Source organism: Rufibacter sediminis (genome assembly GCF_014269285.1).
GTDB lineage: Bacteria > Bacteroidota > Bacteroidia > Cytophagales > Hymenobacteraceae > Nibribacter > Nibribacter sediminis.
On sequence record NZ_JACOAF010000041.1, the window covers coordinates 209086 to 266756 of the forward strand.

Sequence of the window (57671 nt, forward strand, 5' to 3'; positions counted from 1 at the left end):
CCTATTAACTGGTCATCATTAGTCCACCCTAACAAATAAGCATCTATTCTTGTCTGACCAATTCTGTATGCCTTGACATCTTTCAATTGCCTTGAAAGTAATTCTACCAATTCTTGGAAACGCTTGGCCTCCTGAATCTTCTCCTCACTGGCTCCTTCACGAGCTTTAGTCATGTTTCGAAAGAAGTACGTGACCTCCTGCGTTTCAATAGCTGTGTCAGGGGGTAAGCTCAATACTTGGAGTAAATTATTAGTGCTAAATCCAGCTTGCTCCACCTTCCCTAGGTCAACTATTTCAAGAGCTGCATCTGTTTCACTAATTACCCAGAGCCCACTCGCTGCCATCTGTAATTGATCTAGGATATCTGACATAGTTTAAACTTGAAAGTAGATTTATTTCCTCTTGAAGGTGATGTAGAATAATGTCTTAGCTGAAGGAACCATACCAGAACCATTATAATAGTGCTGGTTATATGACTCCTTCATCCATACCATCTCAGTTTCATTTACAATATGGAGCAAGAACGTTGAGGAGGATGCATCTTCCTCGTGGTCAATGTAGATATACTTGGCACCAGCGATGTCAGAGATTGAGTAGAAACCTGAATTCAATGTACCTGTAGAATGGTTTTGTTTGAAGTGCCTATTTGTTATAAATGCTTCCCCATGATTCGTTATGCCACCTCCTTCGTGAATCTTCTGATTGGATGAGTTATAGTGTTCGTACTTTTCGTTCACTATAAACCAATCACCCTGGATTAATTCTTCAACTGTTTTTGGTAACTCAGGGGCTGGCTCAACCTCCTCCACTTTACAACCAATAACAAAAAAGGTGGCTAGAAGCAGCAGCACGTAAATTCTCATGATATTCAATGATTAACCTAATACAAAGATATTAAGAGAATCACTGGGTTGGGCCATTATCAGTCTTGGCTTCCAATACAGCTTCTATTTGATCTGTGAGTTGAGATAATAAGTCATAACTAGTAGCAGCTTCTATCGCATCAACAGTTGTTCTGTATGTGCCCCAAGAAGAGCTGATGGTATTGATGTTTGGGGTATTTACTGCTATTACCCTAGTACTGTTTGTTACTCTGCTTACATCATCATTGCCTTCTGGTAATATGACAATTACCTTCCAAATCTGGCTTGGTACTGTTACCCTGCCATTATCAAGAGAGTTTCTCGTTCCACTACTTCCTATGCCTCCAACTCCATAGCTCCCCATGATCACATAGACTTCGTCCCCATCCTGAACAAGGTTGCGTGTGTAATCCTCCAGTCTAGCCCAAGTCTGCTGGTTGTTATTTGGAGCCTGGGGTATCATGTTGATCATCAGGAAAGTGGCTGAATTGTCTGCCACTGTCTTTGTCCTGTCAGCAGAAGGCGTGTTATGACCTCTGTCAAAGCCACTCCCTCTATAGCTGTCCTCATTGACTCTGTACCATCCTGTAGGTAAGGAGGTGTCTTCCCTGAAATCATCCTGACGAGGAGCAGAACCAAGCCAATCCTTGGTGATATGCCAGCTTACCCAGTTTGGTGTCCCTCTGTCCTTGCTATATGACAATGAGTACTGGGGTTTCTCTATCAAGTAGTTGTTTGCATTATTAACGTCAGTGGTAGCGTTGCTTGGGTTGCCAAACGTCAGATGCTCACTGAGCAGAAGGTCTGGGCTCTTCTGAGGAGTTATCTCTGTTTCTTTACAGCCAAGGACAAGGAAGCTTAGTATTGCTAGATAGGTAAGGCGTTTCATCATAGGAGGCAGCTAAAAGTTAAACCTCACATGTTTACTATGATTGACTTATAGGGTTTTCTGGGTACTGGTCTAGAATCCTTCAGAGAAGAACTCCTGTATTGTCATGTTATGAATTGAAAGCACCTTCAATAGAGATTTCATAGTAAGGTTTGCCTCTCCTTTCTCTAATCTCCAGTACTGCATTCTACCCAGGTCATGGTCCAAAGCAAAAGCTTCATAGCTTGTGTAGCCTTTCTGGATGCGAATAGCCTTTAATCTTTCACCTATAGCTTTTAGTACTTCAGCTTCACTCATCATGAGCGAAAGTTGAATGTTATAAGAGTTTAATATTACATCACATAATTTTACACCATATATGATGCAAGGCTATTTCCTAGTTCATACCTTCGACAATAGATTAGTGTAAAGCTTTATAATAGCAATAGAACTAACCTAAAATATTATACCAAAACTATAAGCTAATGAACCTCATTCAACCACAATTAAGGGTCTTTGGACTTGATAATCGATTCCCTGTAGATAACGAGCCATATTATTTCACCATATGCACTATCGATGGCCTAACACCTGGCAAGTCTCAAGCAATTTTCTTCCATCGCGATGATTTCAGTAGGGTTTCTTACGAAACGCACAACAATCTTGATGAAGATTTTTTAAAGGAGTATTATGATGCTGGGGGCTGTATTGAATATGAGGCAAGTGGTTTTGAATTTAAAGATTTTGTCATCGTTGAAAATATTGATGGCGTTGATTTATATGTTGGTGATGAATATGCATTGTTCAGGAACTTAGGCTCTGAACCTATTAAAAGAGGGGAATACAGAGAGCCCCCTAGAGGAAGAGACATGGATACAGGCTGGGGTGGATGAATTAGCAACCTTAGCATTGAGGCTTATCTATTAGTTCAGACTTGCTTTAAGAATCAACTATAGCTTACTGACATTAGAAGAAACCCTCAAGTAAGTATATTAGAGGGTTTTATATTATATATCAAATCCTCTGTCAGGCATTTCAGAGTCATTTACCTGCACATCACACCAATATTTAGTATGAACGACTTCCTTCCTTTTCCTTAACTTAAAACTAATCTAGATGAAGAAGAATCAATTTATATTAGTAGCTGTCTACATTTTGACAGCTAGCTGTGTTGACCCTAATTACAAACAGGGAAGTACCAATGGGACAATTGAGGAAAATCAATATTCTACTGAAGAACAACTTGGAAACGAAAACCAGGGCGAACCCCAGAAACAAGGTAAGCCTATGAAAGTGGAGGAGTTTAAAAGGTTTTATGGTAGCGTAGACCCTGATAAGCTTATATCACTTGAAGAGTCCAGAACTGTTTATGATGCTGACTTCAATGCTACAGTAAAGATTAAAGTAAAGAACAATACTAAGGAATCAATTAAAGCGTATGAAGTTTATGCAGAAGAGCTAGGCTTCTCAAAGAAAATAAAGGCTAAAATTAATGGTGGTGTTACACATTCTGCTTCATTCAGAATAACTAACCAAGAGACTTCAGGAAGTATATACTTTGTTATCAGTAAAGTTATCTTTAGCGATGGTACCATGGTGAATCTTAGTCATTAACCACTTAATTTTGAGTATCGAGTTTAAACTTATAACCAATAGACACACGCCATAGATTAAGTTGTAGTGAACTAATCAGTGACCTGATAAGAGTGGAGTTTGTAAGACGCTGATATTTAGAGGGTTTTATGGGGGTTCGAATCCCTCTCTCTCTGCTTGAGAAGTAGAAAAAGCTCCATAACGAAAGTTGTGGAGCTTTTTTGTTTTCGTCAATCAGGTTAGATGCTGGCGTCCATCAACCCCTGCAAACCTAATTCAGCTTTCATTTTCAAGCGGATTGAAATAGACTTCAGCCTTATGGAAGTCTGTACACAGCTGAATTGAACTGGCGGCTGACGTAGGTTTAAAGCATTGAAAACTGCTTTTGGGGCCTTTTGGCAAAAAGGCACAGGAAAAGCCCTGCAACAAAAGTGGATTGGCTTATCCTGCTATAAGATCAGACAATAAGCTTGTTTAGTAAAGCAGAAAGGAGGCGAGACTAGCCGCCATTGTTGGTGTTCTCACCAACCGTCAAAGCACAGGAGCCCTCCTACTTGCTGGTGAGAGCACATAGCAAGGGTAAAAGCTAATCGCTGTTTCTTTGCTAAACAGGTTCAATGGGAAAGGAAAGTTAGGGGCCAAGCTTCGCTAGGAGTCTATTCCCGTAGGTTATGACTTGAAGTCTACCAGTATCTGAACGGTTTCAGCGTGGGGTTCGGTCATGCGGGTGACCTTCACTCTGTCCTCCTCGCGGTAGTATTTGGCAATGCCCCGGATGATGCCCACCGCCACGCCCGCCATGCGGCGCTTGGAGTAGTATTCGATAATCAGCCGTTGGTTGCTCTGCCGGGTCACCACTAACTTGGGGGGAGAAGTTCTTGGGTCTTCCTTTTTGACTGCCCCGTGCATGGCTTCCTCGGTGTGGAGAAGCATTTCGTAGGTGCGCCACTCCGGGCGGATGTACCGCCTGTAGCCCATCAGCAAGTCGGGCACGAGAAACTCGCCGTATTGCTCCATGAAGTCATAGGGCGAAATGCCCGCATCCTCCGCGGCTTGGCCTACTAGGGCGAACAGTTCGTCCGTGGAATACATCTCCTGCATCTGGTAGGGAGCATGGTCAATGCCAATTTTCTCCAGTAATCTCGTCCAGGCACCGGCGCCACCGGTGCTTTCCACAAAGTGCTCCAGCAGCACGAACATGGAGCCGTGCATCTTATCCTGCGTAGTTGTCTCTGCTTCCATTGGGCCGGAGTTATTTCGTTATCAAAATAAACGTTTTTCCGCGAATAAAAAACACCCGGTTTCCGGAGGGTGCGCCCCGGCAAATGCTTCATCCATAAAGGCATAAAGCGGAACGAGGTAGTGGAAGCAGATTCGAAAGAACAGATGGGCAAACGCTCAGATAGCTAGGCTTTCCTGGAGAGAAATGAGCGGGGCAAGCTTGCCAGATTGATCACAAAGTTGTTCTGCATTTGGGTATCACTTGTGATTGGGTCTTGAGCCATCCATTCTCTGTGAAACTTTCCCGGAAGTAGAAACTGCCGATGAAAAAATCACCGCTGCAACCTCCTTTTCCAGACTAGATATTGTTCCCGCAGCTGCGGCTTGTAAGCTCAGTTTGTAACGAAGACCCTGCAAGTAGCGTTTGCTATCACAGCCAAACCACTTCGTCCATGATCATTTACAATAGCGGATTTCTTATACTGGATTACGATCCCGGGACAGACATTCTGACGGTCAGCCTGCCGCCCATGGAAGATATCCTGATTCCGGAGATCAGCCGGTCGTTTGGCATCATCGTGGAGAATGCAAGAAACTATGACATCAAAAGGCTGCTCTTCAACGCCAGCGATGCCCAGGCCGAGGTGCAGGAAGAGGCGTTTGTGCCGGTCATCTCAGAATTCGTCAAGAACTTGTGCTCTACCCGGGTTCAGAAGATTGCCCGGGTGACGTCTTCCAGCTTTTTCAGGGAGCACGTCGTGAAGAAGGTGTTCAAGGAGAGCCCCAGCTCCATCCAGTTTCAGAGCTTCACCGAGGTGGAGCCGGCCCTTGAGTGGCTGAAAGAAGAACTATCCTGATAAAAGGCCATCAGTAGCCATCCTGCCCCACTAGGGCAAAGTTCTCTCTTTGCGTTTCCCCCATTTCCCATCCGTTTTTTCTCCTTTCGGGGTCTTCTCCTTTTAATAAGCTGCGGGAGCAGAAGAAAACCAGCCTGCGGTAACCACCGTTCTGTCTTGTAAGGATTTACAGTATTTCAAGCGCTTCCTTGGTTTGAGCGGAATTAACCAATTGAACAATTTTCGTCTCTCCAGCCCGGAGAGGATGCGCAGGAATGTTGTTTTTGGCTTAATTTTAGGAAGAAGAGCGTAAAACAAGGCGTGTCCGGTAGGTTTTTAACCGGATGTTAAAACAAGAGGAATATGAGGAAAGAGCCAACGCGGCTGTTTGATTGCCTTGCCTACCAGCTGGAGAATTATCCGCTGGAAGACATGCTGGCCGCCAAAGAAAACGGGGAGTGGCGCAAATACAGCACTGGTGAAGTCCAGGAGAAAGTAAACCAACTCAGTGCCGGTCTGCTGGCCGTGGGAATCTCCCGGGGCGATGGCAGCCTTGAAGGGAGAGACAAGGTAACGATCATCAGCCAGAACTGCCCCGAGTGGATGCTGGTGGATCTGGCCATTCAGCAGGTGGGCGCCGTTTCAGTACCGGTTTACCCAAACATCAACCAAAACGAGCTGCAGTTTATCCTGCAGGATGCCGGCATAAAGATGGCTTTTGTGGGAGACGCGGCGCTGTATGAGAAACTGAAAAGCCTGCAGCCCCAACTCCCCGAGCTAAAGGCCATCTACACCTTCCAACCCGTGGAGGGAGCATCGCATTGGTCTGAACTGCCGCTAGCCGTAGATGCCGCCAGCCAAGAGCAAATTGAAAGCTGCCGCGAGCTGGTGCAAGAGACGGACCTGGCCACCATTCTGTATACCTCGGGCACAACCGGCACTCCCAAGGGCGTCATGCTGTCGCACCGCAACATTGTGAGCAACGTGTTCGGCAGCGCCGATATCATCCAGGAGATTGGCGTGCAAGGCAAGCGCGCCCTCAGCTTCCTCCCGCTTAACCACGCCTTTGAACGAATGGCGACGTACTGCCTCATCTACTCGGGCATGGCCATCTACTACGCAGAGAGCCAGGAAAAAATAGCCCTGAACCTGCGCGAGGTAAAGCCGACGCTCTTTACCACCGTGCCGCGCCTGCTGGAGAAAGTCTATGAGGGCATTCTGGCCAAGGGCCGGGAACTGACCAGTATCAAGCGGTCCCTGTTTTTCTGGTCCCTCCAGCTCGCTGAGCGCTACGAAATCAACCAGCCGCTCTCTCTGAGTTACCGCCTGCAACTGGCCCTGGCAGACAAACTGATCTTCAGTAAGTGGCGCGAGGCGCTGGGCGGCGAGGTGAAAGCGATTATCACCGGGGCGGCTGCCTGCCAGATACGGTTGCTGAAGGTGTTTACCGCCGCCGGAATTGTCATCCAGGAGGGCTATGGCCTCACCGAGGCATCGCCCATCATCAGCGGGAACCGCTATCCCGAGCAGAACCGGATGTTCGGGACCGTGGGCCCCTTGCTGAAAGGAGTGGCGGTCCGGATTGCCCCGGATGGCGAGATCCTCTGCCAGGGAGACAATGTGATGCTGGGGTACTACAAACGCCCGGACCTGACCGCCGAGGTGATGGACGGAGAATGGCTGCGCACCGGTGATATCGGGACGCTGGTGGATGGCAAGTTCCTCAAGATCACCGACCGCAAGAAAGAGCTCCTGAAAACCAGCGGCGGCAAGTACGTGGCTCCGCAGCCCATTGAAAACAAGATGGTGGAAAGCGACTGGATTGAGCAGATCATGGTGGTGGGCGAGCAGCAGAAGTTTGTGGGTGCCCTGGTGGTGCCCGCTTTCCAGGCGTTGCAGGAGTGGTACACCAGCCAGGGAAAGCCGTACCCCGGCGACCAGGCCATCACGCAGGACAAGCAGATCAGAGCCCTCATTGGGGAAGCCATCAGCCAGCATAACAAGAACTTCAACCCGGTGGAGCAGGTGAAGAAATTCGTGCTGATGCCTTGCCGCTGGACCATTGAAAACGGGGAGCTCACGCCCACCCTCAAGCTGAAGCGCAAAGCAATTATCGAGAAGTACAAAGAGCTCATCGGGACGATGTACAAGGAGGTGAATTCTTCGTTTCTAAAGCCTTCTTAGAAAACGGGCCTTTTCTGAAAACCAGGCTGAAAACGCCTGGTGCCCTGAACGTAGCGCGTCTTCCTGGGGAAGTAAGTTCGGCACCGAAGGAAAGGGGAGTAAGCCGGACATCGGCCGTTAGCAAGACATTGGGAGGTAGGGCGAAGCGGGCTCAATTCTAGTTGCGAAAATTTTTTTGAGAAAAAGTGAAGCCTCGCGCAACCTCTTGAAAAGTAGGGCGTAAAATCATCTCAAGTAGCATTTAAAAAGTCTTCAAGCTGATGCATCTTTATCCGCTTGCGCTCTGAAGAGTGAATGTTTGAAGCGTTTCCGGGAAAACAGCCCCCAACTGTCCCCGGGCTAAAAACCGCCTACCTTTTAAAGGTAAGCGGTTTTTTTTTGCTTTCTCTCTGTCAGAAAGGGCTGTTATGATCTAAAACTATAGCTGGTTTAAGTTTCCAACTTATCTCCAATATGAGCTGAGGTTTGCCACTTCAGTGAACCGTCAGGTTGAAGATAGGCAGCAAAGACATTGTCTTACTGAAGGATTCAGACCATTGAAATAAAACTCAACGGCTCTGCTCTCTGCCAGAGGATAGCTCCTGTATAAGCCGTAGATCTTTTAACTGGTGCCGTTTCCATTGAAATGGTCCAACTTCTCAATGCGGAAATAAACGAATGGATTTTTATATCACTATTATGTATAAAAATCTCTATTGAAATTTATAAAACATATTGTGTTGTAGTAATTTTCTTGTATATTCATGAATCTAAAAAGGATGTCATGCAATTAAAACTACAAACTCCACCATTTGAAAAGTCTCAAATCAGAAAGGTTGAAAGCCGCTGTAACTGGGAAAAGATGGCGGAGTTGTCCTTAGACCTGTTTTGTACCCTGGATGCGGATGGTTTTTACACCTTCGCGAGTGAGGCTTGTGCCGGTATGTTGGGGTATAAAGCCTGGGAACTGGAAGGGCGGCATTACACAGAATTACTGCATCCGCAGGATCTGACTGAAACCCAGATGGCGCTGCGGGTTGTCTCCAGTGGTTTCCGGCGGCGCGATCTGGAGAACCGGTTTATCCATAAAGACGGTTCGGAGGTGCGTATCCTGTGGTCGGCGGCCTGGTGTGCGGATGAGGGGCTGATGTTCTGTGTGGGGCGTGACATTACGGGCCTTTCCAACTACGGGCGCAGAACTGCGGGCAGTGAGCAGAAGCCGGCAGAAACCTCCCGTGAAGCATTCCCGGAAAGAACCGGCGCTGCTGAGCTGCCAAAGGGAACGGAGGCGGACAAAACCGAAATGGAGTTTTCTGAACTAACTAAGGACCTGCACCGCAAAAACAGCGACCTGCAGCAGTTCACCTATATCGTGTCGCATAACCTGCGCAGCCCCATCGCCAATGCGATAGGTTTGGCGAGCATGCTCTCCACCGCTGACCGGAACTCGACCGCCTTTGACCGATCGCTCTCGTACCTCCGGCTGAGCCTTTACCGGATGGATGCGGTGCTGAAAGACATGAACACCATTCTGAGCATCAGGGACCGGCACAGTAACGTGGGGCGGGAAAAGGTGGAAATCAAGGAAGTAATCCTGCAGGCCATGTCGGCTTTGGAAGAGCAACTCCGGGAGGTGGGCGCCACCGTCAACATTGACATCCCCAACGGCCTGACGGTACACGTCAACAAAGCGTACCTGTACAGCATCTTTTCCAACCTACTGTCTAATTCCATCAAGTACCGGGCCGAGGGGCGTCGGCTGGAAGTGGGCATCACGTGCCGGAAAGAAACTGCCTCTGATACCGCCATCCTCTTTTTGGACAACGGGTCTGGCTTTGATATGGAGAAGAACCGCAACAACGTGTTCAAGCTGTACAAACGCTTCCATGCCCACTCGGAAGGCCGCGGCATGGGGCTGTTCCTGGTGAAGTCGCACCTGGATTCCATGGGCGGACGCATAGACGTCAACAGTCAGATTGGCAAAGGCACCCGTTTTCTGATCCACCTCTCTGGAGAATAGCCAAAAGTGCTTCCCTAAAGCTTCTCTCTTTCCGTTGGATTCTATCCGCCTGAGTAAGATTCGGGGTTAATCCTGCGAAAGCTATTGCTTGCGGGTAAGCCATGACTGCCGCTGTCAAACACTTTTAGCATATCGCCGGAAGGATGCGCAACAGGGCAGTCCTAAAACTGTTTTGGGCCTGTTTTCATGAAACCAGGCCCAAAACCTGAATCATTGGAAGAAAGGCCAGAGCGCCAGGTTTATCTATTGCGCCACGTTCCAGCCACCATTTTTCCTCCGCAACGGCCTGCAAAGCTTGCCCACTCGGGTGCGGCTGCCACAAAGCTTCTGGCTTTTGAACTAACTTTCTCCTTTGCCTATCAAGATGTTGACTCCAGCTTCAGCAATAGCTTCTGGTGGACAGCTGCGGCTTCTTCTCAGATTATGTGTCACATAAAGGACTTATTCGTAATATTACCGCTAGACAGGCGTGTTGCGGTTGCGTACTCGTGTCGTTCTTCGGGCTTTTTATGGCAGGTAAGCGGGTGTTTCGGGAGATAAACGCAATGTGCACAGGACGATGGCACAGGAAAGAACGCAGTACTGACGGTCCAAAACCAGCAATTTCCGGTGCATCGTATTTTCACCCGGTGAGCAGAAAGTTCCGAGACGTGACGGAAATCCAGACCTGCGTAAATCTAAGAAATGCCTGTTCCCAATAGTGAGCAAACCATTAACTCGCTCAAACGGGAAGTTGTTGAAAAGAGCAGGCCTGCCTTAAATATTCGCCATTGGATGAATTGTGCCGTATTCAGTCAGAACGCTCCCCAAAAGAGCAAATAAATAGATCTACCTCATATTCATTGAAAATAGAATGGCTTCAGGACTTCTTGCGTTATTGGATGATATAGCTGCCTTGGTGAAAGTAAGCGCGGCAACCTTGGATGATGTGCCGGCCCAGGTGGCCAAGACCACGGGCAAAGTATCTGGCATCGTGATTGATGACACCGCCGTGACGCCCAAATACGTGGTGGGGCTGGACCCCTCGCGGGAGCTTTCCATCATTTACCAGATCGCCAAGAAATCACTCATCAACAAAGTGCTGCTCTTAAGTCCGGCGGCCCTGCTGCTCGGGTTTTTCGCGCCCTGGGCCATTACTCCTATTCTGATGATGGGCGGGGCGTACCTGTGCTATGAAGGATATGAAAAAGTCCATTCCATGTTCAGCAAGCACGAGGAGGACGCCCACGGCGCCGATGAGGTGAAAGTCATCACCCCCGAGGAACTGGAGAAGGAAAGAGTCCAGGGAGCCGTGCGTACCGACATGATCCTTTCTTCGGAAATCGTGGCCATCACGTACTCCACGGTGGCAGACAGTGCCCTGACCAACCAGATTGTGGTGATGTTTAGCGTGGCGGTTTTCATCACGGTGGCGGTGTACGGCTTTGTGGGATTGGTGGTGAAAGCCGATGACATAGGCGTGCACCTAGCCAAAGAGAAACAACATCCGCAGGTCCGGAAAATGGGCCGAGGCATTGTCACCTTCATGCCGCACTTCCTCAAGATACTCGGGTATGTGGGCACGGCGGCCATGTTGTGGGTAGGGGCGGAAATCATCGCCCACGGAATCCCGTTCACGAGCCACGCCCTCCACGACCTGGAGCATGCGTTAGCCAATATCCCCGCGCTGGCCTGGCTGGCGAAAGCCGTGGCCTGTGGCATTGGTGGGTTGGCTCTGGGCGCGGTGATCGATCAGATCGTGCGCTTGGTGCGCAGATTCATCAAAGGCTAGGGCCGAAGAACGACGCAGTTTTGCGGCCTTTTGGCTAAACGACGCTATATTCTCCTCAGAGGAAATCCTCTGGTTCTCTCCAGGAAGAAAGCCACCTTATTACTACTTGAGGCGGCTTTCTTTCTGAATTAGCACCTTCAGCAAGCTGTTTCCGCTGGACACCGTCCCGGTTGTAAAACAAAGCGGGTTTTCCCGATGCACGTTTTAGGGCTTGTTTCTGGAAAAGAGGTCCTAAACAGTTTTCTTTACGATGTCCGTTCTGGCGGTCGTTTCAGCAAAACAGGTTTAAATCAGCTTTATAATGCCACTCATGCCCTTCATTTCCTACTTCGCTGGAGAAAGAGAAGTTCCTGGCCAGGATCTAAACCGTGCCCGTTGCCAACCTGAAAGGGGACCATCCAGATCGTGACCTCCAGCGGCCCCTGGAAACGGAAACTGTTCAATGGCCTCGCCCAGATCATCCTCCAATCTACCAAAGAAGCCGGCGAGGTCACCCTCAAGGCCACAGCCAAGGGCCTGAAACCAGCGGTCCTGAAAGTGAAAACTACAGCCGTCCAAGCCAGACCTTCGGTGGACTAATCTTTAACCTGTTTATGATGCGATTTTCCAAAAACATTGCCAAAACGGCCCTTCTCCTTTTCCTGCTAGGGGCTTCTTTCTCGTCAGCGCTCGCGCAAAAAGGTCTGATTTCGAACCCGATCATGAAAGGCTATTTCGCGGACCCCAGCCTGGTGAAGGAGAAAGACACCTACTACATCTATGCCACCATTGACCCATGGGGTGGGGAGGAACTGGCGGTGTTTGAGACCAAAGACTTCAAGACGTTCACCCAGCGGCACCTGAACTGGCCCACTAAGAAAGCCTGCACCAGCCCCACCTCCAGTGGAGCCATGGTCTGGGCACCTGCCGTCAGGAAAGCGCCCAATGGCAAGTACTACATGTATGTCTCGGTGGGCAGCGAAATCTGGGCCGGGGTGAGCAACTCGCCGCTGGGGCCCTGGAAAAACGCCAAAGCAGATAACACGCCCCTGGTTGCCGCCAAAGATTTCCCGCAGGTTCACAACATTGATGCGGATCTGTTTATTGACGAGGACGGCAGCGCCTACCTGTACTGGGGATCGGGCTTCAACTGGGTGAACGGGCACTGCATGGCGGTGAAACTCAAGAAAGACATGGTGACTTTTGACGGCACGCCCAAAGACGTCACGCCGCCGCATTACTTTGAGGGCCCGCACATGATCAAGCGGAATGGGAAATACTACCTCATGTTCTCGGAGGGAAAAGCCATTGACGCAACGTACCGGGTGGGCTACGCCGTAGGTAACACGCCGTTCGGGCCGTTCACGCCCGGGGAGAATAGCCCCATCCTGACTACCTCATCCGACAGCACCACCTACGGGCCGGGGCACCACACCGTGTTTCGGGAAAAAGGCCAGGACTACATTCTTTATCACCGCATCTTCCCGCAGAAAGCGGAATACGTCCTTCGGCAGCTGTGCCTGGATAGCCTCAACTACAGCCCCACGGGTGCCCTGCTGAAAATAAACCCAACGGGCGTGGCGCCTTTCACCCAATCCAAGGCGCAGAAGAGCCGGTAACCAGTCGCGTTTGCACTTGCTTGCCAGGCTGGTAAGAACTTGCTGCTGGGCCGCGCCTGAGTTCTTGATTTTCCGTTTTAGGGCTCTTTTCTGAATTTAAGGTCAGAAACGCATCGTCAAGACAGGTCAATAATTATTTATGGAAACAGCTAAAAACCAGCTACGGTAGCACAGGCCGTAGCTGGTTTTTTTATGGCCCGCAAAGATGGGCTATGCGGTTGGGGCGGAGCTGTTCGCAGGAAGGAAGCGGATTTTCTTCCCGCGGAATTGGTGCTTCATCCTTATCAATATTATGCTCCGGCACTTTGCTCCAGAGAAAAAACTGCCTCTGCTCTACATTTCTCCATCCGGAGATTGATCTGGAAGAACGGCGAAGCGGGAGTGCAGCAACCTGGGCGTTGTAGACGCGCAAAAACGCAACCCAGTCATTCAAGCCTTTCAGGTGCTTAGAGAAAGCTGATTTTTTGCTAAACTTTTAAAAACTGTCTTTAAAACATTTTTTAATTTAATGATAATCTCGGTTATTGAATAAATTAATTAAAATTGTGAAATGCCCCGAGGAGCGCTGCTTGCCTTTCCCGAGAGGTCGCTAATCGTTTCACCAACTGTCATCCCAAACCAAGAGTAGTGTGAGAACACGCCTGATGCCGAAATCGCTGAAATCAAAACCTACCTGGGGGGCTATGGCCTGTTCCCTGATGGCTTGTCTGGTGTTCTCGGGGAGCACCCAGAGCCAAAGCCGGGATCTCTCGCTTCAAGATCTTTCTTCTTTCCAGAACCCAAGCAAAAGCTGGCAAGTAGCTGCCAACGTTGGCGCAAGCCTCTCGGAGGAGAATAAGTTTACCACCAGCGCCGGCGGAGGAATTCTGGTGAACCAGCCTACCAGGAAAAACAAAGGGCAGGATCTGCTCACCAATTTTGAGCACGGCGACCTGGACCTGGAACTGGATTACATGATGGCCAAGGGTTCTAACTCCGGTATTTACCTGCAAGGCCGCTACGAGCTGCAACTAGCCGACAATTGGGGAACCACTGAACGTACGGCAGCCAGCAACGGGGGCGTGTACGAGCGTTGGGACGAAAGTCGCCCTGAAGGGCAGAAAGGCTACCAGGGCTACGCGCCCCGCCAGAACGCCGGCCGCGCCCCGGGCCTGTGGCAACACCTGAAGATCTCTTTCCAGGCACCTCGCTTTGACGCCAGCGGAAATAAAATAGAGAACGCCAGACTGCTGCTGGTGGAACTGAACGGCGTCACTATTCAGGAAGATGTGGAGTTGTTCGGACCCACCCGGGGCGCGATCAGCAACGACGAGAAAGCCACCGGTCCGCTTCGGCTGCAGGGTGACCACGGCGCGGTGGCTTTCCGCAACATACAAGTAAGCCACTACAGCAAACCCCGCCCAGAACTGAAAGGCTTAACCTACCGCGTTTTCAAGGGGAAATTCGAAAAAGAGCCCAAATACGACAGCCTGCCACCTGAGGCCGAAGGTCCGCAGGGGCCGTCCAATCTTCTCACCTCCACGCTGGACAATGACGCCAAGCAGTTCCTGCTGCGCTACACTGGAACCTTGGTGGTGAAGGAGCCCGGCGAATACACGTTCAACCTGAACACCCCCGCTGGGGCAGGCCTCATCCGGGTTAACAAGCAGGAAATCCTGCCCATGAAAACCTGGAACGGGAGAGGAACCGCGGTGCTGCCCGCCGGCGAGGTGCCGTTTGAGCTGCTCTATTCCAAAACCATGGACTGGGGAACTCCGGCCTTGGGTTTGAAAATAGCGGGCCCGGGCGTGCGGGAATTCCTCATAAGTGAGGAAATTTTATCAGAGAACATCGATCCCATTTTGGTGGATGTAAAGGAGAGGCCAATCCTGAGAAGCTTCATTGACCTGCCCGGCAACCATCGGGTCACGCATGCGGTGTCAGTGGGGAGTCCCAGCCAGCTGCATTATACCTATGACCTGGATAACGGAACGATTGTGCAGCTCTGGCGCGGCGGTTTCCTGGATGCCACGCCCATGTGGCACGAGCGTGGCGACGGTTCTTCCAAGGCCATCGGCTCGCTCCAGTACTTCGGGAAACCCACCACCACTCTGGCCCGCCTCGCCTCTGACCAGACCGCTTGGATTAAAGATACCACCGGTACTGCTTTCCGTCCGAAAGGCTACCAGTTAGATCAGAATTCCGAGCCTACTTTCCTGTACCATATCTACGGAACCTCGGTGAAGGATGCCATCCGGATCATCGAAAACGGAAAAGGACTGCGGCGTGAGTTGAGCGTGCAGAACCCCGCGGCGGGTTTAGTGGCCCGTTTGGTGGAAGGTGCCAAAATTGAGGAGATAGGCAAGGGGCTGTACCTGGTAGACGATAGAGCTTACTACGTACGGGTAGACGATGCCGCCGGCGCCAAGCCGATGGTGCGCACCGTAGCGGGCCGCCAGGAACTGGTGGTGCCGGTGCAAAGCAAGCTGGCTTATTCCATTCTTTTTTGATTTTCTAGCGAGCCCTATCAATGATGAAAAGACATAAGAAGCTTTTTTTACCGATTCTCCTGGCTGGTGCCTTGTGCCTGGGCTGGCCCGCGGCGGTACATGCTCAGGAGTCGCCTATGGAAGAAGACTTTTTCAAGATCATGCGGGTGCCCTCGCCCGAAGGCACGTTGCTGGAAGTGGGTGGTTTGGTGATCCTGCCCAATGGTGACTTGGGGATTTCCACCCGCCGGGGAGACATCTTCATTGTGGAGAATCCCACCAGCCCTAAACCGCACTTCCGCAAGTTCGCCTCCGGGCTGCACGAGGTGCTGGGGCTGGCCTACAAAGACGGCTCCCTGTACTGCGCCCAGCGCGGCGAACTCACCAAACTCACGGACACCAACCAAGACGGCAAAGCCGATCTGTTCGAGACCGTGTACGCCTGGCCCTTGTCCGGAAATTACCATGAATACAGTTTCGGGCCCAAAGTCGCCAAAGACGGGTCATTCTTCGTGACCACCAACCTGGGCTTCCCAGATCCTTGGTGGCACGCGACCAGCCTGGTGCCGTGGCGGGGCTGGATGCTGCACATCTCCCCGGAAGGCAAAATGGAGCCCTGGGCCACCGGTATGCGCTCCCCCGCGGGCATTGGCTTGGTTAACGACGAAATGTTCTACACCGAAAACCAGGGCGATTGGGTGGGCTCCGGCGGGGTGTGGCACGTGAAAAAAGGAGCCTTTACGGTGCACCCGGGCGGTCTGCGCTGGGCGAACCAACCTGCTTCACCGGTGAAAATGAGCCAGGAACAAGTATATGCCAAAATAAACCCGCGTTTTGAGAAAGACGCCAGCGGCGGACACGTGAAACCGGAGAACAAGGTGAACGAGCCCTACCAGACCATGTTCGACATGAAAAAGCAGTTCCCAGCCATGCAGTTACCGGCCGTCTGGCTGCCCCACGGCATTTTGGGCATCTCTAACTCAGAGCCGCTTCAGATTCCCCAAGGGCATTTCGGGCCGTTTGAGGGGCAATTGCTGGTGGGTGACCAGGGGCAGAGCAAAATCATGCGGGTGGTGCTGGAGAAAGTGAAAGGCGAGTACCAGGGCGTGGCCTTTGATTTCCGGAGCGGTTTCCAGTCGGGGGTGTTGCGCATGGCCTGGGCGAAAGACAAGTCCTTGTTTGTGGGCGAAACCGCCCGCGGGTGGGGAGCCGCCGGCGAGGCCATGGAAGGCCTGCAACGCCTCATCTGGAACAACAAAGTGCCCTTTGAAATGCGCACCGTGAGCGCCAAGCCCGACGGCTTTGAGGTGGAGTTTACCGCGCCAGTAGATAGAAAATCAGCCGAAGATCTGGCTTCCTACTCCGTGGAGAGCTACATCTACAAATACCATCCCGTGTACGGCAGCCCGCCCGTGAATACAAAGCAGCTGGCCATTAAGGGCGTAAAGCTGTCAGACGATGGCCTGAAAGCCCGTTTACTCGTGGATAATCTGCGCGAAGGTTACATTCACCTGCTCAAACTGGACGGCGTGCGCGCGAAGGAGAATTACTATACCCTGGTGCATCCGGCCGCTTACTATACCTTGAACGCCATTCCGGAAGGGGAGAAGCTGGCTTTGAAAGAAGTGAGCACCAAGAACTCGGCCGTGGCCGCCAAAAAAACGGTGACCAAACCGGCAGCTAAAACCAACGCTGGCGCTGAAAAAACTGGCGCTGCTAATTCAGCTAAAAAAGCCACTGCCACGGCGACTAAGCCTGCCTCGAAAGCCAATGCCGCCCCCGTGGTGCTGACGTTCAATGAGGTGAAACCGCTGCTGGCCAAGAACACCTGTCTGGCCTGCCATACCACCGAGAAGAAACAGGTGGGCCCGGGGTTCCGGGAAATCGCGAAGCGGAAGTACACGAACCAGCGCATTGTAGAGCTCATCCATAACCCCAAGCCGGAAAACTGGCCCACTTACGCCACGCCCATGCCGCCCATGCCGCAGGTGCCCAAAGGCGAAGCGCTCAAGATTGCCGCTTGGATTAATACCTTAAGATAGTCACCCACCTGACGGGGCGTTTTGGCCTTCGTTTTCAGAAAAAGCCTTTAAAATGAAATCAATCGTTATGTCCGCTTCTTTTACTTCTAAGTTTTCTTTCGCCTTTCTTTCCATCGGGATATTGGTTGGCTTTCAGGCAAATGCCCAGGAAACGCCCAAACCGCCCAAGATGGTGCCCGAGATGACCGAGTTCTGGGAGCCCGAGCCGCGCAAAGTAACCCCGGGCGTGAACAATGCCGCTCCATCAGATGCCATCGTTCTGTTCAACGGGAAAGACCTTTCTGAGTGGAAAGCCAAAGGCGGCAGCGGAGACGCGAAATGGGAAGTGAAGAACGGGGCCTTCACGGTGGGCAAAGGCGACATCACCACCAAAAAGGAATTCGGGGATTTTCAGCTGCACGTGGAGTGGAGCGCACCGGACGAGGTAAAAGGCACGAGCCAGGGACGCGGCAACAGCGGCATCTTTTTGCAAGACCGCTACGAGGTGCAGGTGCTGGATTCCTACAACAACCGCACGTACTCCAACGGCCAGGCCGGCAGTATCTACAAGCAGTACCGGCCACTGGTAAACGCCATGAACAAGCCCACCGAGTGGAATGTGTATGACATCATCTACACCGCCCCCCGGTTCAAAGAAGACGGCTCGCTCTTTTCGCCGGCCCGCGTGACGGTGCTGCACAACGGGGTGCTGGTGCAGAACAACGTGGATCTGAAAGGCCCCACCGAGTACATCGGCTTGCCCGAATACAAGGCCCACGGCAAGGCACCCATCAGTCTGCAGGACCACGGCAACCCGGTCAGCTACCGCAATATCTGGATCAGGGAGCTGTAAGTAGGCCGGTGCCCTGCGCTTCTGTTTTAAGCCGAGTTTTAGAAAATAGGGCCTAAAACAGACGCTGAATAGGAGTTGGCACCAGGCCCACACCCTCGGATTTCAGATTTTCTATTTTTCTTTCGCTACACTCATTCGCTTCCAAAATGGCACACATCAAGTCAGCTTCGACTTCGGGAAAATCAAGTTTAACCCCCGTTCTTTTCACCCAGATTGCGGTTTTTCTGTCACGGCTGCGTTTCGGGGCGGTTTTGGGGAAATCAGGCCCAAAAGGGATTCGCGTTTCCGGGCTGTTTGCGTTCGTGGCTTTGGTGCTGCTTTCTTCCTGCGGCAAGCGGGACGGCGATCCCAGAATTCTGGTGTTCAGCAAAACCAGCGGCTATCACCATTCGGCCATTGACGAGGGCAACAAAGCCATTGTGGAGCTGGGACAGAAGAACGGTTTCGCGGTAGACACCACCACCAACGCCGCCTACATTCAGGAAGATTCACTCAAGAAATACGCCGCCGTGGTGTTCCTGAACACCACCGGCGATGTGCTGAACCATTACCAGGAAGCGGACTTTGAACGCTACATCCAGGCCGGGGGCGGGTTCGCGGGCGTGCATTCCTCCACAGACACCGAGTATGGCTGGGGCTGGTACGGCCGTCTGGTGGGAGCCTACTTCAACGGCCACCCTGAGCAGCAGGAAGCCATTGTGCGGGTAACCGACGAGCAAAACAAAGCCACCGAGCACTTGCCCAAGGAGTGGAAAAGAAAAGACGAGTGGTACAACTTCAAGAACCTGAGCAAAGACGTGAAGGTGCTGCTGACGCTTGACGAGAAGAGTTACAAAGGCGGTACCAATGGCGACAATCACCCGGTGGCCTGGTACCATGACTTTGAGGGCGGCCGCGCCTTCTACACTGCTTTGGGCCACACCGAGGAATCTTACCAGGACCAGCTGTTCCTGCAGCACCTGCTGGCCGGTTTGCAATACGCCATGGGCGACAACAAAGAACTGAATTACGAGAAAGCAACCGCCCTGCGCGTGCCCGAAGAGGACCGTTTCGTGAAACATGTGCTGACACAGGGCAAGTTTACGGAGCCTACCGAGATGGCCGTTCTGCCTAACCTGGATATTCTGATAGCCCAGCGCCGGGGCGAGCTCATGTTTTACAACCAGAGCAATGGCTCTTTGACACAGGCGGGCTTTCTGGATGTGTACCATACGTCCAGCTCAGACGCTAACGCGGAGGAGGGCTTGATGGGGCTGGCCAAAGATCCGGACTTTGCCAAAAACAACTTTATCTACCTGTACTACAGCCCGGCAGATACATCGGTGAACCGGCTTTCCCGCTTCGTTTTCAGGAATGGCAAACTGGATATGGCCTCTGAGAAGATCGTACTGGAACTGTATTCGCAGCGCCAGATCTGTTGCCACACGGGCGGCTCCATTGCCTTTGGGCCAGACAAATTATTGTACCTGTCTACCGGAGACAACAGCACGCCCTTTGATGAAAAAGGCCAGACCTATACCAATAAGGGCTACGCGCCTTTAGATGATCGGGAGGGCCATTTGCAGTATGATGCCCGGAGAACCTCCGGTAACACCAATGATTTACGCGGCAAGGTGATCAGGATCAAGGTGAATGAGGACGGAACTTACAGTATCCCGAAGGGCAACCTGTTTCCTGGAAAACAGGCGAAAACCAGACCCGAAATCTATACCATGGGCCACCGCAACCCGTACCGCATCTCGGTGGATCAGAAAACCGGGTTCCTGTACTGGGGCGAGGTAGGACCAGATGCCAAAACCGATAGCCTGGCCACCAGAGGCCCCAAAGGGTACGATGAAGTAAACCAGGCCCGTAAAGCAGGAAACTACGGCTGGCCGCTTTTCGTGGCGGATAATTATGCTTACCGCAGATACAACTACGGCACCGGGGCTTCTGCGGAGGCTTTCAACCCGGCGAAACCGGTGAATGACTCCCGCAATAACACCGGGATCGTGAATTTGCCACCGGCCCAGCCGGCGTTTATCTGGTACCCGTACGATGCTTCCCCGGAATTCCCGCAGGTAGGCACGGGTGGGCGTAACGCCATGGCCGGTCCGGTTTATTACACCGATCTGTTCCCGGAAAACAGCCGGTATGCCCAATATTACCACGGCAAGCTCTTTATCTATGACTGGATCAGAGACTGGATCAAAGTAATTACCATGAAGGAAAATGGCGACTTTGATAAAATGGAGCCCTTCATGGAAAACGAGAAGTTCGCGGCCATCATGGACATGGAAGTGGGGCCTGACGGAAAGCTGTACATTCTGGAATATGGCAAAGGATGGTTCACCGGCAACCCAGACGCGGCCCTCTCCAGAGTGGATTACCTTTCCGGGAACCGGCCTCCCAAAATCACGAACCTAACGGTAGACCGGCAAAGCGGTTTGCTTCCTTTCACGGTTACCGCTACCGTAGAAGTGGCCGATCCGGAGAAAGATAACCTGAAATACCTCTGGACCATTAACGGGCTAAGGAAACTGACCGATACCCCGCAACTTGAACACACCTTCACCCGGGCCGGCGACTATGACATCATGGTAGAAGTCACCGACCCGGAGAAAGCGACCTCCGGCAGAAAAGCCGTCACGGTGTACGCCGGTAATGAGCAGCCCGATGTCTTGGTGGCTTTGCCGGGCAACCGCAGCTTCTATTTTGAGGGAACGCCTATCCGGTACCAGGTGCACGTCAACACGCCGGGAGGGCAGGTGAAGCCTCAAAACCTTTACGTGTCGGCTGAATACGTGGAAGGCAAAGACTTAGCCGGCGCCTCCATGGGGCACCAGGTGGCCTCCGCTACCCTGGTAGGCAGAACGCTCATGGAAAACTCAGACTGCAAAGGCTGCCACAAAATAGACGAGAAATCCATTGGGCCGGCTTACGTAGACGTCTCCAAACGTTATCTGAAAGATCCCAAGGCCACTTCGCACCTCACCAACAAGATCATCAAAGGCGGTGGTGGCGTGTGGGGCGAGAATGCCATGCCCGCGCACCCAGACATGTCAGAGTCCGATGCCCGGCAGATCGTCTCCTGGATTCTTTCGCTGGCTAGCCCGACCAGCACCAAACCTTCGCTTCCGGCCAAGGGAGAGGTTGTGCCTAGGGTAGAAGAGCAGAAGAAAGAAAACACCGTCCTGAAGCTCACCGCCACTTATACCCATGAGGGCGGCACCGGCTTGAAACCGTTGATGGGCTCCAACTTCGTGCAACTGAGAAGCAACCGGATGGATGTGTCTGAATTCAAGCAAGTGAAGGGCTTTACCAGTAAAGACTCCGCAGGAAGCAAATACCTGGTGTTCCCGGCCAGCGATGGCTGGATCAAAGAAAACCTGGATTTAACCGACATCGGCTCTATTGAGCTGTCTGCGGTGAACAGTGGGTACCTGGGCACCTATGTCGTGGAAGTCAGAATTGGGCAGGTAAACGGGCAGAAAATAGGCAGTGGCCGGATGGCCTTCGGGATAAAAGGGCAGATCGTGAGCACTAGTATTCCCATTCAGGTTCCCATGAATTTGCGCACGACAGACGTGTACATCCTCTGTAAGGAAGTGACTGCCGGTGGAAACAATAGGCCACTTTTGAAAACGGTCACCTTTACGCCGCAGGGTAGAAGTGCGGGCTCCTCTTTAACAGCTAACAAAGTGAAATAGAGCCATTCTTCTTACTTTCAATAAGGAAACCCTTCGGAATAAACCTTATCTTCATACAATGTCTCACCAAAGGTACTGCCCATGACACAAGTGACTGCCACTAAGCCTGTGACCACTGCTGGATATCAGGCGGAAAGTAAACCTGCTTTCACGGAGAAGAAGTACCTGGTCACGTTTGTGTTTGTGACGTCGTTGTTCATGCTCTGGGGCATCGCCATCACCATGGGCGACGTGCTGAACACCCACTTTCAGGAGGTGCTCAAGGTCTCCAAGGCGCAGTCTGGTTTGGTGCAGTTTTCCATTTTTGGGGCGTATTTCCTGATGGGCATTCCGGCGGGGCTGTTCATGAAACGGTTCGGGTACAAGATGGGCGTGTTGCTGGGTTTGGGCCTGTACTCCCTTGGTGCATTTTTGTTTGTGCCCGCGGCGGCCGCCGAGTCCTTTAATTTCTTCCGGGCGGCGCTCTTCATTCTGGGGTGCGGATTGGCAACGTTAGAAGCGGTTGCGCACCCATTCATCGCTTCGCTGGGCGATCAGCGCACCAGTGACCAGCGCCTGAACTTCGCGCAGGCGTTCAATGGGCTGGGAGCGATCATAGGGCCCGTCATTGGCGGCTATTTTCTGTTGCGCACCGGTACGCCGGGCGAGTTGGATTCCGTGGAACTGCTGTACACCATCATCGGGTCGGTCATTTTGCTGTTGGCCATCGCGTTTGCGTTCGTGAAAGTACCGGCGCTGGTAGATCCGCATGAAAGCCCCGCCGAAGCCGGGTATGCTGAAAATGGCCTGTTTTCAGAAAACAAGCCCAAAAGCCTGTTTCAGCACCGGCATTTCGTGTGGGCCTGCATTGCGCAGTTCTTCAACGTGGCGGCACAGGGCGGCACCTGGGCGTTCTTCATCACCTACGGGAAAGAAAAAATGGGACTTCCGGCCGAGATGGCTTCTTACTATTTCTCTTTGAGCATGGTCATGATGATGGTGGGGCGTTTCTCCGGGGCTTTCCTGATGCGGTACATTGCTCCCCACAAACTGCTGGCAACCTACGCCCTGGCGAACATCTTAATGTGTGTGTTGGTGGCGCAGAGTTGGGGAACCGTTTCGTTTGTGGCCTTGCTGCTGATTAATTTCTTCTTCAGCATCATGTTTCCTACCATCTTCAGTCTGGGGCTGAAAGAAATGGAGTCTAAAACCCAGCAGGCTTCTTCCTTCATCATCATGGGCGTAGTGGGAGGAGCCGTATTTCCGCCCATCATGGGCTTGGTGGCCGACCATGACGTGGCCACCGCCTATTATCTGCCCATTCCCTGCTACGCGGTCATCTTCCTGTTCGGCTATAAATTCTACAAGACCAGGACATCTTCCCCGGGGTAAACCGAGGGGCGTTTCAGGCCTGTTTCTGAGAAAGTAGGGCTAAAACAGGAAGGAAGTTTATATTAGAAGCGATTCATACACAACCTAACACATAAAACGAATGACAGACCAGAGACTCAGACTGGGAATGATAGGTGGCGGACAAGGCGCGTTTATCGGCGCGGTCCACCGCATTGCAGCCCGAATAGACGGGGAATACGAGTTGGTTTGCGGCGCGTTCAGCAGCAATCCAGAGAAATCGAAAGCCAGCGGCCAGCTGCTGGGCATCTCCCCGGACAGAGTATATGGATCCTACCAGGAGCTTTACGAAAAAGAGCAGCAACTCCCCGAAGACCAGCGCGTGCAGGTCATCAGCATTGTCACGCCCAACCACGTGCACTTTGAGCCTACCAAACTGGCGCTGGAGAGTGGTTTCCACGTGATCCTGGACAAGCCCATGACCTTCTCTTTGGAGGAGGCGCTGCAACTGCGGGAAGTGGTGGAAAGAACCGGCAACTTGTTCTGCCTCACGCACACCTACACCGGCTACCCCATGGTGAAAGAAGCCCGCCAACTGGTGGCCTCTGGGAAACTGGGCAAAATTAGAAAAGTGTACGTGGAGTATCCGCAGGGCTGGCTGAGCACCTTTGAGGAAGGCGGCGACAACAAACAGGCCGCCTGGCGCACCGACCCCAAACAAAGCGGCATCGCCGGGGCCATGGGCGACATCGGGACGCACGCGTTCAACTTAGCCGAGTACGTGTCTGGCCTGGAGGTAACCCAGATCTGCGCTGATATCAACGTGGTGGTGGAAGGTCGTCAATTGGACGATGACGGTGCGGCGCTGCTCAAATTCAACAACGGCGCCAGCGGCGTGCTGTTCGCCACTCAGATTGCGGCCGGCGAGGAGAACAACGTGAGAATACGCGTATACGGCGAGAAAGGCGGCCTGGACTGGCAGCAGGACATCGCCAACACCTTGCTGGTGAAATGGCTGGACCGCCCCGCCGAGATTTACCGCACCGGTGGCGGAAACGTGAGCTCTTACGCCCAGCACAACACCCGCACGCCCGGCGGTCACCCCGAGGGTTACCTGGAAGCCTTCGCCAACCTGTACCGCAACTTCGCGCTGTGCGTGAAAGCCCGCCTCACCGGCGAAGAGGCGCCCGCCGAGGCGCAGGATTACCCCGGCATTGAGGAAGGCGTGCGCGGCATGGCCTTTATTGAGCAAGTGATTGCCTCGGGGCAGTCAGAAAATAAATGGATTGAATTCACCATCTAGCAGAGATATGACCACTATACAAGGACCCGCAATTTTCCTGGCGCAGTTTCTGGGAGAGAATCCCCCGTTCAATGATTTAGAATCCATCTGTAAATGGGCCAAAAGCCTAGGCTTTGAAGGCGTGCAGATTCCTACCTGGGCCACCAGTTACTTCGATTTACAGAAAGCCGCCGAAAGCAAAACCTACGCCGATGAAATCAAGGGCCTGGTGGAAAGCCACGGCCTTAAAATCACCGAGCTGTCCACGCACTTGCAAGGACAGTTGGTCGCCGTGAACCCAGCCTATGACCAGCTGTTTGACGGCTTCGCGCCGGAAGCGTATCGCAACAACCCCAAAGCCCGTACCGAGTGGGCCGTGCAGCAGTTAACCTATGCCGCGCAGGCTTCCCGCAACCTGGGTCTGAATGCGAGTGCCTCCTTTAGTGGCGCGCTGTTGTGGCACACCGTGTACCCGTGGCCGCAGCGCCCGGCGGGTCTGGTGGAAGCCGGTTTCACCGAGCTAGCCAAGCGCTGGACGCCCATTCTGAATACCTATGACGAGCACGGGGTGGACCTGTGCTACGAAATCCATCCGGGCGAAGACCTGCACGACGGCATTTCCTATGAGATGTTCCTGGAGAAGGTGAACAATCACCCGCGGGCGTGCTTGCTGTATGACCCCTCGCACTTCGTGTTGCAGTGCCTGGATTATCTGGCCTACATTGACCACTACCACGAGCGCATCAAGATGTTCCATGTGAAAGACGCTGAGTTCAATCCTACTGGAAAGCAGGGCGTGTACGGCGGCTACCAAAGCTGGATAGACCGCGCCGGCCGCTTCCGTTCACTGGGCGATGGTCAGGTTGATTTCAAGGGCATTTTCAGCAAACTAGCCGCCTACGACTTCAAAGGTTGGGCGGTGATGGAATGGGAGTGCGCCATCAAACACCCCGAGGACGGAGCCCGCGAAGGAGCTATCTTCATCAAAGACCACATCATCCGGGTCACCGAGAAAGCCTTTGATGACTTTGCGGCCTCGGGCGTGGATGAAGCCTTGAACAAGCAGATTCTGGGCTTGTCCTAGATTTGAGTTGATTTCCGGAAAGTAGTCTTAAAATAGGACTGCTTTCCGTAGGCGGCTCCCATTCAAGTAGCATCAAGAAAGATAAACGGCACTCGTGTGAAATGTAGGATGGTTAAAGAGCGGCCTTTTGGTAGAGACGCAACACCTTGCGTCTGGCGTTCACGTGCGTTCCTTGGAGCCGAGACGCAAGGTGTTGCGTCTCTACATTTGCTGTATAATCTTCACACCACTGTTATATATGCTTCCTGTATTGTACACTTTTTAACGAACAAGCAAACCTTCTAACAAACTCTGTTTTATGCAAAACATTCAACGATCAAAGCTCTTTTGGGCCAGCTGTCTGGCTTTATTGGTGACATCGCTGTCCTTCGGGATCAGGGCCGGAATTCTGAACCAGTTGGGGGTAGACTTTCAACTGAACGCCTCTGAACTGGGTACCATCACCGCCACGGCGTTTTGGGGTTTCCCTTTGGCCATTATTATTGGAGGCTTTGTGGTGGATGTGATTGGCATGAAACGCTTGTTGGTGGCCGCCTTTGTCCTGCACCTGGTCGGGATTCTGCTCACCATCTTCGCCCAGGGTTATTGGACTTTGTTCCTGTCTACCCTGTGCGTGGGCTTGGCCAACGGAACGGTAGAAGCGGCTTGTAACCCACTGGTGGCTACGCTGTACCCGGAAAACAAAACCACCCGCCTAAACTATTTCCACTTGTGGTTTCCCGGTGGGGCGGTGATTGGCACCTTGCTGGTGTTCTTCCTGACCAATTTAGAGGTAAGCTGGCAACTGCAGGTAGCGGTGATGTTGATTCCGACCCTCATTTACGGGTTCCTGTTCTCCAAACTTGATTTCCCGGTGACCGAGCGTGTGGCCTCGGGTTATACCACCGCCGATATGTATAAAGCGGTGTTGTCGCCGCTGTTCCTCTTCATGTTCATCTGCATGTTCGGAACGGCCATCACCGAGTTGTTTACCGGCCAATGGATTGACGTTCTCCTGAAAAACGTAACCGACAACGCCCTTTTGATCTTAACGCTCACGGCCGGTGTGCAGGTATTGGGGAGAGCCTTTGCCGAACCCGTAGTCCATAAACTGAGCCCTTCCGGGGTATTATGTGTCTCCGCCATCCTTTCAGCGTTGGGCCTTTATTTGTTGAGCACCTTAACCGGTAATTCCATCTTCTTTGCCGCTATTATCTTCGGTTTGGGCGTGACGTATTTCTGGCCGACCATGATTGGCTTTGTGGCCGAAAACATCCCCAAATCGGGTGCGTTGGGCTTGAACCTGATGGGCGGGGCCGGTATGTTCGCAGTTTCCATCTACACTATCTTCATGGGTAATTTCTACGACGGAATCCTGGCCGATCGTTTGCCCGCCGGTGCTAATCTGGAGGAATACGCGAAAGCGGCTCCGGGCACCGAGATGGCGGACGCCCTGAACAACGCCCGGAACCTGGCGGGCCCCGAGGTGCTTCAGGCTACCTTGATTATTCCCATTATTCTGGCGGTCGCTTTTGCGGGGCTGTTCCTGTACATGCGGTCCAGAAGAAACAAGAACGTGCAAGATTCAAAATACGCGGCGGCTTAGTTATGAAATTCAGGAGCTTCTCGCTTGCAGCTTGACAACTTCTTTCTTCGGTTTTCTATGATGGAATAGGCTGAAGTAATTTGAAGAAAATGCACGGAAGCGTTTTGCGCCTGTTTTCTGAAAAAGAGCTTAAAACTAAATCAAAGACAGATAGAGAGCAGCTTGATCAGGTTCATCCTGGTGAAGCTGCTGCTTTCTTTTACTCACCTTCTGGATGTATTCCAGAGCATCGCTTTTTATGAAATTCAAAGTAGTTATTCCCCTGTTCGTTTTCGTTCTTTTAAGTATTTCCTTCGGGTACGGTCAAACCTCCGGTTCCTTGCGCGGAACGGTGCAGGACCGCAACGCAACCGGCCTCACCGGAGCCAGTATTCGGGTATTGAATACCCACCTGAGTGCCGTTTCTGATCAGCAGGGTCAGTTTCTTTTTACCAGCCTACCGGCGGGCAACTATACGGTGCAAGTAAGCGCGCTTGGGTATGCCGCTGCCACCCAAACCGTTCAGGTGCAGGCAAGCCAAACCGATATGGTGGTTCAGTTAGCCCCGGCTACCGAGCGCTTAGATGAAGTAGTGGTAAGCGCTCAGAAAGTAGAGGAAGATGTACAGCGGGTACCCGCCAGCATCACGGCGCTTTCCGGCCGCCAAGTGCAGGAGTACCGCCTCTGGAATACCCGCGACATCACCGCCATCATTCCCAACCTGTATAGCTCAGACCCCGGCGACAACCGGAACGTGACCTCCATCCGGGGTATTTCCACTACCTCGTATGATCCGGCCGTGGCCACCTACATTGACGGGGTCAACCAATTCACCCTGGATACTTACCTGCCCGAGTTGCTGGACGTGGAGCGCATAGAGGTGCTGCGCGGTCCGCAGGGCACTCTGTACGGCCGAAACGCCATGGGCGGGGTCATCAACATCATCACGCGGCAACCCAGCAATACCACCAGCGGTTTTGCCTCGCTTGATTTCGGGAATTACGGGCAGCAGCGCTACAGTTTGGGGGTGAGAACGCCGTTGATCCAAGACAAGCTGTTTTTGGGGGCCTCGGGCCTGTTCAGAAAGCAGGACGGGTTCTACACCAACACCTTCAATGACACCAAATTTGACGAGCAGCACGTGTTTGTAGGCAACTATTACCTCAAGTTCCTGCTTAACTCCCGGTGGAATTTTACTCTGAACGCCAAACACAGCGCCAATCGGAACCGCGGCGCTTTCACCCTGGCCTCCAGCATTGACGAAGCCCTGGCGCATCCGTTTGAGGTGAACCAGAACTCCACCGGAAAAATGATTGACAATACGTTCAACGGGTCTTTAATCGTGAACCACATCGGCAGCGCTTTCAACTTTACTTCCCAGACGGCTTACCAATCCAATTCCCGCGTCTATGACCAACCGCTGGACGGCGACTTCTCGCCCATTGACGGCGTGGGAGTGGTAAATAACTATGGCGGCGGCTGGAACAAAGTACAAGTGCTCACCCAGGAAATTCGGTTTTCTTCCCCGGCTTCTTCTACTTCTGCTTTGCAGTGGGTAGCCGGGGCCTACGGCTTCTTCCATGACAACCCCGTGAAACAGGGCACGCACTTTGGGGAAGATGGCGAACTGGTGGGCGCGCCTTTCCCTAATTTCACCAGCATCAACATCAACGAAGGCCAAAGCTACGGAACCGCATTCTTCGGGCAGGGAACTTACCAACTGACGCCTAAACTGGAACTCACCGCCGGTCTGCGCTACGACTATGAGCACCGCAAACAAGCCATTAGGGGCGAGATGCAAATGGATGGCGAGGAATCCATGGTCATACTTCCCGATACTTCTTCCAAAGCCAGTTTCAAGGCTTTCTCGCCCAAGGCCAGTCTGGCGTACCACCTCTCAGACGATTACCACGTGTACGGCTCCTACAGCCGCGGTTTCCGGACGGGCGGCATCTCGCAGCTCTCCTCAGATCCGTCGCAGCCGCCGTTGTTCGCCTATGACCCAGAATACAGCAACAACTTCGAAATCGGGTTGAAAACGGCTTTCCTCCAGAACCGGGTGACGGCGAACATCTCAGCGTTCTACACCCAGGTAACCGATGCCCAGGTGCCCACTTTGGTGTTGCCCGACGCTATTGTCATTACCCGCAACGTAGGCGAGTTGGAAAGCAAAGGTGTTGAGTTGGAACTGAACGCCACCCCGGCCAAAGGCCTGGAAGCCAGCTACAGCTTCGGGTACACAGATGCCCAGTACACCCGCCTTATGGCCACCTCAGACGGCGAAGAAGTGAACCTGGAAGGAAACAAACAGATTTTCACGCCAGATGTCACGTCCATGCTGGCCCTGCAGTACGGCTACGGCCTGGGTAGAAATCAGAACTTGCGCCTAGTGGTACGGGGCGAGTGGCGGTACTTAGGGCAGCAATACTTTGACGTGGCCAACCAACTCACGCAGGAGGGATTCAGCACGTTCAACGCCCGGGTTGGCGTGCAAGCCAAACGGTACGAGGTCTTTTTCTGGGGCCGAAACCTTACGGACGAGAAGTACATTGACTACGCCTACAACTTCGGGGCGGCCCGGTTGGGCAATCCGGCTACCTACGGCGTTTCCCTGCGGGCAAACTTCTAACAAGGCCTGAACCTCATTTTCCGTTTCGAGGCTGTTTTTCTTAAATCAGCCCCGAAACGGAAATCTGATAAGGACCTGTCAACCGATACCCCCACTTGCTTTAATTAACTGGTAAAGTAGCGGTTGTCACGGGGGCGGGGAGGTTGATTTCCAAATTCATGTGTAATTCTTAACCTAAGTGCGTTCAACTGTTTTGGGGGCGTTTTTAGAAAAACACCATGAAAACAGAACCTACTTCCTGTCACGGTGAAAGGAACTTGCGGGCAAACTGGAATGACCATTTTCCCCTCCTTCTGCCGTTAACTCCCAATTACTATTCAGCTTGTAAAAAGGTAATTCTAAAAAGTAGCTGAGTGAAAACTACCCAGATGCTCCATTCCATTTCAGGGGCTTTTTCTGAAAACAGGCCCTAAAACGGAGGCAGAAGATGAGGCACAGAAAAAGGCCCAGGCTCAGCGACATGGCTGGACCTGGGCCTTTTCTGTATACTGCTTGCCTGCTTAATTCCGGACCCGGTTTTGCTCACTTTCAGAACCTCCGGTATCGCGGCTGGGCTGATTCTGGGCCGTTTTCCCGAAACGGTACGAAAAAGAGAGCGTGACTACCCTTGAGTCGCCGGCGTTGCGCCACCAGGCTTCGGTGTTGACGAGATTGTTGATGACCCCGTTAGTGATTCTGGTGTAGAAGAGATCGGCGACGTTTAGGCGCAGCGTGGCTTTCTCTTGCAGGAAGCGTTTCTGCACCCCGGCGTTCGCCTGCCAATATCCCCCGATTTTGAACTGGGTGTAGATAAGGTCGGTGCGGTACAGCCCGCTTACCTCGGCGCTCCAGCCGTTTTTAAAAGTAATCTGGTTGTTAAGCGAGGCATAGAAGAAGTTTCCGCTGGTCTTGAGATAGGTGTCATACAACTTGCTGTCGAAGCGGTTATGGCTAAGCTCCGTGTATAGCGTGGACCGAAGCCATTTCGCCGGATTATGGGTGGCATTGAGGGAAACCGTAAATGACTCGCCCAAGCCAATGTTGCCGGGACGGCTGTAGTAGCGGTTCACCAGCTGCCCATCGTTTTCCCGTTCTTTCACAATCTCAATGGTCTCGTTGATTAGGTCAGTGGAGCGGCTGTAACTGGCCGAAGCCGTCACCAGGTTATGCGTGTATGCCACCTCCAGATTATGCGAAATGGTGGGCAGCAGGAAAGGGTTGCCCGCGTAATAGGTGAGCTTGTCCAGCGGCGACAGGAATGGGTTCAGGTCCTGGAACACGGGTCGCTCAATGCGTCTGCCGTAGGAGAAGGTCAGGCTTTTCGCGCCGGTGGTATCCAGTTTGTACTGCACGTACAGCGTGGGGAACAGGTGCGTGTAGTCTCGGGTGAAAGACGAGTCTTTTTTCTCCGCGTTGCCCAGCTGGTTGCCCTTGGAAACGGTGTTCTCCAGCCGTAGCCCGGCCTGCAGCGCCCACTGCTTGAAGTCTTTGTTCAGGTTGAGGTACCCGGCATTGATGTTCTCCCGGTACTTGAAGTGGTTGCTTAGGTTGTAATCAGGAGCGGTAATGCCGTTCTGAGTGGTGAGATAATCGGCGATGTTGTCTGTCCGGATATAGCTGGCCTTGGCTCCCAGCTCCAGTTTTACCCCGTTCTGGAACGGATGGCTGTAATCGGTTTTGGCGGTGTAGATATCAATCTGGGCGGGTAGGGAACCATTTAACTGGTCCTGGCTGGAGAGCTCGCCGCCGGGTTGGTAGAGGAAGTTTTGGTAGAACTGAGACGCATCGGTTCGATACGCCAGAAAGTCCACGTCGGCACCCAGGGAACGACCGGTTTTCCCGAACTCGTGCCGCAGGTTCAGATTGACGCTGCCGTTCTGGAATTCATTCCGGCTCACGTTGTCGGCCACCAGGGTGGAGGTGAGCTGCCCCTTCGCATCCAGGAGGCGGCTGGTATTGTCAGTGCTGTTGTCTGAGGGGTTGAGTAGGCCGTTCACCACAATGCCCAGCGTAGTAGCAGGAGTCGCGTAGAAATCAAGGCCCAGTTTGCCGGCGTAAGATTCAAAGCCCCGCACCAGATAGGAGTACTGACTGAACATGGATTCCAACTGGCCGCCCTCGGTTTTGTACCGGCGCTCAATGTTCAGGTCAGTGAAGTTGTTTTGGGCCGTTTGCGAGAAAGTAGCAAATACATTCAGCTTCTGGTTGCGGTAGTTCAAGTTGAGGCTGTTGCTGGTTCTGCCCATCTTGCCCCTGCCGTAGCTCAGGTTCAGGTTTCCGTTGAACGCCTTCACTGTCAGCTTCTTGGTTCTGATGTTGATGACCCCGGCATTGCCGGCTGCGTCATATTTGGCCGGTGGGTTGGTCATAATCTCAATCTGCTCCAGCGTCTCCGAAGGCAGCGAGCGGAGGTAGTTTTCCAGGTCGGAGCCCGCCAGGTACGTGGGTTTGTCGTCAATGAACACCACCACGCCGGCTTTGCCTTTCAGGCTGATGGCTCCGTTCTCGCCCACCAACACGCCCGGCGATTTCTCCAGTACTTCCAGGGCGCTGGTGCCGGCATTGGAGAGCAGGGCACCCACGTTCACCACCGTGCGGTCAATCTTCTGCTCCACAAACAACTTCTGACTGGTCACCGTCACTTCCTGAAGCACCTTGCCACCATCAGCCTGTAACTGAATAGTGGGCAGCGCCAGCGAGGGGGTAGAAGCCTCCAGCGTGACTACTGAACTCTGGTAGATTTTGTGCCCCATTGCGTTCACCGCCACCAGATAGTTGCCCGGTTTCAGGTTTTCTAGTTCAAATTTCCCATCCGCTTCTGAAATGCTGATTTTGACCAAACTGCTGTCCTGTGCCTTCAGCAAGGAGACCGTGGCGGCTTCTAGCGGTTTGCGGTCCGGGCTTTGCACGGTGCCGGTGATTCTGCCAGTTTGCTGCGCCCAAGCAAGCTGCTGCAGCAGGAGGAAGAGGAGGAATGCAATCGTTTTTTTCATGGTTTTAGGTTCAAGGAAGAGAAATGAATGGCAAAAAGGGCAGGGGAATTCTGGAATGGAAAAGACACACCAAGGGCAGGCACCCCTTTTTCAAGGGGGCGAAAGGGGGGCTTCAGCAAGTCAGAAGAGTGAGGGTGCCGCTTTAAATGGCAGGGAGCAGATAGTGGCTGTCAGGCTTTGGTTGGAGCGATTCTTTGTTCCGGTAAGTCTTGCTTCTGGGGAGGTACGTGTACTGGTGATCCTGAAAATCAGACGTTGAAAAAGGCACCAACCCGGTGGCGGGCCGTTCAGGAGCACGGGCCAGCTGCTCAACGGCTTTAGCGGATAACTCGGCGTACACCCTATCTGCTTCGGCTTCCTGTATCAGATCCTGAATGAGGGCCAAGTAGTTCTGCAGTTTGTCCTCAGCTATCACTTCCTCGTTTATTTTGAACTGCACCGTCTTGTGGTTCTTTACCTTCACCACGTATTCACTACTGTCATGGGTGGTGATGATGGTGCCGTTTCTGATGAACCCCACCATGATAGGGTTGGCGGGTTCGGTTTCCACGTCCGGCACTTCCCCGTTGACCACAATCCTGAAGGCGCCTTGCTGGTACTGCTGCATCAGGCTTTTCATGGAGTTCTTGTACTGTTGCACCTGCGCCTGACTCGCCTGTTCCCCGTCAATTGTCAAGGTAAGCACGTCAAGGCTGTCTTTCTCAATCTCGTAAAGAATCCCGTTCCGCTCAAAGCTATATCGCTGGAGAATGCCGTCATATGATTTGTTGGCAATTCCTACTGTGCTGAATTCCTGAGGAGTGGTCTGCTTTGAATGGGCTTTCTGAGGGGCACGTCTGGTCAGTACTTTTTGATTTCGCGGTGCGGAAGTCTGTGCCGGAAGACCTGGCGTGGAGCTGTGCAAAGGCGATTTTCCAGGCCGCGGAACCTCCAGTGCCTGCGCTGGCAGTTCCGCTGAGAGTGCCGGGGTGTTTTGGGGCCCTAATTCCAAAAACAGCACCGAAACGAGCAGCAGGCAAATGCCGGTAAAGAGCTTTTCAGTGCGTTGCAGCGGCACGTTGTCCTGGGAGATGATTCGGTTGACCCGGTCTGTCAAGGACGTGCGTTTGTCTGCGAAACCGGTGACTAGGCGGACATGGCGTAAGTTGAATTCCTCAAACGTGACCAGCGCCTGCAGGAAGTTCGTTTTGCTTTGCAGCGCCTGAATGGCCATGTCATCACAGCAATGCTCGCGCTCCTGCCGCAGGTACCCCGACAGCCACAGTACCCCCGGGTTGAAGAAATAGAGCACCTCGGCAACCGTTTGCAGCAGATTCACCAGATAGTCGCGCCGGCGGATGTGGGCCAGCTCGTGCAGCAGAATGGCTTCTATCTGATCGGGTGGCAACTGCGCCAACATACCCGTGGGCACCAGCACCAGAGGCTTCAGAAACCCGATGGCCACAGGCACGTTCACCAAACCAGATTCCAGTAAAGAAACCGGCACCCGGACCTGCAGCCGTTCGCACAGTTCCGCTAGCCGGGTGAGCCAGAAAGAAGGAACCGGGCTCACCTGTTCTTTCCGGAGGCGGTTCACGTAATGCATCCCGCCCGCCAGCCGGAGGCTTTTGTAAGCGAAAACCAGAAACCACACCAGTACAATGCCGGATGCGTGGGTAGTGCAGAACTGGGCAAAGGCAGCCGGCCAGGAAAGAGAACTTCCGGAGGAAAGCAAAACCGGGGGAATGTCTGTCCAGGTTGGGACGCGGACTATCTCAGAAGAACCCGTTATGGCCGGCGTTGTAGCAGACGAAGTTCCTAGTGCCAGCCAGAAGGTGAGACCGCTGGAAACCAGAAATACCCCTAAAAGACTGGCCAGCAGATTGTACCTCAGGGCCGGCGACGCCTTGCGGGTGAGTTGCACCACCAGCCCGGCCGCCATGGCCAGTAGCAAGCCTTGCCAAAGGGAGTGCACCAAAGTCCAGCACAGGGCCTGGACAAGTGGGGAAGGAAGTTTAAGAGCGACCAGCAGTTGCATATCCGTTCTGGTGAAAGGTTAGTCTTTCGTCATGTTTTTAAGCATCTCCTTGATGGCTTCCAGCTCTTCTTTGGAAGTCTTTTGGTTGCCCAGCAGTTGCATGACCAATTTACCCGCCGAACCTTTGTACATGGTGTCAATGAAACGGTTCAGGAGGTGGTCCTTGGTTTTCTCTTCGGCCTCCGCTGCCCGGTAAATGTGCTTCATGCTGCTCTCGTCACGGGTGAGCAGGCCTTTCTCTACCATGATCTGCATGAGTTTGAGGGTAGAGGTGTAGTTCACCGGCCGCTGCAGATTCAGTTCGTCGTTCACGAAACGCACCGTGCTGGGGCCGTGCTGCCATAGTACCTGCAAAATTTCCAGCTCGGCCTTGGTGGGCTCCGGTAACTTGCCTTTAGATAGATTGGTCGTATTCATGAGCTAAAGGTAGGAAAGATTTCGTAGCATGCAAGTGGTAGGTGGTCTTTTCGTACGAAACTTTTCCTACCTATAGGTTCGTCTAGTTGCAACTCTTCCCATAAGGAGGTTTTTCTAGGCTGAAAACAGCCTTTCCATCTGGGGTAGCTTTGAAAACTGAAGCAGCTAGAAAGGTATTTCCGGAGTTGTGAAAAGCGGCGAGGGTGGATTTGGGCTTGTTTTGGGAAAATATGCGCTAAACGAGGCAACAGGAGAAAAACGGAACCTGCATAGCAGCGGGAACTCTAATCTCTCAGACTCCATGAATCTTTTCCGGGGCTTTGCCCGTCTTTTCCAGTCAGCGCAGGAGAGGAAGTCGCTTTCGGTTTAGCCACTGTTTTTAGCCTTGTATGTGGAAATCGGGCTAAAAACCATGTACCTTTGCGACTTGTTTGCTAATAAAAATAGCGTTTGCGGAGTTCGCATCACGAAGGAGAATGAAAGAAGTAGCCACCGGTACTGATCCTAAAGAGTTCTTTAAGCAGAAAAGAAGCACCGCCGAACTAAAGGAGGAGATCTTCCTCAAGTTTTTTCCCCTTTGGTGCGAAACCCTTTTCTACAGACAAGAGGCCGTGGAGAAAGTCCTGTACCTGGATACCAGCGCCGGTTTGGGTGCTGAGGAAGATGGGGAGATGCCGGTTTCCTTCAAGGTGCTGAAAAGCATTTTCGCCCGCACGGGCGGCCGCCAGGACCTGAACAAAGTGGTGCAGCCGTTTCTGTACGAAGGAAACAAGGCCCTAGCCGCTACGTTGCCCCAAGCCGCTGAGGCGTTGCCTTTTTATGCCGAGCTCCACCAGAAGCCGCTTTTCCTGAACCTTCCCGAGCATGTAGAAATGCTCCAGGCGCAGGAGCCGGAAGCCACCGCGGCTTTGCTGTTGGTAGATCCGTTCGGAAACAAATTCTCCCAGGAACTCTGGACCCGCTCCCTCGCGCATGAGAAAACCGATTCTTTCCTGCTGTTTGACTACAAGCGAATGACCGCGGCCCTCAGGGAGCAGAAAAGTCCCACCAGTTTGCAAACTTTATTAGGCGACAGACTTCCTGAACTGCGTAGCTATTTTGCGAAAACCACCAGTGCCGCCAAAAAGGAAACCTACGCCCTGAAAGCGTTTTCCGCGTGTTTACAGGAAAAGGGCCTACAAACGTCAAGGTTCAGGATCAATGTGCCCGGCAAAGAGCAGAGCAGCCACCATGTCTGGTTTGTCTCAAGAAATGAACTGGCCCATACCAAGTTCAAGGAACTGCTGCTGCCGTACTGCGAGGTGCAGGAAGACGGCGTGCCGGTGTTTGGCGCGAACTTAAAGACGGTGCGGTTGCTGGTGCCGGAGTATTCCAGGTACCTGGAGTTTTCGCTCGTGAACCTGATGGAGGACCTGGTGCAGCATGCGTCCGTCTACAACAGCATGATGTTGGAGAAGATTTACCAAAAGCACAGCGTGGGCAAGCCGTACAGCCGCGAGAACTACCAGACCGCCATCGAGAAACTGAAGGAACAAGGAAAAATCACCCTCCTCAACCCCAAAACCGGGCAGGTCGTCTACAAATTGACGTACGCCTGCCGCATCAAATTCAAGGGATAAGCGCGTTGCCACATATTCCACCAGTGAATGGAAGTACACCAACAGAGATCATTCTTGTTGTTGGCTTTCTATTGTACATGGTTCAAGTTTTAACTTGGACCTAAAATGATCGGGAGTTTAAAACTTCCGGGAGGCGACCGCCTCAAAACGCCTGCTAATGCATTCTGACATTTAAAACGTATTCTGCTGCACAAGTAACCATCTCCAACTCCCTTCAGAGCAAGTATAATTTCTTCTGTGCCCAAGCTGTTCTACTTTGCAGAAGATAGTGGGAGAGAACCTCTTTGCAGTTGCAAACTGTAGCCCAAGTAGGTCCAGGTTGCCAACTTGAACCATGTTGTTTTTTGGGAGGCAGAAGTTTTGCTTCCAAAGAGAAAGCAAGGCGCAGGAATTCCTGGCTTTTTGAAGTAGAAGGTGTTTTAGGCCCGTTTTTCAGAAAACAGCCCTAAAACGCAAATGCCGCAGCCACGTGAAAACCACCGTGATGCGGTACTTTTTAATTTTATTTAGAAATCCGCTTGTGGGCTTTCTATCTTTGCTTAATTAAGACTGAAATATGAGTTCTGCCCCAACCAATACTGCCTTTGCTGAACTGGAAGCCGCCCTTACCGGCGAGTTGTTTTACAAGGCAGAGTCCTCCCTGCACCAGGCGCAGCGGCGGGTGTATGCCACAGATGCCTCGGTGTACCAGGAGATGCCTACCGCCGTGGCAATTCCCAAGACCAAGGATGACCTGAAAGCGTTGATCCGCTTCGCGAATGAGCATCAGATTACCTTGATTCCCCGGGCCGCCGGTACGTCCCTGGCCGGGCAGGTGGTAGGCAACGGATTGGTGGTGGATATCTCCAAATACTTCACCCAGGTGCTGGAAGTGAAGCCCGAGGAGCAGTGGGTGCGCGTGCAGCCCGGCGTGATACGCGATGATCTGAATGCGGTGCTCCGTCCGCACGGTTTGTTGTTCGGGCCGGAGACTTCCACCGCCAGCCGGGCCATGGTGGGCGGCATGATCGGGAACAACTCCTGCGGCCTGCACTCCATCGTTTGGGGCGATACCAGAGCCCATTTGCTTTCCGCGAAGGTGTTGCTGAGCGATGGTTCCGAGGCCGAGTTCAAGCCGTTGACGCACCAGGAACTGCAGCAGAAACTCACGCTTCAGAACTTGGAAGGCGAGATTTACCGCAAAACCTACGGCCTCATCAGCAGCCCAGAGAACCGTGCGCTCATTCAGCAAAACTACCCCAAGAAAACCCTGACCCGCCGCAACACCGGCTACGCCCTGGACTTTCTGGTAGACGAAGGAGCCGATCCCGAAGGGCAGACCACCCTGGATCTTTGTAAACTCTTGGCCGGTTCAGAGGGAACGCTGGCCTTTGTCACCGAAGCCAAACTGAACCTGCTGCCCTTGCCACCCAAAGAGGAAGGTCTGGTGTGCGTGCATTTCAACTCCCTCATGGAAGCCCTGGAGGCGAACATCATCATCCTGAAGCACCACCCCATGTCCTCTGAACTGGTGGACAAGTACATCATGGACTTCACCAAAGGGCACCGCACCTATGACGCCAACCGCTTCTTCATTGAAGGCGATCCGGCGGCCCTGCTCATGGTTGAGTTCATGGCCGACAGCCAGGACATCATCACCGCCAAAGCCGAAGCCATGATCGCTGACCTGAAAGCCGCCGGCCTGGGCTACGCCTACCCGGTGGTGCGCGGTGCTCTGACCAAACCCGTATGGGACGTGCGCAAAGCGGGCCTCGGGCTGATCCGAAACCTACCCGGTGACACCCAGCCCGTAAACCTCATTGAAGACTGCGCCGTGTCTCCTGAGGATTTGCCCGCTTACGTCGCTGATTTGCAAAAAGTACTGGAAAAACACCAACTGCAAGCCTCTTACTACGCCCACGCCGGAGCCGGTGAACTGCACATTGAACCCATGATCAACCTCAAAACGAACGAGGGCAAACGGATTTTCCGGGAGGTGCTCGCCGAGACTACGGTTCTGGTGAAAAAATACAACGGCTCCCTCAGCGGCGAACATGGCGATGGTCGTTTGCGCGGCGAGTTCATCCCGCTGGCCCTGGGCGAGGAGGTGTATGAACTGCTGAAGGAAGTAAAACACATCTTCGACCCCAGGCACATTTTCAACGCGGGCAAGATTGTGGACACGCCACCCATGAACGAGTTCCTGCGCTACGAGGAGCGTCCGGCTCAGCAAATTATCCCGGTGGAGACGCTCTTTGACTTCACCCGCCAGGAAGGAATCCTTAGGCTCGCCGAAAAATGCTCCGGCTCCGGCGATTGCCGCAAGACGCACGTGAGCGGCGGCACCATGTGCCCCAGCTACATGGCTACACGTCAGGAAAAAGACACTACCCGCGCCCGCGCCAACATCCTGCGCCAGTTTCTCACCAACTCAGACAAAGTCAACAAGTTTGACCACAAGGAAATCAAGGAAGTGATGGACCTGTGCCTCAGCTGCAAAGCCTGCAAAAGCGAGTGCCCCAGCAGCGTGGACGTGGCCAAGATGAAAGCCGAGTTCCTGCAACATTACCATGACGCCAACGGCATTCCGCTGCGCACGCGCATGGTGGGCAACTTCACCAAGATGCAGCAACTGGCCAGCGTGGTGCCCGGCGTCTACAACTTCATGATCAGCAACCCGATGACCAGCAAGCTGATCAAGAAAACCGTAGGCTTCGCCGTGAACCGCTCGTTACCGGAAGTTGGGAAAGTCACGCTCAAAAGCTGGTTCAGGAAATGGCAGAAAGAGAACGCCAGCGCGGCCAAAACCGGTAAGCCTGTCTATCTCTTCTGCGACGAGTTCACCAATTACAATGACCTAGAAATTGGTCAGACCACGGTGAAATTGCTGTCAGCCTTGGGTTATTCCGTGCAGATACCGGAGCACCTGGAAAGTGGCCGTACCTACCTGTCCAAAGGCCTGGTGCGCGACGCGAAAGAAATCGCCATCAAAAACGTGCAGCTCCTGAGCAAAGCCATGGCCAACGGAACGCCCATCCTCGGCATTGAACCTTCGGCGATCTTAACGCTGCGCGATGAATACCTGGATTTAGTGACCGCCGATCTGGTGCCCGCTGCTCAACACGTAGCGGCTAACTCGTACCTTTTAGAGGAGTTTTTGCAAAAAGAGGCTGAAAACGGACATATCACCGCCGATGCGTTCACGCAGGAGAAGAAGCACATCAAACTGCACGGCCACTGTTACCAGAAAGCCTTGCAGGTGCTCACGCCTACCCAGAAAATCCTGTCGCTGCCCCAGAACTACGAGGTGGAGATGATTCCCTCGGGGTGCTGCGGCATGGCCGGCTCGTTCGGTTATGAGGCCGAGCATTACGATGTCTCCATGCAGATAGGCGAACTGGTGCTGTTCCCCGCCGTCCGGAACGCCGCCCCGGAAACCATCATCGCCGCCGCCGGTACCAGCTGCCGCCACCAGATCAAAGACGGCACTGCCAAAAAAGCCCTGCATCCCGCCGAGATCCTCTGGCAGGCGCTTAAGAAGTAAGCCCTCTTATCCAAAACAGCAAAGCCTCTCCAACTGGAGAGGCTTTGCTGTTTTAGGCCTGTTTTCAGGAAATAGGGCCTAAAACAGTTGGTCACTTCTATCGGTTGCTGAATGTTTCTAGTTGCTGGTTGTTTCTGGCGCGAGTCTCCAGACTCGTGACACCCGGTGCGTGGAGTCTCCAGACTCCCTTTCGTAAATTTACCATCCGTGGTTCCCGGCGAGTCTGGAGACTCGCTGCATCCCAAGTCACGAGTCTGGAGACTCGCGCCAGCCGTTTTCTTGGTTCCAGTTTGAAAACTGCTCCTATGACCTCGTTGTGTCTGGAAGACCTACGAGGGGCTTTAGGCTTCTTTTCTGGAAATCAGCCTTTAAAACAGAAATCTCAGCTTCTACGCATTATCCGCCGCATACCACTCCGCAAAGGCGTTCTCCGTCTCCCAGAGTTTGAGGCTGTGCAGGTCCACCGGCTCGGGCAGGTGCGGCAGCAATTGGTCTTTGATGTACAGCAGCATGTTCTCACAGGTGGGCTGGAAACGGGTGAGCAGTAGCTTATGGCCTTCCTGTTGCAGCACCGTGAGCAAAGCCGCGGAGCTGTCTTCGCGTAGCAGCAGGGCGTGGTCCAAGGGCTGTAGCACGTGCGTGTGCACGAGGTTTTTCAAGTCCCCGAAATCCAGCACCATGCCGTCTTTGGGGTGTTCAGAGTGGGTGAGCGGAATGCCGATGACGGTGACTTCCAGTTTGTAGGAGTGCCCGTGAATATGGCGGCAAAGGCCGTCATAGTGGGTTAAAGCGTGGGCGGCTTCAAAGGTGAAGCGCCGGGTTAAGCGGATGCGGTTCATTTCAGAAAGGAAGGGCGCAGGCGGTGCTTGCGCTGGTACGTTTAGGGGCCGTTTTCCTATAAACGGCCCCTAAACAGGTGTTCTAATCAAGAAGCGGTTCTGTTACGGACGTAAGCATGCGTGTGCTGGTGTTTACACATAACTGGACTGCGGTTCGTGCGGACTCAGGCGGACGCTAGCTCCCGTAAACAAGGCAGTGGTTGGCGGAAGTTCTTCGGGGGAAGGGCCTACGCTTTGACGCGCACGAGAGCGGCATCCAGCAACTGGTCTTCGGCTTGCAGCAGTTCTTCCAGCATGATGACTCTCTTCTCCAGTTCCTCAGTGGAGAACAGCGTGGGCAGCAGCTCTTTGTAGTAACTGATGCCCGCTTGCAGGTTCTGCCAGAAGTTTTGCAGGTACTTTTCCTGTTTGTCAGTGAGGGTTTCCAGCTGCTCGGCCTTCTTGTTTTTCCAATAATCGATGTAGAGTTTCAGTTCGTTGATGAACACGTGCGGCCGGTAGGTCTGGTTCAGGGCGTTGAAACGGCCGTAGATGTGGTCCACCATTTCCTGTAGCTTGAAGATGCCCGAGAAGAACGCCAGGTTGGGTCCGGGGCAGATGGCCACCGGCTTACTCAGGGCTTTCTTGCCCAGGTGGTACACCAGCGAGGCCGTGTTCGCCAGCCCTTCGCAGAGGCACTCTTTGGCCAAAAGTTTTGATTCTTCAGCTTTGTAGGCTTCCGGGGAAAGGTCCTGGTGCTGCAGTTGCTCCAGTTTGCGGCGCTGGAATTTACGCGAGGCGGTGCATAGCGGCTCCTCTGAGAACTCGGTGCTGGACACCAAGTGCTTTTTCACGCAGGGGCTGCCGGGTTTGCCTTTTTCAATGCGCGCGTGGGTGAGCTGTTCGCTGGTGGTGCCGCGCAGGGCGTTGAACGGAACCCCCAGCGGCGAAATCGGGCTCAGGTACAGATCCTCGGCTTTCGCTTTCGATAACTGGGTCAAGGTATCGGCGTCTACGGTGCTGGCCTCGGGCACCAGCAGGAAAGGCGTTCCCCAGCCGGTGGCCTCGCAGCCGTAATGCTCCCGCAGAAAGTTGTGCTCCGCCGCCGTACCAATGCCGCCCTGCACCGTTAGCCGCTGCGCCGGGGCCGAGGCCGGTATTTCTATTCCCTTGGTGTTCAGAGCTTGTTGGTACATAACCCAGAGTTCGGTTTTCAGGGCGATGCGGTTGGCTTTGAAATCCTCCAGGATAGGTCCCAGCAGGATGCCGTCGGTGGCGAAGGCGTGGCCGCCGCAGTTCAGTCCAGACTCCACCCGGAACTCGGAAACCCAGACGCCCTTCTTGGCCAGAATCTTGCCCTGCACCGCCGCCGACCGGTAATCGCTTACTTTGATGATGACCTGTTTCTGGAATTCGCCCTGGGCATCGGGCAGGAAGCACGGGAACTGCTCCAGGTAACTGAACAGCCGCGGGTTCATGCCCGCCGAGAACACGATGGAAGATTTCACGGTGCTTTGGGCAAATCCGCGGAGCGCAGCCAGAGCATCGGAATATTCCTGGGGCAGGGGCGAACCGTCTGCCGCGTAGTTGGTTTTGTCCAGCTTGGTCATGATGTTCACGTCAATGCTGCCTGGCACGATGGCTTCGCGCAGTTGGGCTTGTAAGAACTGGCGGTAAGGTTCATCTGGGGTCTGGAGCATCTGCTGGTACAGAATCCGCAAAGGAGAGTCATCGGGCAGCAGCTCGAAGTACTTGGTCAGCTGGGTGCCGGGGGCAAACTCCTCCTGCCGTACCTTCTCCATCTGCTCCTGCACCAGCTCGTCCACCAGATTGAGGTAGGCCGTCACCCGCTGGGCGCGGTAATCTTCCTGTTTCTCAGAGATGGGGGCAAACGGCCGTTGGTACAACGAGGCGTAATAGAGCCGCATTTCCTCCAGCAGGCGGTCATCGGCGAGGGAGAGCACCGAGGAGATGCCGTACCGGGCTACTTTCAGGGGCGAATCAATGGAAAAGGCTAATCCCATTACCGGGATGTGGAAGGTATGGAGAGAAGGAAAGGACATGGTGTTCACTAAAATTAATTGAATTTCCTGCTAAGATGGAAGGAGTGCACAAGGTAGGCACCCATGGGGCGTCACGCAGATGAGCAGCCGCAACCCCGCAGATGATGCTGGTCATTGTTATATAGCGTCTTTTTTATATAACCCCGATGATCGCGTTGCTTCCCGCGAAAGGCAGACGCGGGTTTTATGGCCGTTTTGGGAAAACAGGCGCAAAAAGCCTGGGCGGGAAAGAACCCGCCCAGGCTAGAAAGTAACCTCTGAAGAAAAGGAGGATAAAAGGAGGCGTTTACAGGGCGGCCAGCATGGTTTCGCCGGAGAGGAGCAGACCAGCCAGCGCGGCGGCTTGCTGCCTGATCTCCCGCAGCGCGGTAGATTCATAGAACTCACTTTTAAGCGGCGGACCCAGGGTGTAGAGATTCTCAACGGGAAAGCCATCAGAGCTGAGCAGGTTGCCGGATGGGGCCGCGGAAAGCCCCATCCGGAGGGCATCTGGGCAGATTAGCCCTTGACTGAGCAGGTTTTTCACCAGCGGTTCGTGGCTTTTGGTGTAGTCGCAGAGCGGGCCGGTGCAGTTGATGACCAGGTCCACCTCCAGGGTTTGCAGTTGGTGGGTTCGGCGTTCCCTGAGTTGGACCTGGGCTTTAGTGCCGTTTTCCTGCATATTCACCAGGGCGGCCGCCCTGACGTCCAGTTGCCCTTTCTGCTGTAAGGCCTGCAGTAACTGCGCGGAGGTGTGGGGCATGCGGTGCCGGTGCACCTCCCAGTACGGTCGTACATGGCGCAGGAATTGCTTTTTCTCTGCCAGGGTAAAATTCTGCCAGAGCACGGGAATGGATTCCCGCAGGGCATCTACCACGCTGTGCCAGGTATAGCCCTCGGCGGTCGCTTTCCTGATTTCCTGGCGCACGGCGCGCAGCACCTCCAGCGGGGTGAGATGGCCCTGCCGCTGCAACGGTTGGATGGGATACGGTTGAGTTCCCAGATAGTGCGCCCGGGGCACCATGCCGTGCCGCGAGATCACGTGTAGCGGACCTGTATGTCCTTTCGCGGCGAGGCTGCCCACCAGGTCCACCATGGTCAGGCTGGAGCCGATGAGCAATACCGACGCTTCCCGCGGCAATGTCTCCAGCACCTCCGTCGCCCACGGCGTGGCTTGGTAGTGGCGGCTCTGGTAAAAGGATTGGTTGGGGATGGGCACGTTGGTGGGAGCCAGGTTCCCGAAGGCCAGAACCACTTTCTGCGCTTCCAGTTGGCTGCCGTCTTGCAGGGTCACTAAAAAATCTGACGAGCCGGGGCACTGTTGTAGGGCAACTGCTTCTTTCGGCACCCGCACCAGGCGCACGTTTCGGGAGGCGCCAGCCTCAGCGTGTAAAAGCTGGTCCGCGACATAATCCCCGAAGATGTGCCGCGGGATGAAATCATCTGGGGTGACGGGCTGGGGCAAGGCCTTTGGGTAGCGGTGCCGATTTTCCTGGAGCCATTCTACGAAATCATGGGGCTGGTCCAGGAAGAGGCTCATGCGGTAGGCGGGCACGTTCAGCGGCTGGAAAGGGAGGCTGCTGCTATAGGCCACGCCCCTGTTCATTTTGCCGGCGTCCTTCTCCAGAAGGTAAACCGTGGTTTTTTCCCGGGCTGCTTTCAGTAGGTGAATGGCCGTCAGGGTGCCGCTCAGGCCGCCCCCCACAAGGACAATACGTGTATGCTCCATGGTCACAAGTTTCGGGTATCGTAGAAAAAGAGAACGTGTCAAGGCAGGCTCTAACCCAGAATACTGCGGGATGTTAGAGGGGGCGCAGCGAATCTGTACCTATACGGAAGCGTGTTCGGGCGGTTAAGCCGTTGGGGTTGCGACTGCCAACTTTTTCCAACGCCGTGCAGCCAGCAGGCAATACACCTGTTTCGTTTTGCAATTGCAGTGCTGGCCCCGGCACAAGCGGCGGTCGGGACCGCTGTTTTCGAGGTACTTTCGTAAAATAGTCCGAAAACAGAAGCCGGATTCCTCTCTTATTGGTGAAAGTGGATGCCCAATCCAGTGGGTTTTTCAAATCAAATCCGTTCAATATAGAGAAAGCAGGTATCCCGGGCAAGGTGGCTTTTTGGGTTTGGTGGTCATTTTCGCAAAACCTATCGGAAAATCAGTTTATGACCTGTTTTCAGAAAACAAGCCTAAAACCGAAACCTCGGAACCTGTATCTTTAGCGGGCTGATTTCTACCTGATTCCTGCTTTTACACCAGAGCCCATGAAATGGATCACCCGTGAGCGCCCCAAGATTGACCGGCTGGCCTGTCCCTGGCTCATCCGGCGGTTCATTGATTCCTCCGCGGAGATTCTCTACGTGCCCGAGCATCAGGTGCTGGACCAGGCCAAGGAATTGGACGCCATTCCGTTTGACATTCCGGGCGTGGAGTACTCGCATTACCAGGACCACTGCACCTTTGATTATTTCCTGAAGAAATTCGATTTGCAGGACCCCGCGTTGCAGACCATGGCGGTGATTGTGCGCGGTGCTGATACCGATGACCACACGTTGGCGGCGCAGTCGGCGGGGCTGTGGGCGATCTCGCACGGCATGGCGTTCAATATCTTAGATGACCACGAGCTGCTGGACAAAGCCATGGTGCTGTATGACGGGCTGTACAGTTGGGCCAAACACCTGCAGCACCAGAAACACACCACGCATCCTTCTGAGAAGCTTTTTCTGGAGGTGTACCAAAAATACCTCCAGGAGAAAAAAGAATCGGCGCAGAAAGTGCCCGCGTGGGCGCAGCACCTGAAGGAGATTATCCAGGACCAGATAGACACCAACCTGAGCCTGAACCTAAAGGAAATCTCGGAAGCGCTGGATGTGCACCCGGCCTACGTTTCCCGGGCGTTTTCCAGGTATTTTGATAATCTGTCGTTTGGGGAGTACATCCGGAAACTGCGCATAGAGAAAGCCCTGAACCTGCTGCATACCTCGGGCTACACCCTGGCCGAGGTGGCTTACCTCACCGGTTTCTCAGACCAGAGTCACTTCACCCGCATCTTTCGGCAGCATCTGGGGCAAAGCCCGTCTGCGTACCAGAAAAGTTTAAAGAAAGGTAAACCAGATTCCAAAGGTTAACGCTGTTCTAGCTTGCGTAGAAGGAGAAGCGTACCCTTGCATATAAATTCAGGACGACCATGGAAACCAAGATGCCAGACACTGCTTCTTCGCCAAAAGAGAGACTCGCCGCGCCAGAGAAACCTTCGTTCAAGGAAGCGTTTCTGTTCTGGCTGAAGCTGGGTTTTATCAGTTTCGGGGGACCGGCGGGGCAGATCGCCATCATGCACGCCTTTGTGGTGGAGCAGAAGCGGTGGGTCTCAGATTCCCGGTTTCTGCACGCGCTCAACTACTGCATGCTATTGCCCGGCCCCGAGGCCCAGCAATTGGCCACGTACCTGGGCTGGCTCATGCACGGCGTGCGCGGCGGTCTGGTGGCGGGCATTTTCTTTGTGCTGCCCTCGGTGTTCATCTTGCTGGGCCTGAGTGCGGCGTACGTGAGTTACGGGACCATTCCGTGGGTGGCCGCGCTGTTTTACGGCCTCAAGCCGGCAGTGGTGGCCATTGTGGCGCTGGCGCTGTTGAAGATTGCCGGCAAATCGCTGAAGACCTGGTTCCACTACGGGTTGGCGCTGCTCAGTTTCGTGGCCATTTTCTTCCTGAAGATTCCGTTTCCGCTGATCATCCTGGCCGCCATCGTTTTGGCGATAGTTTTGCGAAAAGTGACTCCAAACCTGTTTCAGGAAAAAGAGACCACTCCGCAACAGGCTCAGGACGAGGAAAGCTATTACCTGCACGCGGGCAGCGAAGTGGTAGGAACTGGGTTCTCCTGGGGGAAAACGCTGGCGCGATTGGGTACTACGCTGCTGCTGTGGGCGGTGCCGTTGTGCCTTTTTTACCTGCTCACCCGGGAGTTCACGTTCTGGAGCCACCTGGTGGTCTTTTTCACCAAAGCCGCGCTAGTCACGTTTGGCGGGGCGTATGCGGTGCTGCCGTACGTGGCGCAGGTGGCCGTGGAGAAATTTGACTGGCTCTCGCGCTACGAGATGATAGACGGCCTGGCCCTGGGCGAGACCACGCCCGGACCCCTGATCATGGTGCTAGCCTTTGTGGGCTTCATGGCTGGCTTTAACCACTATGAAGGTTCTCTGGCCATGGGCGCGCTGGGGCTGCTCACCACCACCTTTTACACCTTTCTGCCCTGCTTTTTATTTATTCTGGCGGGTGCGCCCCTCATTGAACGTACCCGCGGGAACGCCGCCGTGAAATTCATTCTGGGTGTAGTGACGGCCGCCGTGGTGGGCGTGGTCCTCAACCTGACGGTGTATTTTGGAGTGGCGGTGCTGTTCCCCGAGGGGCTTTCCCTGCGCGGCCTTGACGCTTTCGCTCTGGTCTGGCTAGTGGTATCGTTTCTGGCCATGTACCGCTTCAAAGTGGGCATGATGCCCTGGATTGGCCTTAGTGCCGTTGCGGGCTTGCTGCGTTATCTTCTGTTTTTCGCTTAGTTTACCGGAACAGTGCCCAAAACGGAAGGCAGTAGCTGTGCTGCTAACGAACACTTGCTTAGTAGCTTGAGAAAATAAATCTGAAATTTTGGAAGAAAAAGTTTGGCGGTCTCATGCAAAAGTTTTCTATTTGTCTACTACATCTATAGAGATTAAGAGTATCTAAGTAGTTGCTCCTCCCTGACGCGTAAGCCAAGGGTCTATCTAGGCAAGAGAAATGGGGAGCTGCTACCCAGAGGTAGAGAAGAAAAAATAGGTCGTGTGGCTGAGAGGCAAGGCAAAGACCAGCAAAGTCTTTTACGGCGGTTCGATTCCGCCCGTGACCGCAGGAGAAATCTGTAGGAATAATCCTCCGGCCTACGTAGGTGTCGCTCTGTAGGGAGGATTGTTTTAGGGCGATTTTTGGAAAAGTACCCCAGAAACTCCGGTGGTTTGGGCCTGATTCGGGGAGAGAGCGGGGCAAGGGTAAGGGCTTGTCTCTGCTCTTTTCCCGGAGCTGCTTCTGCCTGAAGCGGGAATTTACCCGCAGGTAACACAAATTCTTTAGGAAGTGGCTTCCTTGAATGGATCCGCTACCAGCCGCCTCAACCAACCAGATGTATGAGACCAGATGTTTTAAAAGTAATCCAGAGAAGAAACCAAATGTGCTGCTTCCTTCCGCTTCACCCCAGTTGTTGTTGCCGCTAACCGCTTGCAGCATCCGTTTTTCTTGTCTTTTACTTTTTTACCATCGTTATGAAATTCAGACGTTTACTTCTCTTTCTTCTGCTTACGTTACCGGTTTTTACCCTGCACGCCCAGGAAACGAACCTGATTGAAATCAACGGCCGGGTGACCGAGCAAGGCTCCCAGGAGCCGCTGCCGGGCGTGAGCGTATACGTGCGCGGCACAGTGACCGGAACCGCCACCAACGCCTCCGGCCAGTTCACCCTGAAAACCAAACTGAAGTTTCCGTTTTATCTGGTGGTGTCCATGGTGGGCTACCAGCCGCAGGAATTTGAAATCACGGAGCCCGGTGCGCGGCTGGACATCTCGCTGGTGACCCAAACCTTGCTGGGCAAGGAAGTGGTGGTGACCGCCTCCCGCGTAGAGGAAAGCATCCTGAAATCGCCGGTGGCGATTGAGAAACTGGACATCCGAGCCATTAAGGAAACGCCCGCGCCCAGCTTCTATGACGCGCTGGAAAACGTGAAAGGCGTGCAGATGACCACCAGCAGCCTCACCTTCAAAGTGCCCAATACCCGGGGCTTCAACATTCCCAACAACTTCCGGTTCATGCAGCTGGTAGACGGCGTAGACATGCAGGCCGCCACACTGGGCGTACCGCTGGGCAACGCCATTGGGCCTACGGAGCTGGACATTGAAAGCGTGGAGATCACCCCGGGCGCGGCCTCGGCGCTGTATGGCATGAACGCCATCAACGGCATGGCCAACCTCATCACCAAAAGTTCTTTCCTGTACCAGGGACTGAGCGTTTACCAGAAAACCGGTATCAACCACGTAGACCGCATTGACACCGAGCCCAGCATTCTGTCTGAGTTCGCCGTGAGGTACGCCAAAGCCTTCCAAGACAACTGGGCCTTCAAGGTCAACGCCAGTTACATGGACGGCACCGATTGGCGCTCCAATTCCCCCGATGACCAGAACCCCAACACCCTGAACACCGCCAACCCCTCTTTCCCGGAGCTAAACGGAGCCAACAACCCCGCCTATGATGCCTGGAACAAGTACGGCGATGAGAACAACAATGCCGTGACCATTAGCGGCGTGCAATACGGCGGCAAAAACCAGACGTTTCTGGTGCGCAGAACCGGATACTGGGAGAAAGACGTGGTGAGCCCGCGCGTAGACAACCTCAAATTTGATGCTGCCCTGCACTACCGCCTCGGCGATAACGCCGAAGTTTCCTATGGCTACCGCATCGGGAAGATGGACGGGGTGTTCCAGCGGGGCAACAAGATTCAGCTGGACAATGTGGTGGTGCAGAACCACCGTGTGGAGTTGAAAGGCGCCAATTACTTTGTGCGGTCGTACGTGTCCATTGAAAATACCGGCGACTCCTACAACGTGAAACCCATGGTAGACAACCTGGATATCACCAGCGGCGGCTCCAACAGCGAGTGGGGCGCCAAATTCAAGACGGCGCTGCAAACCCAGTTGAACGCCGGCACTGATCTGGTCACGGCCATGCAGCAGGCCCGGCAAGCCGCCGATGCCGGTAGGGTAGAGCCGGGCACTCCGGAGTTCAACGCCTTGAAGAGCACCATCAGGGACATCAACAACTGGGATCACGGCAAAGTGGTGGCCGGCGCTCCGGCCACCGGCGGCGCGTGGCTCTCCCAGAAAAGCCGCCTCTACCACACCGATGCCCAGTGGGATTTCACTGATCATATCAAGTTCGCCAACTTGTTGGTAGGGGCCGATGCGCGGGTGTACGAGGTCATTCCGGACGGGAACAACTTCGTGGATTTCACCCGGCCCATTGAGGAGCGTACGCTGCCCGGCGGCAACAACGTGTACTACAAGAAATTTGGCGCCTTCGCGCAGCTGACCAGAACTCTGCTGGGCGACCGACTGAAGCTGTTCGGTTCACTGCGGATGGATTACAACCCGGAGTTCGACCCGAAGCTGAACCCCAGAATCGCAGCGGTGTACACCGTGTCGGAGAAGCACAACTTCCGGGCCTCGTACCAAAACGGATTCCGGTTTCCGGCGCTGTTTGAGGCCGTTTCTTACGTGAACAACGGAAACGTGCGCCGCGTGGGTGGTTTGCCGTACATCAACGAAGGCCTGGGCTATCTGGACAACTCGTACACGCTGGCCTCGGTGAATGACTTCAACGCCGCCGTGAACAGAGACGTGACCTCCGGCCTGACTACGAACGAAGCCGCCCTGAAAAACCGCCAGGTGCTGCAGATCACCCGCCTCTCGGCCACTAGGCCGGAGCAGATCAACTCGTTTGAAGTGGGCTACAAGAGTGTGTTGTTCGGGAGCAAACTGGTGGTGGACATCGATGCCTATACCAACGTGTATGACGGATTTCTGGGCCAGGTGGAAGTAGCGGTGCCCAAAGGCAACAGCGTGCAGGTGGGCACCGATGAAGCGGTGCTGGCCATGCTGGCCGCCAACCGGAACGGGCAGCAGACCCGCTACCGCGTGTACACCAACGCCAGGAACAAGTACAACAACTACGGCTCGTCGCTGGGGCTTACCTACAACTTCTACCAGAAATTCACCCTCTCGGGGAACGTGAATTACAACGCCATCAAAACCAATGAGGAGAAAGACATTTTCGTGACGGCCTTCAACACACCCAACTGGATCACCAACGTCTCGCTGGGGAACCGCGAAGTGCTGAAGAACCTGGGCTTTAACGTGGTATGGCGCTGGCAGGACTCATTCCTGTGGGAGAGTCCGCTGGCCAACGGCACCGTTCCGGCTTACAGCACCGTAGATGCCCAGGTGACACTTCGGGTGCCCGAAAGCAAAATCACCATCAAAGCTGGAGGGACCAACCTCTTCAACCAGCGCTACATCCAATACGCCGCGGGGCCTACCATTGGCGGGCTGTACTACGTGGCTCTTACTCTAGACGGATTGCTTTCCAAGTAGATTGAAAGGGTGGTTTCTCCACCCTTTTTTCTTTCCAGAACTCCGCAGCCGTTGCCCGGTTTTTGATTCCTGATTTGAAGGTGTTTTTCAGAAATCGGGCCTAAAACGGCTTTGGGGTAGAAGTATCTGGGCAACTGAATTCTCAGCTGAGGCAGGGGCAAAGCCCCGTTCGTTTTAGGGCCGTTTTTAGGAAAACAGGTCAAAAACAGTAAGCGGTTTTCTTCCGGAAGAACACAAGCTAAGGGGGTGTTCTGGCGGAAAACCGCTTTTTTCATTTCCGTCACTTTTCGAAACGAACCCAAGGGCAAAATTCTTTGGCGAAAAGGTTAGGTTGCAATAAACCAATTGGTTTATTTTGAGCCATGAAACCAGCCCAGATCACCAAAGCCGAGCGGACCCGTCAACTGATCATTGAGAAATCAGCGGTGCTTTTCAACGTGAAAGGCTTTGCGGGAACGTCTTACCAGGATCTGATCGAAGCCACGGGAGTGACCAAAGGCTGCCTCTACGGACATTTCGCGAGCAAGGAAGAACTGGCCGTGGCCGCTTTTGAGTTTGCCGCGCAGACGTTGATTGAGCGGGTGGGCAACGCCATGGCACCGTACGAGAAAGCCGGTGATCGACTACGCGCTTTACTGGACTTTTACCGCGCCTATCTCTCTAACCCCATCATTGCCGGAGGTTGCCCCTTGATGAATACCGCCGTGGAAGCCGATGACAACCAGCCTGCCCTGCAGGAGCGGGTCATCCGGGTACTGAATCGGCTGCACAAAGGCGTGCGCAACCTGGTCGAGCTAGGCAAAGAGCAGGGCCAATTTCGGGCTTCCGCCGATACCGCTGCAGTCGCCACGTTCTTCATCTCCACGGTAGAAGGCGGCATTCTGCTGGCCAAAGCGTATGGCGACGAAAAGCCGCTGCACACCGTGTTAAACCAACTGGAACGCTGGCTGCACCTGGAGCTGGGCTCGTTTTAATCTCTTTTCAGAAAATTGCTCCTAAAACATACTTGAAACTATGATCCCCACTACTTCCTCTCCCAAACCCACCGTGCTGGAAAGCCAGACCCGCATCCGTTTCGATCACTGTGACCCGTTCGGGCATTTGAACAACAGCGCCTTTCTGAACTACTTCCAGAACGAGCGCGAAGATCAGGTGGAAGCCGCCTACGGGCTGGACATCCACGCGTTCTTCCGGAAGACGGGCCGCGCCTGGGTCGTGGGCCAAAACCAGATTGTGTACCTGAACCCGGCGGTGGTGCGGGAACTGGTGACCATCCAAACCAGCATCCGGCACGTCACCGATTCCAGTATGCTGGTGGAGCATATCATGCTGGACGAGAAAAAGGAAAAGCTCAAAGCGGTGCTCTGGACGAAGTTCGTGTACATTGACGTGCGCAAAACCGCCCGCGCCACCCATGAACCCGAACTGATGGCCTTGTTTGAGGAAGTAGTGGTGAAAGAAGAAACCCCGGCGCTGTTTGAAGACCGCGTCAAGCAACTCCGTGACCAGATGAAGGCGGTGAGCGCCCAATAATCCTCGGGAGGGACTGTCTCCATTCTGCTGGCCTTCGGCTGTGAGTTTTCGCCCGGATGGTAAGTTTTCGCCTTTCTTTTGGAAAACTGCCCCTAAACGGAACTCCATTTAGATCATGATCTGCATGGCCAAGCACTTATCATAACCTACCACAGCAAGACTTTATCCACAGGACAACAACTCCTCGGGCATTCTGGTAGATTCCTCTTCCTAAGGCATAAAAAAGCGTTTGGGGCCTGTTTTCCAGAAAACAGGCCCCAAACGCTTCTTCGTTTGCGTGTAAATCACAGGTTCAGCGTGCCGGCAATTTCCTTTAAGGTGACTTCACTCACCTTGGCCAGGTATTGGGCATTGCTGTAGCGTACGGTGGCGTTCACGTAGTTCAGCTGTGCGTCGCGCACCTCCACCGTGGTGATGCTGCCTAACCTGAATTTCTCCATGGTGATGTCCAGGTTCTGACGGGCAATGCGCTGGTTGTTTTCTTCCAGTCTCACCAGACTAAGGTTGGTCTGGTATGTCTGAAACGCCGAGGCTAACTGCGCATTGATGTTCTGATTGACCTGCTCAAACTGCAACCGGGCGCTGTTGATGAGGATGTTGGCGTTCTGCTCATTTCTACGTTGGTTAAACCCTGTGAAGATAGGGACAGAGGCCGTGACCCCATACGTTAATCCGTTACCAGAAGAAATGGAGGTGAATCCTAAGGGTGATAAAGCATTTTGGTTTTTAGAAAAGTTATACCCCGTATTCACCCCAATGACCGGCAACCGATTGGCTCTAATTATTTTGGCGTCCAGTTCTGCAATCCGGCGGTTCAGCACCGCAGATTTCAAAGATGGGTTGAGTTTGGCCGCCTGCGCAGAAAGGGCCTCTAGGGTAAGCTGGTCATCAATCAGGATGTCGTCTGGAACGGTGAACCGGATGTTGACATCGCGCACCAATAACTCGTTCATGGTAATCTGGGTGTTACGGTATAACTCCTGTTGGCGCAAGAAGTTAGTGGTATCGGTATTATAGTCTACTTGGGCATTCAGCACCTCTAAGCGGGCTGCCTTTCCAATCTCGAACCGGTTTTGGGCGGTGGTCACCCGCAGGCGTGAAAGAGAGATGGCCGTATCATAGGCCCGGAGTTGCTGCTGTTGCTGCACCAGGTCATAAAACGTGCTCATGACATCGCCCACGCGCGAAAGCACCGTCAGCTGGAAGTTAGACTCGCCCAGTTTCTGCAGTTCCTGCAATTGCTCATAGCGGATGAACATGGCAAACCCGTTGAAAACGGTCCAGTTCAGGCCTACGCCATAATTAAGGTTTGAGCTCTTTCCCCAACTTACTTCATTAACAGGCCTGCCATCACCGCGGTCTTGGGTGCTATTCTGAAGCGAGCCATTATTATTCAGCGTTGCACTTACTGTGGGCAACATGCCCGCATTGCCGCGGCTTACGTTGTTTTCCGCGATGCGGCGGTCATTGGCCGAGAGCTTGATGTCATAGTTTCTCTCCAGCGCAATCCGGACGGCATCTTCCAGGGTCAGTAGTTCCTGAGCCTTCGCCTCACTTGCCCCTAAAAGCATGCTGAGGAAGAAGAGACTCAGGAAACCAAATGTATATTTTAACATAAAAGGGTTTCTTCGATCAATGAATTAGTGGGCAACCGCTTTCTCGTACTCTTCAATGTGGTCAAACTCGGGGTGGTGTTTCCGTTCCTTAGACCACATGGAGTAGATGGCCGGGATAATGAACAGGGTCAGCACCAAGGAGAAAATGGTGCCGCCCACAATCACCACGCCCATGCCCATACGGCTTTGGGCGGCCGCTCCTAAAGCCAGCGCAATAGGCAAGGCGCCCAGGGCGATGGCCAAACTGGTCATGAGGATAGGCCGAAGGCGCGCCTCCGAGGCTTCCATGATGGCTTCCATCCGGGACTTGCCTTCCTCCCGCAGCTGGTTCGCAAATTCCACGATCAGGATACCGTTCTTGGTTACCAGCCCGATAAGCATGATGGTCCCTATCTGGCTGAAGATGTTCCAGGTCTGCCCGAACAGCCACAGCGACAGCATGGCCCCGGCTACCGCCATAGGTACCGTCAGAATAATGATGAACGGATCAATGAAGCTCTCGAACTGGGCGGCCAGGATGAGGTAGATCAACAGCAAGGCCAACCCGAAGGCGAACATGGTGTTGGAACCACTTTCCACGAAGTCGCGGGATTCGCCGCCTAAGTCGGTGGAGAAGGTTTCGTCCAGTACTTTGTCACGGATGGCATCCATGGCTTCAATGCCGTCACCAATGCTTTTACCCGGAGCTAGTCCCGCCGATACCGTCGCAGATAAGTACCGGTTGTTGTGGTACAACTGCGGCGGACTGCTGCGTTCTTCCATGGTGACCAGGTTGTCCAGCTGAATCAACTGGCCGGTGGAGCTCCGCACGAACAGCGAGGTCAGGTCCATGGGGTCGTTGCGGTCTGGGCGGTCAAACTGGCCCATCACCTGGTATTGGCGGCCGTTCATCAAAAAGTACCCGAAACGCTGCCCGCTTAACGACAACTGCAAGGTCTGCGCCACGTCTATCACGGAGATTCCCAGACTCTGGGCTTTCTCGCGGTCAATGGTGATGTTGATCTCGGGTTTGTTGAATTTCAGGTTCACATCTGGCTGCATGAACGTAGGGTCGTTCGCAACGGCTTCCATGAACTGCGGGATCTTCTCCTGCAACTTCTGGAAGTTGGGGGCCTGAATGATGTACTGGATTGGCTGTCCTCCGCGGCGGTTCACCGAGATGGTGGGCTGCTGAATCACGTTTGTACGGGCTTCTGGGTACCGGCGGGTCAGTTTAGACAAATGGTCGGCCACTTCCTTCTGGGAGCGTTCCCGTTCTTCCTGCGGTTTCAGGGCCAGACGCATCATCCCGCTGTTCACGGAGCCGGAGCCCCCAAATCCAGGGGAAGTAATGACCAGGTTCACCTGCTTTTCGGGGATGGAGTCATCTACCAGGGCAGAAAGTTCGGTCATGAAACTGTCCATGTACTCATAGGAAGCGCCCTCTGGGGCGGTCGCCATCACGCGCAGCATGCCGCGGTCATCATAAGGGGCGGTCTCTTTCTGCAGGGTCATGTAGAACAACACAATCAAGCCCAGACAGGCGAAGATCACCGGGAAGCTCAGCCATTTGCGTTTCATGAAACCGGCCAGCGCCTCGGCGTAGCCGCTGTTCATCCGCTGGAACATGGGCTCCGTCCAGTTGTAGAACTTGGATTTCTTCTGCTCGCCGCCTTTCATCAGGTACGCGTTCAGCATGGGGGTTAAGGTCAGGGAAACGAAGGCCGAGATCAACACCGCTGCGCCAATCACCACCCCAAACTCGCGGAACAGCCTCCCCACGAACCCTTCTAAGAAGATAACCGGCAGGAACACCGCGGCCAACGTGATGGAGATGGAGATAACTGCCATGAAGATCTCATTGGAGCCTTTGATGGCCGCCTCAATAGGCGACATGCCTTCCTCTACTTTCTTGTAGATGTTCTCCGTGACCACAATCCCGTCATCCACCACCAGACCGGTGGCTAGTACAATGGCCAGCAGGGTCAAGACATTGATGGAGAAGCCCGCCAGGTACATGATGAAGAATGTGGCAATGAGCGAAACTGGAATATCAATCAACGGACGGAAGGCGATGCCCCAGTCCCGGAAGAACAGGTAAATGATGATGATCACCAGCACCAAAGCGATCAGGATGGTTTCAGCTACCTCGGTCACCGATTTCTTGATGAAGATGGTATTGTCCATCACAATGTCCAGTTGGATGTCTTTGGGAACATCGTTCTTGAGCTTCTCGAACTGGTCATAGAAGTTGCCGGCAATCTCCAAGTAGTTGGTACCCGGCTGCGGAATGATCGCCATCCCCACCATGGGCACGCCCGATTCCGTCATCTTGGTTTCCAGGTTCTCAGGACCAAGCTCAGCCCGGCCGATGTCACTGAAACGGGTGATGGTTTCACCTTCAGAAGAGATAATCAGGTCGTTGAACTGCTGTTCGTTGGAGAGGTTACCTAAGGTTCTTACCGTAAGTTCGGTGTTGCTACCGCTGACCTTACCGGTTGGCAACTCCACGTTCTGGCGGTTGAGGGCGGTGCGTACGTCTCCTACGGTTAAGCCGTACGAGGCCAGTTTCATAGGATCAAGCCATAAACGCATGGCGTACCGTTTCTGGCCCCAGATCTGCACGCTACTTACCCCGGGTATGGTTTGCAGGCGCTGCGAGATCACGTTCTCGGCGTAGTCAGAGAGTTGCAGGGCGTCCCGGTTGGCGCTGCGCACCGTCATGGTGATGATGGGTTCCGAGTCGGCATCGGCTTTTGAAACTACGGGTGGCGCGTCAATGTCCTCGGGCAGGCTTCTTACGGCCTGTGATACTTTGTCGCGCACGTCGTTGGCGGCTTCCTCCAGGTTTTTCTCCAGGTTGAACTCGATGTTGATGTTGCTGCGGCCCTGGTTACTGGACGAGGAAATGTTCCGGATACCGTCAATGGAGTTGATGGCTTTCTCCAGCGGCTCCGTGATCTGCGACTCAATGATGTCTGAGTTCGCGCCCGAGTAACTGGTACTCACTGACACGATGGCCGGGTCAATGGACGGATATTCCCGTACGCCCAGGAACGTGTACCCAATCACCCCAAACAGCATGAGGAGCAGGTTAAGCACGATCGTGAAGACGGGCCGT

At 53.6% G+C, this 57671-nt stretch carries 38 protein-coding genes and 1 tRNA gene (1 of these 39 running past the window's edge); 26 read left to right on the forward strand and 13 right to left on the reverse strand.

Annotated elements, in window-relative coordinates; genetic code table 11:
- From H7U12_RS17035 to H7U12_RS17050, 4 genes are all read right to left on the reverse strand, one after another.
- Window positions 1-371, reverse strand: a 371-nt coding sequence (locus H7U12_RS17035) for a nuclease A inhibitor family protein (RefSeq protein ID WP_186640242.1), incomplete at its 3' end; no start/stop codon positions are given.
- Between the two features lie 21 nt (window positions 372-392).
- Window positions 393-863, reverse strand: a complete 471-nt coding sequence (locus H7U12_RS17040) for a hypothetical protein (RefSeq protein ID WP_186640244.1) — start codon at window positions 861-863, stop codon at window positions 393-395.
- A 40-nt stretch (window positions 864-903) separates the two neighbouring features.
- Window positions 904-1755 (reverse strand): DNA/RNA non-specific endonuclease, encoded by an 852-nt coding sequence (locus H7U12_RS17045; protein WP_186640246.1) that lies wholly within the window; start codon window positions 1753-1755, stop codon window positions 904-906.
- 69 nt (window positions 1756-1824) lie between these two features.
- Window positions 1825-2052, reverse strand: a complete 228-nt coding sequence (locus H7U12_RS17050) for a helix-turn-helix domain-containing protein (protein ID WP_186640248.1) — start codon at window positions 2050-2052, stop codon at window positions 1825-1827.
- 164 nt (window positions 2053-2216) lie between these two features.
- Here H7U12_RS17050 and H7U12_RS17055 point away from each other — a divergent pair, with 164 nt between their 5' ends.
- The gene (locus H7U12_RS17055) at window positions 2217-2624 is read left to right on the forward strand and encodes a hypothetical protein (protein WP_186640250.1); all 408 of its coding nucleotides are present in this window, start codon (window positions 2217-2219) and stop codon (window positions 2622-2624) included.
- Between the two features lie 223 nt (window positions 2625-2847).
- Entirely contained in the window at window positions 2848-3345 is a 498-nt protein-coding gene (locus tag H7U12_RS17060; protein ID WP_186640252.1) for a hypothetical protein, read from the forward strand.
- A gap of 648 nt (window positions 3346-3993) precedes the next feature.
- Here the strand turns inward: H7U12_RS17060 and H7U12_RS17065 are convergent.
- Window positions 3994-4566: a heme NO-binding domain-containing protein gene (locus H7U12_RS17065; protein ID WP_186640254.1), complete on the reverse strand. Its 573-nt coding sequence runs from the start codon at window positions 4564-4566 to the stop codon at window positions 3994-3996.
- Between the two features lie 431 nt (window positions 4567-4997).
- Between H7U12_RS17065 and H7U12_RS17070 the strand changes: the two genes are divergently transcribed.
- From H7U12_RS17070 to H7U12_RS17145, 16 genes are all read left to right on the forward strand, one after another.
- Window positions 4998-5402 carry a hypothetical protein gene (locus H7U12_RS17070; protein WP_186640256.1) on the forward strand — a complete coding sequence of 135 codons (405 nt, stop codon included), beginning with the start codon at window positions 4998-5000 and terminating at the stop codon, window positions 5400-5402.
- Window positions 5403-5744: 342 nt separating this feature from the next.
- Complete coding sequence (locus H7U12_RS17075; protein ID WP_186640258.1) at window positions 5745-7565, forward strand: AMP-dependent synthetase/ligase; 1821 nt, start codon at window positions 5745-5747, stop codon at window positions 7563-7565.
- Between the two features lie 763 nt (window positions 7566-8328).
- Window positions 8329-9564, forward strand: coding sequence for a sensor histidine kinase (locus H7U12_RS17080; protein WP_255897175.1), 1236 nt, complete (start codon window positions 8329-8331; stop codon window positions 9562-9564).
- 853 nt (window positions 9565-10417) lie between these two features.
- Window positions 10418-11335: a DUF808 domain-containing protein gene (locus H7U12_RS17085; RefSeq protein WP_186640262.1), complete on the forward strand. Its 918-nt coding sequence runs from the start codon at window positions 10418-10420 to the stop codon at window positions 11333-11335.
- Between the two features lie 405 nt (window positions 11336-11740).
- On the forward strand, window positions 11741-11914 hold the full coding sequence (locus H7U12_RS17090; protein ID WP_206683944.1) for a hypothetical protein: 174 nt from the start codon (window positions 11741-11743) through the stop codon (window positions 11912-11914).
- Between the two features lie 14 nt (window positions 11915-11928).
- Window positions 11929-12933: a family 43 glycosylhydrolase gene (locus tag H7U12_RS17095; protein WP_186640264.1), complete on the forward strand. Its 1005-nt coding sequence runs from the start codon at window positions 11929-11931 to the stop codon at window positions 12931-12933.
- Between the two features lie 683 nt (window positions 12934-13616).
- On the forward strand, window positions 13617-15422 hold the full coding sequence (locus tag H7U12_RS17100; protein ID WP_186640515.1) for a 3-keto-disaccharide hydrolase: 1806 nt from the start codon (window positions 13617-13619) through the stop codon (window positions 15420-15422).
- Between the two features lie 20 nt (window positions 15423-15442).
- Window positions 15443-17443, forward strand: coding sequence for a c-type cytochrome (locus H7U12_RS17105; RefSeq protein WP_377165084.1), 2001 nt, complete (start codon window positions 15443-15445; stop codon window positions 17441-17443).
- Between the two features lie 52 nt (window positions 17444-17495).
- On the forward strand, window positions 17496-18275 hold the full coding sequence (locus tag H7U12_RS17110) for a 3-keto-disaccharide hydrolase (RefSeq protein WP_241749485.1): 780 nt from the start codon (window positions 17496-17498) through the stop codon (window positions 18273-18275).
- A 146-nt stretch (window positions 18276-18421) separates the two neighbouring features.
- The gene (locus H7U12_RS17115; protein ID WP_186640268.1) at window positions 18422-21964 is read left to right on the forward strand and encodes a ThuA domain-containing protein; all 3543 of its coding nucleotides are present in this window, start codon (window positions 18422-18424) and stop codon (window positions 21962-21964) included.
- 81 nt (window positions 21965-22045) lie between these two features.
- Window positions 22046-23335: a sugar MFS transporter gene (locus H7U12_RS17120; RefSeq protein WP_186640270.1), complete on the forward strand. Its 1290-nt coding sequence runs from the start codon at window positions 22046-22048 to the stop codon at window positions 23333-23335.
- 100 nt (window positions 23336-23435) lie between these two features.
- Window positions 23436-24596 carry a Gfo/Idh/MocA family protein gene (locus H7U12_RS17125; protein WP_186640272.1) on the forward strand — a complete coding sequence of 387 codons (1161 nt, stop codon included), beginning with the start codon at window positions 23436-23438 and terminating at the stop codon, window positions 24594-24596.
- Between the two features lie 7 nt (window positions 24597-24603).
- A complete protein-coding gene (locus H7U12_RS17130; RefSeq protein WP_186640274.1) occupies window positions 24604-25659 on the forward strand; it encodes a sugar phosphate isomerase/epimerase family protein in 1056 nt (351 codons plus the stop codon).
- Window positions 25660-25957: 298 nt separating this feature from the next.
- The gene (locus H7U12_RS17135; protein ID WP_186640276.1) at window positions 25958-27244 is read left to right on the forward strand and encodes an MFS transporter; all 1287 of its coding nucleotides are present in this window, start codon (window positions 25958-25960) and stop codon (window positions 27242-27244) included.
- A gap of 80 nt (window positions 27245-27324) precedes the next feature.
- Entirely contained in the window at window positions 27325-27486 is a 162-nt protein-coding gene (locus tag H7U12_RS17140; RefSeq protein ID WP_186640278.1) for a hypothetical protein, read from the forward strand.
- Complete coding sequence (locus tag H7U12_RS17145; RefSeq protein WP_186640280.1) at window positions 27483-29852, forward strand: TonB-dependent receptor; 2370 nt, start codon at window positions 27483-27485, stop codon at window positions 29850-29852. The genes H7U12_RS17140 and H7U12_RS17145 overlap by 4 nt, the downstream gene beginning before the upstream one ends.
- 500 nt (window positions 29853-30352) lie before the next feature.
- Here the strand turns inward: H7U12_RS17145 and H7U12_RS17150 are convergent, their stop codons facing one another.
- From H7U12_RS17150 to H7U12_RS17160, 3 genes are all read right to left on the reverse strand, one after another.
- Entirely contained in the window at window positions 30353-32824 is a 2472-nt protein-coding gene (locus tag H7U12_RS17150) for a TonB-dependent receptor (RefSeq protein ID WP_186640282.1), read from the reverse strand.
- Window positions 32825-32966: 142 nt separating this feature from the next.
- The gene (locus tag H7U12_RS17155; protein ID WP_186640285.1) at window positions 32967-34841 is read right to left on the reverse strand and encodes a M56 family metallopeptidase; all 1875 of its coding nucleotides are present in this window, start codon (window positions 34839-34841) and stop codon (window positions 32967-32969) included.
- Window positions 34842-34859: 18 nt separating this feature from the next.
- Window positions 34860-35258 (reverse strand): BlaI/MecI/CopY family transcriptional regulator, encoded by a 399-nt coding sequence (locus H7U12_RS17160; RefSeq protein WP_186640287.1) that lies wholly within the window; start codon window positions 35256-35258, stop codon window positions 34860-34862.
- 476 nt (window positions 35259-35734) lie between these two features.
- On the opposite strand from H7U12_RS17160, the gene H7U12_RS17165 reads away from it, so the two are divergent.
- Window positions 35735-36877, forward strand: a complete 1143-nt coding sequence (locus H7U12_RS17165; protein WP_186640289.1) for a hypothetical protein — start codon at window positions 35735-35737, stop codon at window positions 36875-36877.
- A 556-nt stretch (window positions 36878-37433) separates the two neighbouring features.
- Window positions 37434-40400 carry an FAD-binding and (Fe-S)-binding domain-containing protein gene (locus tag H7U12_RS17170; RefSeq protein ID WP_186640291.1) on the forward strand — a complete coding sequence of 989 codons (2967 nt, stop codon included), beginning with the start codon at window positions 37434-37436 and terminating at the stop codon, window positions 40398-40400.
- A gap of 389 nt (window positions 40401-40789) precedes the next feature.
- Here H7U12_RS17170 and H7U12_RS17175 read toward each other — a convergent pair whose 3' ends face one another.
- From H7U12_RS17175 to H7U12_RS17185, 3 genes are all read right to left on the reverse strand, one after another.
- Window positions 40790-41239: a 6-pyruvoyl trahydropterin synthase family protein gene (locus H7U12_RS17175; RefSeq protein ID WP_186640293.1), complete on the reverse strand. Its 450-nt coding sequence runs from the start codon at window positions 41237-41239 to the stop codon at window positions 40790-40792.
- Window positions 41240-41466: 227 nt separating this feature from the next.
- Window positions 41467-43281, reverse strand: coding sequence for a hypothetical protein (locus tag H7U12_RS17180; protein WP_186640295.1), 1815 nt, complete (start codon window positions 43279-43281; stop codon window positions 41467-41469).
- Window positions 43282-43567: 286 nt separating this feature from the next.
- Window positions 43568-44989, reverse strand: a complete 1422-nt coding sequence (locus tag H7U12_RS17185; protein WP_186640297.1) for an FAD/NAD(P)-binding protein — start codon at window positions 44987-44989, stop codon at window positions 43568-43570.
- Window positions 44990-45522: 533 nt separating this feature from the next.
- On the opposite strand from H7U12_RS17185, the gene H7U12_RS17190 reads away from it, so the two are divergent.
- From H7U12_RS17190 to H7U12_RS17215, 6 genes are all read left to right on the forward strand, one after another.
- The gene (locus H7U12_RS17190; RefSeq protein WP_186640299.1) at window positions 45523-46386 is read left to right on the forward strand and encodes a chromate resistance protein ChrB domain-containing protein; all 864 of its coding nucleotides are present in this window, start codon (window positions 45523-45525) and stop codon (window positions 46384-46386) included.
- A gap of 59 nt (window positions 46387-46445) precedes the next feature.
- Window positions 46446-47810, forward strand: coding sequence for a chromate efflux transporter (gene chrA, locus H7U12_RS17195; protein WP_186640301.1), 1365 nt, complete (start codon window positions 46446-46448; stop codon window positions 47808-47810).
- Between the two features lie 255 nt (window positions 47811-48065).
- A tRNA-Cys gene (locus tag H7U12_RS17200) sits at window positions 48066-48136 on the forward strand.
- A 409-nt stretch (window positions 48137-48545) separates the two neighbouring features.
- On the forward strand, window positions 48546-51422 hold the full coding sequence (locus H7U12_RS17205) for a TonB-dependent receptor (protein WP_186640303.1): 2877 nt from the start codon (window positions 48546-48548) through the stop codon (window positions 51420-51422).
- 362 nt (window positions 51423-51784) lie between these two features.
- A complete protein-coding gene (locus H7U12_RS17210; RefSeq protein ID WP_186640305.1) occupies window positions 51785-52396 on the forward strand; it encodes a TetR/AcrR family transcriptional regulator in 612 nt (203 codons plus the stop codon).
- Between the two features lie 40 nt (window positions 52397-52436).
- Entirely contained in the window at window positions 52437-52955 is a 519-nt protein-coding gene (locus tag H7U12_RS17215; protein ID WP_186640307.1) for an acyl-CoA thioesterase, read from the forward strand.
- A gap of 284 nt (window positions 52956-53239) precedes the next feature.
- Here H7U12_RS17215 and H7U12_RS17220 read toward each other — a convergent pair whose 3' ends face one another.
- Together H7U12_RS17220 and H7U12_RS17225 are read right to left on the reverse strand one after the other, a co-directional pair.
- A complete protein-coding gene (locus H7U12_RS17220) occupies window positions 53240-54571 on the reverse strand; it encodes a TolC family protein (RefSeq protein ID WP_186640309.1) in 1332 nt (443 codons plus the stop codon).
- A gap of 24 nt (window positions 54572-54595) precedes the next feature.
- Window positions 54596-57671: the 3' portion of an efflux RND transporter permease subunit gene (locus H7U12_RS17225; protein WP_186640311.1), read on the reverse strand. The gene runs 26 nt beyond the window's last position; 3076 of the gene's 3102 nt are visible here — the last part of the coding sequence; its start codon lies beyond the right edge, outside the window; its stop codon occupies window positions 54596-54598.

What these genes read in the sequence shown, in the direction of transcription:
- H7U12_RS17190 (WP_186640299.1), top strand. Translation starts at nt 45,523, where the DNA reads ATGAAATGGATCACCCGTGAGCGCCCCAAGATTGACCGGCTGGCCTGT.
- H7U12_RS17180 (WP_186640295.1), bottom strand. Translation starts at nt 43,281, where the DNA reads ATGTCCTTTCCTTCTCTCCATACCTTCCACATCCCGGTAATGGGATTA.
- H7U12_RS17055 (WP_186640250.1), top strand. Translation starts at nt 2,217, where the DNA reads ATGAACCTCATTCAACCACAATTAAGGGTCTTTGGACTTGATAATCGA.
- H7U12_RS17100 (WP_186640515.1), top strand. Translation starts at nt 13,617, where the DNA reads ATGGCCTGTTCCCTGATGGCTTGTCTGGTGTTCTCGGGGAGCACCCAG.
- H7U12_RS17170 (WP_186640291.1), top strand. Translation starts at nt 37,434, where the DNA reads ATGAGTTCTGCCCCAACCAATACTGCCTTTGCTGAACTGGAAGCCGCC.
- chrA (WP_186640301.1), top strand. Translation starts at nt 46,446, where the DNA reads ATGGAAACCAAGATGCCAGACACTGCTTCTTCGCCAAAAGAGAGACTC.
- H7U12_RS17085 (WP_186640262.1), top strand. Translation starts at nt 10,418, where the DNA reads ATGGCTTCAGGACTTCTTGCGTTATTGGATGATATAGCTGCCTTGGTG.
- H7U12_RS17040 (WP_186640244.1), bottom strand. Translation starts at nt 863, where the DNA reads ATGAGAATTTACGTGCTGCTGCTTCTAGCCACCTTTTTTGTTATTGGT.
- H7U12_RS17045 (WP_186640246.1), bottom strand. Translation starts at nt 1,755, where the DNA reads ATGATGAAACGCCTTACCTATCTAGCAATACTAAGCTTCCTTGTCCTT.
- H7U12_RS17130 (WP_186640274.1), top strand. Translation starts at nt 24,604, where the DNA reads ATGACCACTATACAAGGACCCGCAATTTTCCTGGCGCAGTTTCTGGGA.
- H7U12_RS17075 (WP_186640258.1), top strand. Translation starts at nt 5,745, where the DNA reads ATGAGGAAAGAGCCAACGCGGCTGTTTGATTGCCTTGCCTACCAGCTG.
- H7U12_RS17060 (WP_186640252.1), top strand. Translation starts at nt 2,848, where the DNA reads ATGAAGAAGAATCAATTTATATTAGTAGCTGTCTACATTTTGACAGCT.
- H7U12_RS17070 (WP_186640256.1), top strand. Translation starts at nt 4,998, where the DNA reads ATGATCATTTACAATAGCGGATTTCTTATACTGGATTACGATCCCGGG.
- H7U12_RS17165 (WP_186640289.1), top strand. Translation starts at nt 35,735, where the DNA reads ATGAAAGAAGTAGCCACCGGTACTGATCCTAAAGAGTTCTTTAAGCAG.
- H7U12_RS17120 (WP_186640270.1), top strand. Translation starts at nt 22,046, where the DNA reads ATGACACAAGTGACTGCCACTAAGCCTGTGACCACTGCTGGATATCAG.
- H7U12_RS17185 (WP_186640297.1), bottom strand. Translation starts at nt 44,989, where the DNA reads ATGGAGCATACACGTATTGTCCTTGTGGGGGGCGGCCTGAGCGGCACC.
- H7U12_RS17175 (WP_186640293.1), bottom strand. Translation starts at nt 41,239, where the DNA reads ATGAACCGCATCCGCTTAACCCGGCGCTTCACCTTTGAAGCCGCCCAC.
- H7U12_RS17105 (WP_377165084.1), top strand. Translation starts at nt 15,443, where the DNA reads ATGATGAAAAGACATAAGAAGCTTTTTTTACCGATTCTCCTGGCTGGT.
- H7U12_RS17205 (WP_186640303.1), top strand. Translation starts at nt 48,546, where the DNA reads ATGAAATTCAGACGTTTACTTCTCTTTCTTCTGCTTACGTTACCGGTT.
- H7U12_RS17155 (WP_186640285.1), bottom strand. Translation starts at nt 34,841, where the DNA reads ATGCAACTGCTGGTCGCTCTTAAACTTCCTTCCCCACTTGTCCAGGCC.
- H7U12_RS17215 (WP_186640307.1), top strand. Translation starts at nt 52,437, where the DNA reads ATGATCCCCACTACTTCCTCTCCCAAACCCACCGTGCTGGAAAGCCAG.
- H7U12_RS17220 (WP_186640309.1), bottom strand. Translation starts at nt 54,571, where the DNA reads ATGTTAAAATATACATTTGGTTTCCTGAGTCTCTTCTTCCTCAGCATG.
- H7U12_RS17080 (WP_255897175.1), top strand. Translation starts at nt 8,329, where the DNA reads ATGCAATTAAAACTACAAACTCCACCATTTGAAAAGTCTCAAATCAGA.
- H7U12_RS17110 (WP_241749485.1), top strand. Translation starts at nt 17,496, where the DNA reads ATGAAATCAATCGTTATGTCCGCTTCTTTTACTTCTAAGTTTTCTTTC.
- H7U12_RS17160 (WP_186640287.1), bottom strand. Translation starts at nt 35,258, where the DNA reads ATGAATACGACCAATCTATCTAAAGGCAAGTTACCGGAGCCCACCAAG.
- H7U12_RS17050 (WP_186640248.1), bottom strand. Translation starts at nt 2,052, where the DNA reads ATGATGAGTGAAGCTGAAGTACTAAAAGCTATAGGTGAAAGATTAAAG.
- H7U12_RS17115 (WP_186640268.1), top strand. Translation starts at nt 18,422, where the DNA reads ATGGCACACATCAAGTCAGCTTCGACTTCGGGAAAATCAAGTTTAACC.
- H7U12_RS17125 (WP_186640272.1), top strand. Translation starts at nt 23,436, where the DNA reads ATGACAGACCAGAGACTCAGACTGGGAATGATAGGTGGCGGACAAGGC.
- H7U12_RS17135 (WP_186640276.1), top strand. Translation starts at nt 25,958, where the DNA reads ATGCAAAACATTCAACGATCAAAGCTCTTTTGGGCCAGCTGTCTGGCT.
- H7U12_RS17150 (WP_186640282.1), bottom strand. Translation starts at nt 32,824, where the DNA reads ATGAAAAAAACGATTGCATTCCTCCTCTTCCTCCTGCTGCAGCAGCTT.
- H7U12_RS17145 (WP_186640280.1), top strand. Translation starts at nt 27,483, where the DNA reads ATGAAATTCAAAGTAGTTATTCCCCTGTTCGTTTTCGTTCTTTTAAGT.
- H7U12_RS17095 (WP_186640264.1), top strand. Translation starts at nt 11,929, where the DNA reads ATGATGCGATTTTCCAAAAACATTGCCAAAACGGCCCTTCTCCTTTTC.
- H7U12_RS17210 (WP_186640305.1), top strand. Translation starts at nt 51,785, where the DNA reads ATGAAACCAGCCCAGATCACCAAAGCCGAGCGGACCCGTCAACTGATC.
- H7U12_RS17065 (WP_186640254.1), bottom strand. Translation starts at nt 4,566, where the DNA reads ATGGAAGCAGAGACAACTACGCAGGATAAGATGCACGGCTCCATGTTC.